At 54.8% G+C, this 57,671-nt stretch carries 49 protein-coding genes, 1 tRNA gene and 1 pseudogene (1 of these 51 only partly in view); 24 read left to right on the forward strand and 27 right to left on the reverse strand.

Features of this window, described 5'->3' with window-relative positions; genetic code table 11:
* Both speE and speD read left to right on the forward strand, forming a co-directional pair.
* Positions 1-196: the 3' end of a polyamine aminopropyltransferase gene (speE, locus tag OCH02_RS22660; protein ID WP_261433089.1), read on the forward strand. Its footprint begins 668 nt before the window's first position; 196 of the gene's 864 nt are visible here — the last part of the coding sequence; its start codon lies off the left edge, out of view; it ends in the stop codon at positions 194-196.
* 27 nt (positions 197-223) lie between these two features.
* Positions 224-1,018, forward strand: a complete 795-nt coding sequence (gene speD / locus OCH02_RS22665) for an adenosylmethionine decarboxylase (RefSeq protein WP_153859126.1) — start codon at positions 224-226, stop codon at positions 1,016-1,018.
* Between the two features lie 33 nt (positions 1,019-1,051).
* On the opposite strand, the gene yacL is transcribed toward speD, so the two are convergent.
* The 6 genes from yacL to pdhR all read right to left on the reverse strand — a co-directional run bounded on the left by yacL (position 1,052) and on the right by pdhR (position 12,324).
* Complete coding sequence (gene yacL / locus OCH02_RS22670) at positions 1,052-1,414, reverse strand: protein YacL (RefSeq protein WP_012146709.1); 363 nt, start codon at positions 1,412-1,414, stop codon at positions 1,052-1,054.
* A 264-nt stretch (positions 1,415-1,678) separates the two neighbouring features.
* Positions 1,679-4,276, reverse strand: coding sequence for a bifunctional aconitate hydratase 2/2-methylisocitrate dehydratase (gene acnB, locus OCH02_RS22675; protein WP_261433090.1), 2,598 nt, complete (start codon positions 4,274-4,276; stop codon positions 1,679-1,681).
* Between the two features lie 894 nt (positions 4,277-5,170).
* Entirely contained in the window at positions 5,171-6,595 is a 1,425-nt protein-coding gene (gene lpdA / locus OCH02_RS22680; protein ID WP_261433091.1) for a dihydrolipoyl dehydrogenase, read from the reverse strand.
* A gap of 233 nt (positions 6,596-6,828) precedes the next feature.
* Positions 6,829-8,712 carry a pyruvate dehydrogenase complex dihydrolipoyllysine-residue acetyltransferase gene (gene aceF, locus OCH02_RS22685; RefSeq protein WP_261433092.1) on the reverse strand — a complete coding sequence of 628 codons (1,884 nt, stop codon included), beginning with the start codon at positions 8,710-8,712 and terminating at the stop codon, positions 6,829-6,831.
* A 13-nt stretch (positions 8,713-8,725) separates the two neighbouring features.
* Positions 8,726-11,389, reverse strand: a complete 2,664-nt coding sequence (gene aceE, locus OCH02_RS22690) for a pyruvate dehydrogenase (acetyl-transferring), homodimeric type (protein WP_261433093.1) — start codon at positions 11,387-11,389, stop codon at positions 8,726-8,728.
* A gap of 170 nt (positions 11,390-11,559) precedes the next feature.
* The gene (gene pdhR / locus OCH02_RS22695) at positions 11,560-12,324 is read right to left on the reverse strand and encodes a pyruvate dehydrogenase complex transcriptional repressor PdhR (RefSeq protein WP_012146714.1); all 765 of its coding nucleotides are present in this window, start codon (positions 12,322-12,324) and stop codon (positions 11,560-11,562) included.
* Positions 12,325-12,957: 633 nt separating this feature from the next.
* On the opposite strand from pdhR, the gene OCH02_RS22700 reads away from it, so the two are divergent.
* From OCH02_RS22700 to OCH02_RS22715, 4 genes and pseudogenes are all read left to right on the forward strand, one after another.
* Positions 12,958-14,340 carry an amino acid permease gene (locus OCH02_RS22700; RefSeq protein WP_261433094.1) on the forward strand — a complete coding sequence of 461 codons (1,383 nt, stop codon included), beginning with the start codon at positions 12,958-12,960 and terminating at the stop codon, positions 14,338-14,340.
* Positions 14,341-14,873: 533 nt separating this feature from the next.
* Positions 14,874-15,176, forward strand: a complete 303-nt coding sequence (locus OCH02_RS22705; protein WP_261433095.1) for a polymorphic toxin type 44 domain-containing protein — start codon at positions 14,874-14,876, stop codon at positions 15,174-15,176.
* Positions 15,154-15,600, forward strand: a complete 447-nt coding sequence (locus tag OCH02_RS22710) for a hypothetical protein (protein ID WP_261433097.1) — start codon at positions 15,154-15,156, stop codon at positions 15,598-15,600. The genes OCH02_RS22705 and OCH02_RS22710 overlap by 23 nt, the downstream gene beginning before the upstream one ends.
* Positions 15,601-15,658: 58 nt before the next feature.
* Positions 15,659-15,859: pseudogene (locus OCH02_RS22715) on the forward strand (family 43 glycosylhydrolase); the annotation flags it as partial.
* A 42-nt stretch (positions 15,860-15,901) separates the two neighbouring features.
* On the opposite strand, the gene OCH02_RS22720 reads toward OCH02_RS22715, so the two are convergent.
* From OCH02_RS22720 to OCH02_RS22730, 3 genes are read right to left on the reverse strand one after another with little or no spacing between them, the layout of a single operon-like run.
* On the reverse strand, positions 15,902-17,137 hold the full coding sequence (locus tag OCH02_RS22720) for a cytochrome c (RefSeq protein WP_261433099.1): 1,236 nt from the start codon (positions 17,135-17,137) through the stop codon (positions 15,902-15,904).
* Positions 17,134-17,688, reverse strand: coding sequence for a (2Fe-2S)-binding protein (locus OCH02_RS22725; RefSeq protein WP_174354602.1), 555 nt, complete (start codon positions 17,686-17,688; stop codon positions 17,134-17,136). Before OCH02_RS22725 ends, OCH02_RS22720 begins: the two co-directional genes overlap by 4 nt.
* Positions 17,685-20,474 carry a xanthine dehydrogenase family protein molybdopterin-binding subunit gene (locus OCH02_RS22730; protein WP_261433100.1) on the reverse strand — a complete coding sequence of 930 codons (2,790 nt, stop codon included), beginning with the start codon at positions 20,472-20,474 and terminating at the stop codon, positions 17,685-17,687. The genes OCH02_RS22725 and OCH02_RS22730 overlap by 4 nt, the downstream gene beginning before the upstream one ends.
* Before the next feature lie 204 nt (positions 20,475-20,678).
* Here OCH02_RS22730 and OCH02_RS22735 point away from each other — a divergent pair, with 204 nt between their 5' ends.
* Positions 20,679-21,263 (forward strand): NTP transferase domain-containing protein, encoded by a 585-nt coding sequence (locus tag OCH02_RS22735; RefSeq protein WP_261433101.1) that lies wholly within the window; start codon positions 20,679-20,681, stop codon positions 21,261-21,263.
* A gap of 7 nt (positions 21,264-21,270) precedes the next feature.
* Complete coding sequence (locus OCH02_RS22740; protein WP_261433102.1) at positions 21,271-22,323, forward strand: XdhC family protein; 1,053 nt, start codon at positions 21,271-21,273, stop codon at positions 22,321-22,323.
* Here the strand turns inward: OCH02_RS22740 and OCH02_RS22745 are convergent.
* Entirely contained in the window at positions 22,247-23,113 is an 867-nt protein-coding gene (locus tag OCH02_RS22745; RefSeq protein WP_261433104.1) for a helix-turn-helix domain-containing protein, read from the reverse strand. The two genes, OCH02_RS22740 and OCH02_RS22745, sit on opposite strands and share 77 nt — an antisense overlap.
* Positions 23,114-23,281: 168 nt before the next feature.
* On the reverse strand, positions 23,282-24,928 hold the full coding sequence (gene fumA, locus OCH02_RS22750) for a class I fumarate hydratase FumA (RefSeq protein WP_261433105.1): 1,647 nt from the start codon (positions 24,926-24,928) through the stop codon (positions 23,282-23,284).
* A gap of 368 nt (positions 24,929-25,296) precedes the next feature.
* Between fumA and OCH02_RS22755 the strand changes: the two genes are divergently transcribed.
* The 6 genes from OCH02_RS22755 (at position 25,297) to ruvX (ending at position 29,717) form a co-directional block, all read left to right on the forward strand.
* Positions 25,297-25,809 (forward strand): SprT family zinc-dependent metalloprotease, encoded by a 513-nt coding sequence (locus OCH02_RS22755; RefSeq protein WP_261433106.1) that lies wholly within the window; start codon positions 25,297-25,299, stop codon positions 25,807-25,809.
* A gap of 101 nt (positions 25,810-25,910) precedes the next feature.
* A complete protein-coding gene (gene endA / locus OCH02_RS22760) occupies positions 25,911-26,606 on the forward strand; it encodes a deoxyribonuclease I (protein WP_261433107.1) in 696 nt (231 codons plus the stop codon).
* Between the two features lie 185 nt (positions 26,607-26,791).
* The gene (rsmE, locus tag OCH02_RS22765; protein WP_261433108.1) at positions 26,792-27,523 is read left to right on the forward strand and encodes a 16S rRNA (uracil(1498)-N(3))-methyltransferase; all 732 of its coding nucleotides are present in this window, start codon (positions 26,792-26,794) and stop codon (positions 27,521-27,523) included.
* A 10-nt stretch (positions 27,524-27,533) separates the two neighbouring features.
* Positions 27,534-28,484, forward strand: coding sequence for a glutathione synthase (gene gshB / locus OCH02_RS22770; RefSeq protein WP_261433110.1), 951 nt, complete (start codon positions 27,534-27,536; stop codon positions 28,482-28,484).
* A 247-nt stretch (positions 28,485-28,731) separates the two neighbouring features.
* The gene (locus OCH02_RS22775) at positions 28,732-29,295 is read left to right on the forward strand and encodes a YqgE/AlgH family protein (protein ID WP_261433112.1); all 564 of its coding nucleotides are present in this window, start codon (positions 28,732-28,734) and stop codon (positions 29,293-29,295) included.
* Positions 29,295-29,717: a Holliday junction resolvase RuvX gene (gene ruvX / locus OCH02_RS22780; protein ID WP_261433114.1), complete on the forward strand. Its 423-nt coding sequence runs from the start codon at positions 29,295-29,297 to the stop codon at positions 29,715-29,717. Before OCH02_RS22775 ends, ruvX begins: the two co-directional genes overlap by 1 nt.
* Here ruvX and OCH02_RS22785 read toward each other — a convergent pair.
* From OCH02_RS22785 to OCH02_RS22805, 5 genes are all read right to left on the reverse strand, one after another.
* On the reverse strand, positions 29,680-31,863 hold the full coding sequence (locus OCH02_RS22785) for a fimbria/pilus outer membrane usher protein (protein WP_261433115.1): 2,184 nt from the start codon (positions 31,861-31,863) through the stop codon (positions 29,680-29,682). The two genes, ruvX and OCH02_RS22785, sit on opposite strands and share 38 nt — an antisense overlap.
* Positions 31,864-32,084: 221 nt before the next feature.
* Entirely contained in the window at positions 32,085-32,528 is a 444-nt protein-coding gene (locus tag OCH02_RS22790) for a DUF1090 domain-containing protein (protein WP_261433116.1), read from the reverse strand.
* 123 nt (positions 32,529-32,651) lie between these two features.
* Entirely contained in the window at positions 32,652-36,068 is a 3,417-nt protein-coding gene (locus OCH02_RS22795) for an ATP-binding protein (protein ID WP_261433117.1), read from the reverse strand.
* A 151-nt stretch (positions 36,069-36,219) separates the two neighbouring features.
* Positions 36,220-36,852 (reverse strand): response regulator transcription factor, encoded by a 633-nt coding sequence (locus OCH02_RS22800; RefSeq protein WP_261433118.1) that lies wholly within the window; start codon positions 36,850-36,852, stop codon positions 36,220-36,222.
* A 153-nt stretch (positions 36,853-37,005) separates the two neighbouring features.
* A complete protein-coding gene (locus tag OCH02_RS22805) occupies positions 37,006-37,998 on the reverse strand; it encodes a type IV pilus twitching motility protein PilT (RefSeq protein WP_261433119.1) in 993 nt (330 codons plus the stop codon).
* A 20-nt stretch (positions 37,999-38,018) separates the two neighbouring features.
* Between OCH02_RS22805 and OCH02_RS22810 the strand changes: the two genes are divergently transcribed.
* From OCH02_RS22810 to hemW, 6 genes are all read left to right on the forward strand, one after another.
* A complete protein-coding gene (locus OCH02_RS22810) occupies positions 38,019-38,726 on the forward strand; it encodes a YggS family pyridoxal phosphate-dependent enzyme (RefSeq protein WP_261433120.1) in 708 nt (235 codons plus the stop codon).
* Between the two features lie 66 nt (positions 38,727-38,792).
* Entirely contained in the window at positions 38,793-39,614 is an 822-nt protein-coding gene (gene proC / locus OCH02_RS22815) for a pyrroline-5-carboxylate reductase (protein ID WP_261433122.1), read from the forward strand.
* Between the two features lie 31 nt (positions 39,615-39,645).
* Positions 39,646-40,200 carry a YggT family protein gene (locus tag OCH02_RS22820; protein ID WP_261433123.1) on the forward strand — a complete coding sequence of 185 codons (555 nt, stop codon included), beginning with the start codon at positions 39,646-39,648 and terminating at the stop codon, positions 40,198-40,200.
* Complete coding sequence (gene yggU / locus OCH02_RS22825; RefSeq protein ID WP_261433124.1) at positions 40,197-40,487, forward strand: DUF167 family protein YggU; 291 nt, start codon at positions 40,197-40,199, stop codon at positions 40,485-40,487. The genes OCH02_RS22820 and yggU overlap by 4 nt, the downstream gene beginning before the upstream one ends.
* 17 nt (positions 40,488-40,504) lie before the next feature.
* Complete coding sequence (locus OCH02_RS22830) at positions 40,505-41,098, forward strand: XTP/dITP diphosphatase (RefSeq protein WP_261433125.1); 594 nt, start codon at positions 40,505-40,507, stop codon at positions 41,096-41,098.
* Positions 41,091-42,227 carry a radical SAM family heme chaperone HemW gene (gene hemW / locus OCH02_RS22835; RefSeq protein ID WP_261433126.1) on the forward strand — a complete coding sequence of 379 codons (1,137 nt, stop codon included), beginning with the start codon at positions 41,091-41,093 and terminating at the stop codon, positions 42,225-42,227. Before OCH02_RS22830 ends, hemW begins: the two co-directional genes overlap by 8 nt.
* Positions 42,228-42,282: 55 nt before the next feature.
* Here hemW and OCH02_RS22840 read toward each other — a convergent pair whose 3' ends face one another.
* The 6 genes from OCH02_RS22840 to trmB all read right to left on the reverse strand — a co-directional run bounded on the left by OCH02_RS22840 (position 42,283) and on the right by trmB (position 45,876).
* Positions 42,283-42,531 (reverse strand): DUF2442 domain-containing protein, encoded by a 249-nt coding sequence (locus OCH02_RS22840; RefSeq protein ID WP_020439741.1) that lies wholly within the window; start codon positions 42,529-42,531, stop codon positions 42,283-42,285.
* A complete protein-coding gene (locus OCH02_RS22845) occupies positions 42,515-42,757 on the reverse strand; it encodes a DUF4160 domain-containing protein (protein WP_006327907.1) in 243 nt (80 codons plus the stop codon). Before OCH02_RS22845 ends, OCH02_RS22840 begins: the two co-directional genes overlap by 17 nt.
* A 97-nt stretch (positions 42,758-42,854) precedes the next feature.
* Positions 42,855-43,571, reverse strand: a complete 717-nt coding sequence (locus OCH02_RS22850; protein ID WP_261433127.1) for a DUF2884 domain-containing protein — start codon at positions 43,569-43,571, stop codon at positions 42,855-42,857.
* Positions 43,572-43,601: 30 nt separating this feature from the next.
* The gene (glsB, locus tag OCH02_RS22855; protein WP_218217893.1) at positions 43,602-44,525 is read right to left on the reverse strand and encodes a glutaminase B; all 924 of its coding nucleotides are present in this window, start codon (positions 44,523-44,525) and stop codon (positions 43,602-43,604) included.
* A 305-nt stretch (positions 44,526-44,830) separates the two neighbouring features.
* On the reverse strand, positions 44,831-45,157 hold the full coding sequence (locus OCH02_RS22860) for a YggL family protein (RefSeq protein WP_261433128.1): 327 nt from the start codon (positions 45,155-45,157) through the stop codon (positions 44,831-44,833).
* The gene (gene trmB, locus OCH02_RS22865) at positions 45,157-45,876 is read right to left on the reverse strand and encodes a tRNA (guanosine(46)-N7)-methyltransferase TrmB (protein ID WP_012146744.1); all 720 of its coding nucleotides are present in this window, start codon (positions 45,874-45,876) and stop codon (positions 45,157-45,159) included. Before trmB ends, OCH02_RS22860 begins: the two co-directional genes overlap by 1 nt.
* 177 nt (positions 45,877-46,053) lie before the next feature.
* Here trmB and mutY point away from each other — a divergent pair, with 177 nt between their 5' ends.
* The 3 genes from mutY to mltC are packed head-to-tail and all read left to right on the forward strand — an operon-like array spanning position 46,054 to position 48,555.
* Positions 46,054-47,154, forward strand: a complete 1,101-nt coding sequence (gene mutY / locus OCH02_RS22870) for an A/G-specific adenine glycosylase (protein ID WP_410001277.1) — start codon at positions 46,054-46,056, stop codon at positions 47,152-47,154.
* A complete protein-coding gene (locus tag OCH02_RS22875; protein WP_020828614.1) occupies positions 47,151-47,423 on the forward strand; it encodes an oxidative damage protection protein in 273 nt (90 codons plus the stop codon). The genes mutY and OCH02_RS22875 overlap by 4 nt, the downstream gene beginning before the upstream one ends.
* A 55-nt stretch (positions 47,424-47,478) precedes the next feature.
* Positions 47,479-48,555: a membrane-bound lytic murein transglycosylase MltC gene (mltC, locus tag OCH02_RS22880; protein ID WP_261433129.1), complete on the forward strand. Its 1,077-nt coding sequence runs from the start codon at positions 47,479-47,481 to the stop codon at positions 48,553-48,555.
* Between the two features lie 47 nt (positions 48,556-48,602).
* Here the strand turns inward: mltC and OCH02_RS22885 are convergent, their stop codons facing one another.
* Both OCH02_RS22885 and speF read right to left on the reverse strand, forming a co-directional pair.
* On the reverse strand, positions 48,603-49,715 hold the full coding sequence (locus OCH02_RS22885) for a diguanylate cyclase (protein WP_261433130.1): 1,113 nt from the start codon (positions 49,713-49,715) through the stop codon (positions 48,603-48,605).
* 104 nt (positions 49,716-49,819) lie between these two features.
* The gene (gene speF, locus OCH02_RS22890) at positions 49,820-51,982 is read right to left on the reverse strand and encodes an ornithine decarboxylase SpeF (protein WP_261433131.1); all 2,163 of its coding nucleotides are present in this window, start codon (positions 51,980-51,982) and stop codon (positions 49,820-49,822) included.
* Between the two features lie 795 nt (positions 51,983-52,777).
* Here speF and OCH02_RS22895 point away from each other — a divergent pair.
* Positions 52,778-52,853, forward strand: a tRNA-Phe gene (locus OCH02_RS22895).
* Positions 52,854-53,051: 198 nt separating this feature from the next.
* Here OCH02_RS22895 and OCH02_RS22900 read toward each other — a convergent pair.
* From OCH02_RS22900 to OCH02_RS22910, 3 genes are all read right to left on the reverse strand, one after another.
* Positions 53,052-54,065 carry a tyrosine-type recombinase/integrase gene (locus OCH02_RS22900; protein ID WP_060558378.1) on the reverse strand — a complete coding sequence of 338 codons (1,014 nt, stop codon included), beginning with the start codon at positions 54,063-54,065 and terminating at the stop codon, positions 53,052-53,054.
* A 67-nt stretch (positions 54,066-54,132) separates the two neighbouring features.
* Positions 54,133-55,827, reverse strand: coding sequence for a TraI domain-containing protein (locus OCH02_RS22905; protein ID WP_060558377.1), 1,695 nt, complete (start codon positions 55,825-55,827; stop codon positions 54,133-54,135).
* Positions 55,821-57,275 carry a UvrD-helicase domain-containing protein gene (locus OCH02_RS22910; protein WP_060558375.1) on the reverse strand — a complete coding sequence of 485 codons (1,455 nt, stop codon included), beginning with the start codon at positions 57,273-57,275 and terminating at the stop codon, positions 55,821-55,823. Before OCH02_RS22910 ends, OCH02_RS22905 begins: the two co-directional genes overlap by 7 nt.
* Positions 57,276-57,671: the final 396 nt, after the last annotated feature.

Consider the following 57,671-nt stretch of genomic DNA (forward strand, 5'->3'; position numbering starts at 1 on the left):
TCCGACCTATTACGGCGGCATCATGACATTCGCCTGGGCGAGCCAGGATCCGACGCTGCGCCAGCTTGATCTGACAACGCTGCAACATCGCTTTCATCAAAGCGGCTTAAACTGTCGTTATTACAACCCGGCAATTCACGCGGGCAGCTTTGCTCTGCCGCAGTATTTGCTCGACGCACTGAACGTTTCACGTTAAGCGAGAAGATAAAGGAGGTGAACCAAATTGCAAAAGCTAAAACTGCACGGCTTTAACAACCTGACCAAGAGCCTGAGTTTTTGTATTTACGATATTTGTTACGCCAAAACCGCGGATGACCGCGCTGGCTATATCGCCTACATTGACGAGCAATACAACGCCAATCGCCTGACCGAGATCCTGAGCGAGACCTGCTCGATCATTGGCGCCAATATTCTGAATATCGCCCGCCAGGACTATGAGCCTCAGGGGGCCAGCGTCACCATTCTGGTCAGTGAGGAACCGGTTGATCCGAACGATGTCGATACCTCGGAGCACCCAGGCCCGCTGTCAAAAACGGTGGTTGCGCACCTGGACAAGAGCCACATCTGCGTTCACACCTATCCGGAGAGCCATCCGGAAGGCGGTTTGTGCACTTTCCGCGCCGATATCGAAGTGTCGACCTGCGGCGTGATTTCACCGCTTAAAGCGCTGAATTACCTGATCCACCAGTTGGAATCCGACATCGTTACCATGGACTACCGCGTGCGCGGCTTTACCCGCGACGTGAACGGCGTGAAACATTACATCGATCATGAGATCAACTCGATCCAGAACTTTATGTCTGATGATATGAAGGCGCTGTACCACATGATGGACGTGAATGTTTATCAGGAGAACATCTTCCATACCAAGATGTTGCTGAAGGATTTCGATCTGAAGCACTACCTGTTTAATGCCAAACCGGATGCGCTGAGTGCTGCCGAACGTAAAGAGATTACCGATCTGCTGTGGAAAGAGATGCAGGAAATCTATTACGGCCGCAATATTCCGCATCTGTAATATGTAACGGGCGCGGCATGCCGCGCCCTACGCTTAGTATTTCAGCATAAAAGAACGGTAGGCCTTCAGCACCTGCAGGAAGTCTTCGACGCCGCAGAATGAGAGGCTTTCTTCGTCATAATAATTCATCCCCTCCTCCATCTCTTCGCCTTCAAACTCCAGCAGATTGGCACGGATCATCACTTCTTCGCCGTCCATCAGCAATGTGTATTCATGGCCTTCCAACTGCCATTGACGCTCGCTGCCTTTCACTTCCGCCGCACCGGCTTCAATGCGATCCAGCAGGTTAAAATCGCCTTTGAGTTCTTCGTTGATCCAGTGGCCAATCACCTCATGCCCCATCGAAAATCTGACGATCACCTGTCCGGTCACGTCACGCAGAAATTCGTAATCCATAGCACGCCCTCCTGAGCCCTTTCTCTTAGTGTAAACATTAATTCATGACTAACTCAGTGAGCGCTCGCAAAGTTGGCAACTGAGAAAAATAAAACGGGAGGCCAAGGCCTCCCGTTAAACAGTTGCGCAATATTACCCATCATTCTTCGAATTGCAACGGCGTTGGCCGCCTTTGTTCACCCCGGTCATTTGGTCGACCAAACTCCCGGAGATTCACTCAGTTGCCGCCTTGCCGCAGCCCCGAATGATTTTGGGTAACGCGACTTAAACAGCGGTTTGGAAGATCACGCCGTCGGCTTTTTCAGTGTATTGACCCAGTTGGTCAAAGTTCAGATAGCGGTAGGTATCCGCCGCAGACTTATCGACCTGTGCCATGTACGTCTGGTACTCGTCCGGCGTTGGCAGACGGCCCAACAATGAAGCCACCGCTGCCAGTTCTGCAGACGCCAGATAGACGTTAGCGCCAGTACCCAAGCGGTTCGGGAAGTTACGGGTAGAAGTGGAAACGACCGTCGCACCGTCGGCCACACGCGCCTGGTTACCCATGCACAGTGAACACCCCGGGATCTCGATGCGTGCCCCGCTCTTGCCGAATACGCTGTAATAGCCCTCTTCGGTCAACTGAGCTGCGTCCATCTTGGTTGGCGGAGCCACCCACAGACGAGTCGGCAACTGGCCCTTGTGCTGATCCAGCAGCTTGCCGGCAGCACGGAAGTGGCCGATGTTGGTCATGCAGGACCCGATGAACACTTCATCAATCTTGCTGTTGGCCACATCTGACAGCAGACGCGCGTCATCCGGATCGTTTGGCGCGCACAGGATTGGCTGAGTGATCTCTGCCAGATCGATCTCGATCACCGCAGCGTATTCTGCATCCGCATCGCCTTCCAGCAGTTGCGGATCCGCCAGCCATTTTTGCATGCCCTGGATACGACGCTCCAGGGTACGACGGTCGCCGTAGCCTTCGGAGATCATCCACTTCAGCAACACGATGTTGGAGTTCAGATATTCTTCAATCGGTGCCTTGTCCAGTTTGATGGTACAACCGGCAGCGGAACGCTCGGCGGAGGCGTCGGTCAGTTCGAATGCCTGCTCGACTTTCAGCTCCGGCAAGCCTTCGATTTCCAGGATACGGCCGGAGAAGATGTTCTTCTTGCCCTTCTTCTCAACCGTCAGCAGACCCTGCTGGATGGCGTAGTAAGGGATAGCATGCACCAGGTCGCGCAGCGTAATGCCAGGCTGCATCTTGCCTTTGAAGCGCACCAGCACAGACTCAGGCATATCCAGCGGCATCACGCCGGTAGCGGCGGCAAAGGCCACCAGGCCTGAACCCGCCGGGAAGGAAATGCCGATTGGGAAACGGGTGTGGGAATCACCGCCGGTGCCTACGGTATCCGGCAGCAGCATGCGGTTCAGCCAGGAGTGGATAACGCCATCGCCCGGACGCAGCGACACGCCGCCACGATTCATGATGAAGTCCGGCAGCGTGTGGTGAGTCGTCACGTCAACCGGTTTCGGATACGCGGCGGTGTGACAGAACGACTGCATCACCAGATCGGCGGAGAAGCCCAGGCAAGCCAGATCTTTCAGCTCGTCACGGGTCATCGGGCCGGTGGTGTCCTGAGAACCGACGGAGGTCATCTTCGGCTCGCAGTACTCTCCCGGGCGCACGCCAGCGACGCCACAGGCGCGGCCAACCATTTTCTGCGCCAGCGAGAAGCCTTTGCTGCTGACAGCCACTTCTTTGGCAATGCGGAATACGTCGCTGTGCGGCAGGCCCAGCGCTTCACGCGCTTTGGTGGTCAGGCCACGGCCGATGATCAGCGGAATACGGCCACCGGCGCGTACTTCGTCGAGCAGCACGTCGGTTTTCAGTTCGAAGTTGGCAATCAGTTCACCGGTTTCGTGGTTGCGCACTTCCCCCTTGTACGGGTAAATGTCGATCACGTCCCCCATGTTCAGGTCATTGACGTCCACTTCAATTGGCAACGCACCGGCATCTTCCATGGTGTTGAAGAAGATAGGCGCAATTTTGCCACCCAGCACCACACCACCACCGCGCTTGTTAGGCACGTGCGGGATGTCGTCGCCCATAAACCACAGCACCGAGTTGGTGGCGGACTTACGGGATGAACCGGTACCGACCACGTCACCGACGTAGGCCAGTGGGAAACCTTTTTTGTTCAGCAGTTCAATCTGCTTGATCGGGCCAACGCTGCCCGGCTGATCCGGCACTATGCCTTCACGTTCGTTTTTCAGCATCGCCAGGGCGTGCAACGGGATATCCGGGCGCGACCAGGCATCCGGAGCCGGTGACAGATCATCGGTATTGGTTTCGCCGGTGACTTTAAACACGGTAACGGTGATTTTTTCCGCCAACTGCGGACGCGACAGATACCACTCGGCATCGGCCCAGGACTGCATAATCTGTTTGGCGTGTGGGTTACCCGCCTTGGCTTTCTCTTCCACGTCGTAGAAGTTATCAAACATCAGCAGCGTATGAGACAACGCTTTGGCGGCGATTGCAGCCAATTTTTCGTTGTCCAGCGCGTCAATCAGCGGATGAATGTTATAGCCGCCCTGCATGGTGCCCAACAGTTCAACGGCTTTCTCAGGGGTAATCAGGGGGGAGGTTGCTTCGCCTTTGGCGATGGCCGCCAGGAAACCTGCTTTAACATAGGCGGCTTCGTCGACGCCTGGGGGTACACGGTTAATCAGCAGGTCTAACAGGAATTCTTCTTCGCCTTTTGGCGGATTCTTTAATGATTCAACCAGCGCTGCCATTTGGGTGGCGTCTAACGGCTTAGGGACGATGCCCTCTGCAGCACGCTCGGCTACGTGCTTACGGTATTCTTCTAGCACGACATTCTCCTCGCTCTCATTGTCATTTATTGTGCCTGGCGTTCTCTATTCAAACCGGGTTTAGCGCACGGTATTGATGCCATTGATCCTGACGGGGCACTGCTGTCGATGTCCTGGACTGTAAGTTACAGTGCCCGGTTCCGCTCAGCCAGCATATCAGGATTTGAATTGGTTGTTAATTCGTTCACATAAAAGCAACATTAAATCTTTGCTGAATCGTTGAGTACAGTGTAATCGGCTGCGGTACAGGCCAGCCGGGGCGTGGTAAGCAATGCGATTTAGCCTGACGAGCACAACACAATAGCCATGCACTTACAATGGCTATTGGTCGCGAATAGTAAAAATTGAGATCGGAAGGCACAAAAAAACCGCCGTAAAGGCGGTTCTTTTACTCCGTTCGGTGTTAGCAGGCACCTCACGGGTTTCTTACATCGTTAAAGAACGATACAAGCGCTACCGAGCCAAAGCATTGTGCGCAACATCGTTCAAAAAATCAACTAAACAATGTTATCGCTGCTATTTTTAGGTACTCTCGCGATGGGTCTGTTCTGCCGGTTTAGCAGCCGGTCATCGGGCTTGAGAACAGTGCTGCAACGACTGCGATACAGGCGCTTGTTCCGCCGGGATTTTTCCGGTGAGGTCACGGTGGTCGTGGTTCTACAGGGATCGCGCAATGAAAGGGAGTTCTATGTTTATCCTGCTCATTGTACTGGGATCGGCGTTTGGCGTGAGCAAAGGGGGTTGGTCGGTTAACGGCAACAACCTGACGCTGAATGTGATATTCCAGAACAAGTAAGCTACTGGCCGCTCACTGAGCGGCCTTTTACTGCATTCCGCCCATAAAAAAACGGCCCCTTTTCAGGAGCCGCTTATCAACCGTTCAAACCAGCAGAATTACTTCTTCTTGGCTTTCGGGTTAGGCAGATCGGTGATGCTGCCTTCGTAGATCTCAGCCGCCAAACCTACAGATTCGTGCAGGGTTGGGTGGGCATGGATAGTCAACGCGATGTCTTCTGCGTCGCAACCCATCTCGATAGCCAGACCGATCTCACCCAGCAGTTCGCCGCCGTTGGTGCCGACAATCGCGCCACCGATGATACGGTGAGTTTCTTTGTCGAAGATCAGTTTGGTCATGCCGTCCGCACAATCGGAAGCGATAGCACGGCCAGAAGCTGCCCACGGGAAGGTGGAAGTTTCGTAGCTGATGCCTTTCTCTTTCGCTTCTTTCTCGGTCAGACCCACCCACGCAACTTCCGGCTCGGTGTACGCGATCGATGGGATCACTTTCGGGTCGAAGTAGTGCTTCATGCCGGCGATAACTTCTGCGGCAACGTGGCCTTCATGCACGCCTTTGTGCGCCAGCATCGGTTGACCGACGATGTCGCCGATAGCGAAGATGTGCGGCACGTTGGTGCGCAGCTGTTTGTCGACGTTGATGAAGCCACGCTCGTCAACTTCAACACCGGCTTTACCCGCTTCCAGCAGTTTGCCGTTCGGCACACGGCCGATAGCTACCAGCACCGCGTCGTAACGCTGTGGTTCTGCAGGCGCTTTTTTACCTTCCATAGTGACATAGATGCCGTCTTCTTTGGCTTCTACCGCGGTCACTTTGGTTTCCAGCATCAGGTTGAACTGCTTGCTGATGCGTTTGGTGAAGACTTTCACCACGTCTTTGTCAGCAGCCGGGATCACCTGGTCAAACATTTCGACCACGTCAATCTGTGAACCCAACGCATGGTATACGGTGCCCATTTCCAGGCCGATGATGCCGCCGCCCATAACCAGCAGACGCTCTGGGACAGTTTTCAGTTCCAGTGCATCGGTAGAGTCCCACACGCGTGGATCTTCATGAGGAATGAATGGCAGTTGGATCGGACGGGAACCTGCGGCAATGATGGCATTGTCGAAGTTGATGGTGGTTGGGCCATTTTCGCCTTCAACAACCAGGGTGTTAGCGCCGGTGAACTTGCCCAGACCGTTAACCACTTTCACTTTACGGCCTTTAGCCATACCAGCCAGACCGCCGGTCAGCTGATTGATGACTTTTTCTTTCCAGACGCGCACTTTGTCGATGTCAGTTTTCGGCTCGCCGAAAACGATGCCGTGTTCGGCCAACGCTTTGGCTTCTTCGATCACTTTGGCAACGTGCAACAGGGCTTTGGAAGGGATACAGCCCACGTTCAGGCAAACACCGCCCAGAGTGGAGTAACGCTCAACCAGAATGGTTTCCAGACCTAAGTCAGCGCAACGAAAAGCAGCAGAGTAACCTGCAGGGCCCGCCCCAAGTACCACGACCTGAGTTTTAATTTCAGTACTCATCATGACCTCTTAATTGATTGTCCGGCGGGTCTGACGTCATTTTTATTACTAATCGATCTCATAACGCCCTTCATCCACCGGGACGCTTACACCGCCAGCAGTTTACAGAATTGTTAATAATCTGCAAAGCGTGTTCGAGTGACCCGTGTCTCAACAATTTTGTCGAGTCATGCAAAAACCGACAAAACTGCTACTGAAGTGATAAGGGCGCAGCATGCTGCGCCCTTTTTTCATTACATCACCATACGGCGGATGTCAGCCAGCATGTTGTTGATGATGGTAATAAAGCGCGCACCATCTGCACCGTCAATAACACGGTGGTCGAAGGAGAGCGACATTGGCATCATCAGGCGCGGCACGAACTCTTTACCGTTCCAGACCGGCTCCATAGCAGACTTGGAGACGCCCAGAATGGCCACTTCCGGTGCATTCACAATCGGTGCGAAGTGAGTCGTCCCGATACCGCCCAGGCTAGAGATGGTGAAACACCCGCCCTGCATTTCGCCTGCTGTCAGCTTACCGTCACGCGCTTTTTTGGAGATAGCCATCAGCTCGCGGGACAGTTCAGTGATGCTCTTCTTGTTCACATCCTTGAACACCGGAACCACCAGACCGTTTGGCGTATCAACCGCCACACCCACGTTGATGTATTTCTTCAACGTCAGCTTCTGGCCATCTTCGGACAGAGAGCTGTTGAAGCGCGGCATCTGTTCCAGAGCAGCAGCAACGGCTTTCATGATGAACACCACCGGGGTGAACTTCACGTCCAGCTTACGCTTGGCAGCTTCTTCGTTCTGTTGCTTGCGGAAAGCTTCCAGATCGGTGATATCGGTTTTGTCGAAGTGAGTCACGTGCGGGATCATCACCCAGTTACGGCTCAGGTTGGCACCAGAGATTTTCTGGATACGACCCAGTTCCACTTCTTCGATCTCACCGAACTTGCTGAAGTCCACTTTCGGCCAAGGCAGCATGCCTGGCAGACCGCCACCGGCAGCAGCAGCCGGAGCCGCTTCTGCACGTTTGACCGCGTCTTTCACGTAAGTCTGAACGTCTTCGCGCAGGATGCGGCCTTTACGACCGGTACCTTTCACTTTCGCCAGGTTTACGCCGAACTCACGCGCCAGACGGCGGATGACCGGGGTAGCGTGCACATAAGCGTCGTTCTCAGCGAACTCGCCTTTGGCAGCAGGTGCAGCCTGTTGGGCCGGTGCAGAACTTGCAGCCGGAGCCGGTGCAGCTTCTGCCTTCTGGGCTGGAGCGGCAGCAGGCGCAGCGCCTTCTACTTCGAACACCATGATCAGGGAACCGGTTTTCACTTTATCGCCGGCGCTGATTTTGATTTCTTTCACGGTACCTGCGAACGGTGCCGGCACTTCCATAGAAGCCTTGTCACCTTCAACGGTGATCAGTGACTGCTCAGCGGCAACTTTGTCGCCCACTTTAACCATCACTTCGGTGACTTCTACTTCGTCGCCGCCGATGTCCGGTACTGCAACGTCTTTGGCCGCAGAAGCCGCCGGTGCTGCAGGAGCAGCCGGAGCTTGTGCCGCAGCCGGAGCGGCAGCAGAAGCGGCGCCAGCCACTTCGAACACCATGATCAGAGAACCGGTGGTGACTTTGTCGCCGGTGGCGATTTTGATCTCTTTCACGGTACCTGCGAACGGTGCCGGGACTTCCATTGAAGCCTTGTCGCCTTCAACGGTGATCAGGGACTGCTCGGCTTCCACCTTGTCGCCCACTTTCACCAGGATCTCGGTCACTTCAACTTCGTCAGCACCGATGTCCGGTACCGCAACGTCTTTGGCAGCAGCGGCAGCTGGCGCAGCAGCAGGTGCTGCGGCAGGTTGCTCTTCAGCCTTGGCAGCTGGTGCGGCCTGAGCCGCCCCTTCCGCTTCAAAGATCATCAGCAGTTTGCCGGTTTCGGTTTTATCACCGACGGAAACCTTGATTTCTTTAACCACACCCGCCTGCGGGGATGGGACTTCCATGGAAGCTTTATCACCTTCAACGGTGATCAGCGATTGTTCCGCTTCAACTTTATCGCCCACTTTCACCAGAATCTCGGTGATTTCCACTTCGTCTGCACCGATGTCCGGTACTTTAATTTCGATAGACATTCTTCAGTACCTCTTATGCCAGACGCGGGTTAACTTTTTCTGGGTTGATGTCGAATTTCTTAATCGCATCAGCTACCACAGAAGCTTCAATTTCACCGCGTTTAGCCAGTTCACCCAGTGCAGCAACCACAACGTAAGAAGCATCAACTTCAAAGTGGTGGCGCAGGTTTTCGCGGCTGTCTGAACGACCGAAGCCGTCAGTACCCAGAACGCGATAGTCGCTGGCTGGAACGTAAGTACGAACCTGTTCTGCGAACAGCTTCATGTAGTCGGTAGACGCAACCGCCGGCGCTTCGTTCATCACCTGAGCGATGTAAGGCACGCGCGGAGTTTCGGTTGGGTGCAGCATGTTCCAACGCTCACAATCCTGGCCATCACGCGCCAGTTCAGTGAAGGAAGTCACGCTGTAGATGTCAGAACCCACGCCGTAATCGTCTGCCAGGATCTTCGCCGCATCACGAACGTGACGCAGGATAGAACCTGAACCCAGCAACTGAACCTTGCCTTTGCTGCCTGCCAGAGTGTCCAGCTTGTAGATACCTTTACGGATACCTTCTTCTGCACCCTGCGGCATAGCCGGCATGTGGTAGTTTTCGTTCAGCGTGGTGATGTAGTAATAGACGTTTTCTTGCGCGTCACCGTACATGCGAACCAGACCGTCGTGCATGATCACTGCCACTTCGTACGCGTAAGCTGGATCGTAAGAGATACAGTTAGGAATAGTCAGAGACTGGATGTGGCTGTGGCCGTCTTCGTGCTGCAGACCTTCACCGTTCAGGGTGGTACGGCCTGAAGTACCGCCTACCAGGAAGCCGCGCGCCTGTTGGTCGCCTGCTGCCCAGCACAGATCACCGATACGCTGGAAACCGAACATCGAATAGTAGATGTAGAACGGGATCATTGGCAGATCGTTGGTGCTGTAGGAAGTCGCTGCGGCCAACCATGAAGAGGCTGCGCCCAGTTCGTTGATGCCTTCCTGCAGGATCTGGCCTTTCTCGTCTTCTTTGTAGTAAGCAACCTGCTCACGGTCCTGCGGAGTGTACTGCTGGCCGTTCGGGCTGTAGATACCGATCTGACGGAACAGACCTTCCATCCCGAAGGTACGAGCTTCGTCGGCAATGATTGGAACCAGGCGATCTTTGATCGACTTGTTCTTCAGCATCACGTTCAGGGCACGCACAAAGGCGATGGTGGTAGAGATCTCTTTGTTCTGCTCTTCCAGCAAGGAGCTGAAGTCTGCCAGCGCTGGCATTTCCAGCTTCTCGGTGAACTTCGGCATGCGGGTAGGTACATAACCGTTCAGCGCCTGACGGCGTTCGTGCAGGTATTTGTACTCTTCAGAATCTTTCTCGAAGGTGACGTACGGCAGTTTTTCGATGTCAGCATCGGCAACCGGCACGTTGAAACGATCGCGGAAGTGGTGAACCCCTTCCATGTTCATTTTCTTCACCTGGTGAGCAATGTTTTTACCTTCCGCGGTTTCACCCATGCCGTAACCTTTGATGGTATGGGCCAGGATAACGGTTGGTTTGCCTTGGGTGTCCTGCGCTTTTTTCAGTGCAGCAAAGACTTTCTTCGGATCGTGACCACCACGGTTCAGCGCCCAGATCTCTTCGTCGGTCATATCTTTGACCAGCGCAGCAGTTTCCGGGAAGCGACCGAAGAAGTGCTCACGTACGTAAGCGCCGTCTTTGGATTTGAAGGTCTGGTAGTCACCGTCCAGGGTTTCGTTCATCAGTTGGATCAGTTTGCCGCTGGTATCTTTACGCAGCAGTTCATCCCAACGACCACCCCAGATCACTTTCAGTACCTGCCAGCCTGCGCCAGCGAAGATGCCTTCCAGCTCATTGATGATCTTGCCGTTACCGGTGACCGGGCCGTCCAGACGCTGCAGGTTGCAGTTGATGACGAAGACCAGGTTGTCCAGCTTCTCACGGGTAGCGATGGTGATCGCGCCCTTGGATTCCGGCTCATCCATCTCGCCGTCGCCCAGGAAGGCGTAAACGGTTTGAGCAGAGGTGTTCTTCAGGCCACGGTGTTCCAGATATTTCAGGAACTTCGCTTGATAGATGGCGCTGATTGGGCCCAGGCCCATGGAAACGGTCGGGAACTGCCAGAATTCCGGCATCAGTTTAGGATGCGGATAAGAGGACAGGCCTTTGCCGTGAACTTCCTGACGGAAGTTATTCATTTGGTCTTCGGTCAAGCGGCCTTCAAGGAAGGCACGTGCGTAAACGCCCGGAGAGATGTGGCCCTGGAAGTAAACCAGATCGCCGCCATCTTGTTCGGTGCGTGCACGGAAGAAGTGGTTGAAGCAGACTTCATAGAAGGTCGCAGAAGATTGGAAGGAAGCCATGTGGCCGCCCAGATCCAGATCTTTTTTGGAAGCACGAAGAACGGTCATTACCGCATTCCAGCGAATAGCGCTGCGGATACGACGCTCAAGATCCAGGTTACCAGGGTAAGCAGGTTCGTCTTCCACCGCGATGGTGTTGACGTAGTTGTGAGCCGCAGCACCGGCTGCAACGCTAACACCGCCTTTACGGGCTTCACCCAGAACCTGATCAATCAGAAACTGAGCTCGCTCAACACCCTCTTCACGGATGACCGATTCGATCGCCTGCAGCCAGTCGCGGGTTTCGATCGGATCCACGTCATTGTTTAAACGTTCTGACATGGTGGTATTCCTTATCTGTCTAATGGTTTGTTTTGGAGCCTGTCTTCCTGTGTTCTGAGGCAAAACACACGAAGACAGGCCCATCAGTTTAGTTGCCGCTTACTTAAATGCTTAATTAAGCACTTCGAACGCAAACCCCGCAGGCTGGTGTGCCCTGAAGAGAACCGCTCTTAATCCTTGCGTTGCTGGAGACGCCGCAGCGATCTCTCGCGTCGGGTATGCTCCCGACTGAGATCCAGCAAGATTTCCTCGATAAACGCCAAATGGCGGTGCGAGGCTTCACGAGCTTTTTCTGGCTCGCGTGCCACAATCGCCTCAAAAATTCCGGCGCGGTGGCTGCTCACTTTTGCCAACATCTCACGGCGCGAGTAGAGCAATTCAAAGTTCTGACGCACGTTCTGTTCCAGCATCGGCCCCATACAGCGCAGCAGGTGCAGTAACACAACGTTGTGGGCAGCTTCGGTCACGGCGATTTGGTATTGCATGACCGCGTCGGCTTCGGCGTCGAGATCGCCGCTGTCCTGGGCCTGCTGAATCAGCATATGGCAATCGCGGATGCGTGCCAGATCTTCGTCGGTACCGCGCAACGCCGCGTAATAGGCAGCAATGCCTTCGAGGGCATGACGGGTTTCCAACAGATCGAATTGTGATTCAGGATGGTCGGCCAGCAGTTCAGCCAGCGGATCGCTAAAGCTCTGCCACAGATTAGTTTGTACAAAGGTGCCACCGCCCTGACGGCGCAGGAGCAGCCCTTTGGCTTCCAGGCGCTGGATAGCCTCTCTCAGAGAAGGACGGGAAACATCAAATTGTTTCGCCAGTTCACGCTCCGGGGGCAGTTTTTCGCCTGGACGCAGTGTTCCCTCGAGGATCAGATGTTCGAGCTGCTGCTCGATGACGTCTGACAACTTGGGTTGGCGGATTTTGCTGTAGGCCATGGGTGATTTCTTCTCTGCGAATGGCGCGGAGTCAATTGGTAATACCAATTTCAAAAACGTGACGGTAAAGTAACAAAGTATTCACCTCCTGTCCATATGGGCCTTGATCGAAATCAGGTTACCCGCACATTTTAACACCTCAATACCAGACCTGCTGCAAACCGCTAACGCGCGCTTGGTAATACCATTTACGAGGTAGGTTTTTGATTTAACTTTTGCGAAACCTGCCGTCAGGCAGACTGACGTCTCTAAAGTAGAATTCTATTGCATGTTTATTAAGCTTTAACGAATACCTATTTGCATCGCAAAAGGTGCGTTCGACCGGTTAATATTTCGCCACCGACCAACCGCAAGCGCTAAATTATTTTTGCGCATTATGTGAGTTAATGCTTATTTCATGCATTGAATCCCCCCTGTCGTCACACAACCCGCATTTTGTTTCCTAAACTGCTGAAATCTTAATCACTCACCACATAAAGCAGGTGCAAACTGGCGCACATAACATTATTCTTTGCCAAACGGTAGCGGCTCCGTGGAATTAATAGATATAACGCCGTAAATAAAACAAAACACACATCGTAACCACTGCTTTACAGCATGTGAGTAATTCTGCAACGACAGAGGGTTTCATTGATGGATGGTCAACAGCATGATGGCGACCAGCTGAAACGCGGCCTTAAAAACCGCCATATTCAGCTTATTGCACTAGGGGGCGCTATTGGTACCGGGCTATTTCTCGGGATCGCGCAAACAATAAAGATGGCCGGCCCTTCGGTCATTCTCGGTTATGCCATTGGCGGCTTTATCGCATTTTTGATCATGCGCCAACTGGGTGAAATGGTGGTAGAAGAGCCGGTGGCCGGTTCCTTTAGCCACTTCGCCTATAAATACTGGGGCAACTTCGCCGGCTTCGCTTCCGGCTGGAACTACTGGGTGCTGTACGTCCTGGTTGCCATGGCGGAACTGACCGCGGTGGGGATCTATGTGCAGTACTGGTGGCCGGAGATCCCGACCTGGGTGTCGGCAGCCGTATTCTTCCTGGCGATTAATGCCATCAACCTGGCGAACGTGAAGGTGTATGGCGAGATGGAATTCTGGTTCGCCATCATCAAGGTGGTGGCGATTATCGGCATGATCGTGTTCGGTGCCTATCTGCTGTTCAGCGGCATGGGCGGCCCGGAAGCCACAGTGACCAATCTGTGGGCGCAGGGCGGGTTCTTCCCGAACGGCGTCATGGGGCTGGTGATGGCGATGGCGGTGATCATGTTCTCGTTCGGTGGGCTGGAGTTGGTGGGCATCACCGCGGCAGAAGCCGATAACCCGCAGAAAAGCATTCCCAAAGCGACCAATCAGGTAATCTACCGCATCCTGCTGTTCTATATCGGTTCACTGACCATTCTGTTGTCGCTGTACCCGTGGGGAAAAGTGGTTGAAGGCGGTAGCCCGTTCGTACTGATCTTCCACGCGCTGAACAGCAACCTGGTAGCAACGGTGCTGAACGTGGTGGTGTTGACCGCCGCGCTGTCGGTATACAACAGCTGCGTCTACTGCAACAGCCGCATGCTGTACGGCCTGGCAAAACAGGGCAACGGGCCGAAAAGCCTGCTGAAAGTCGACGGTCGCGGCGTCCCTGTCATTGCGATTGCCGTTTCCGCCACCGCCACGGCGTTCTGCGTACTGATTAACTACCTGATCCCCGGCCGTGCCTTCGAACTGCTGATGGCGTTGGTGGTGTCGGCACTGGTGATCAACTGGGCGATGATCAGCCTGGCGCATCTGAAGTTCCGCGCAGCCAAGAACCGCGAAGGTGTTGAACCGAAGTTCAAGGCCTTCTGGTATCCGTTCAGCAACTATCTGTGCCTGGTGTTTATGGCCGCTATCCTGGTGATTATGTACCTGACACCAGGGATCCAAATCTCGGTGTTACTGATCCCGGTTTGGGTCGCCATTTTAGGCATCGGCTATGCCATTAAACAGCGTAGCCAGCGTGCCGTCAGCGCATCCGGCCGCGGGTAACCAAGCCAAAAAACCGGATAATCTCTAATAGAGTAAAAGGGGCTCCGCACGCTGAGCCCCTTCTTGATCAAGGCTTATTTCGTGCTCAACGGTGATGTCCGCCGGCAAGCCGCTTTCCCTCCGGGCATAGACAGGAAAACAGCCTTAAGGCATGGCAGGGGACTTATGTAGCAAGCCATGACAGCATAACAAGCGGCAAGAGGGCGTAAAAGTTGAATACATATAATGCGGTATTGCGTTGCCATACGACCCTAACGTAGGGTCCGATAGTGGGAACGGGTCGTGTCCTGATTGGCATTGCCCGGTGGCCTACAGTACGCTTTTACGTTGGTGATAAACATATTTCATATGCCCTTATTCATGCGTGATAGGAATAATAAGGGCATAGTGAATTTCCACACTATATCCATGGATAAAACGCATTAGGTACTCAAGGAAGAGATTATGGCTGTTATTCCATTAGTGCCCTCGGTGGCTTTGATGTGCTTGCGAAAAACTTACGCGAAGCGCGTAAGCAGGGCCAACCACGAAGCATGGCGCTTCCCAGCACCTATTATTGGTTTTACCAACAGGTCAAAAATCGGGCCCCCTGGGACTATAAGCAACAGAATCGCGCATTGGCTAACTTTGATAACTTCAACTATGGCGCTACAGGTACGGCGGCCGGTATCCCCGCTGATATTCTGTTGATGGGGGCTGGATTCGCTCAATCCCTGGCAGGGACATCACGACCGGAATGGAGCCATTGGTACCAACGACCTCCTTACGGTGATGCCCCTCAAGATCAATACTGGATCAAGCAAGGAATTGATTATGCAAATCGGCATGGTTATTAGCTGGGCTCATCGGTTGTTGACAGCTGGTTTGTTGGTTATGGCTATCTCCATGGTGGGGTATTGGTATTTCACCAACGACTCTTATGACGATAGGCTCTACAGCAAAAAGCAGTTGACTGACGATATTTGGCTTTATGTCACCGAATATCAGAATGCGGGTGCCACCGATACGGATGTATATCGCTACTACTTGAATAAAAAGTTGGAGGGAGATCCTATTAAAGCGCTAGGTGAAAGCGCCCCTATTCTAACGGCTGATCGAGCCGACGCCACCATCCGTGGCGATGGTCATCGAATCATCATTAGTTTTTCCGGCAAAGTGTATTCCTTTACGAATTCAGCGTTTTTCTATGTCGAAAACAGCCAGACTCCCATTATACCTACCATTGACTTTTCTGCGCAGGGGGTCAATGCATGGCGATGAACTATGCAACAGGTTGAGCGGGTAACCAGAATCACATGATGGTTAACACGCTTTTTTTAATCGCCAGTTCGGCCCTGGGCACAACAGCTTTACCCTGGATGAACAGGGGAAAGATATCTTGGTTTACCATGCGCGTAATTACACGGAGATCAAGGGGGATCCGCTCTATGACCCAAATCGTCATACACGGATTAAACCGCTGGAATGGGATGAGGAAGGAATGCCGGTATTGGGTGAACCCCCGGCAGATAATCGTTAATAAAAAATGGCTCGATATGCCGAGCCATTTTTCCATTGAAGCTTATTTACGCAGCGCTTTCACCTGTTCGGCCGTCACATCCGCCGGCAACCCGCCCCAGGTCACACGCAGGTAGTTCACCAGTTCCGCCACCTGTGCATCATCGAGACGTTCGCCAAAGGCCGGCATACTCTGCATGCTTTCGCCGTTAGGGAACTGCTGTGCCGGTAAACCGTCCAGTACCGAGACAATCAGGTTTTTAGCATCCGGCTGGCGCAGCGTAGCGTTATCACGCATCGCTACCGCCACATGAGGCTTACCCTGGCCTTCCCGCGCATGGCAACCGGAGCACTGATCCTGATAGCTGATGCGCCCGGCATCGCTGCCCTGACCGATTTTAACCGGCACAGCCGCCGGCGGCTGCTCACCCATCAGATAGGTCGCCAGCGCCTGGTGGTCTTCCGGCGTCAGATGACGGGTACTGAGACTCACCACCATATGCATCTCACTGAAGGCAGAACCCTGCGGTGCCAGACCGGTGGAGAGGAAGCGGTTTAGATCGTCCGGCGTCCAGCCACGCTGCGCCAACCCGTGCGGAGTGATATTCGGTGCCATAAAGCGCCCAAGATCACCGCCCTGCATAGGTTTACTCAGATCCATTTGCCCCAGCATACCGCGTGACGTGTGGCATTCCCCACAGTGGCCCAGCGTATCCGCCAGATAACGGCCGCGTTGCCACTGCGCCGAAGCCCCCTGCGAACTGGCCGGCAGCGGATCCTGACTGCGGAACAGCAAATTCCAGCCAATCAGCGCCATGCGCTGGTTAAACGGGAACGGCATGGCGTTTTCCGGAATGGCGACATCCACCGCCGGACGGGTCATCAGATAGGCATAGATGTCATCGGCATCCTGACGCGACATCCCTTTATACGAGGTATAAGGCATCGCCGGATACAGATGACGACCGCCCGGTGCCACGCCTTGGGTCACTGCCAGGAAGAAGTCGTCCTTGGTCCAGCGGCCAATCCCCTGATCGGCCGAAGGCGTCAGGTTACTGCCATAGATAGTGCCAAACGGCGTATCCAGCGGATAACCACCGGCCATTGGCGCGCCACCACTGGCGGTGTGACAGGCAGCGCAGTCGGCGGCCTGCGCCAGATAGCGGCCCCGGGCAACCTGTTCGGTGCTGGCGGTTACCTGCTGTACCGGGCCGTCATAATGGCGATTTTCACGCCACCACAGCACCGCGATGACGATAATCACCACCAGCAGGATCAGCAGTGCGAGACGTTTTTTCATTGCGCCGTCTCCTTCACCAGGCCAGGGGTTTTCAGCACCACGTCGCGTACCGCTTCGTAGTAACGCACATAGCCGGTACAGCGGCAGATATGGCTGTCCAGCGCCTGTTCAATCGCGCTTTCCAGTTGATCGCGGGCAATCGGTTCCCGCTTGAGTTTCTCGACAAAAATAGTGGCGGCGTTAACAAAGCCCGGCGTGCAGTAGCCGCACTGGAAGCTGTAATGCTCCAGGAAAGCCTGCTGGATCGGGGAAAGCTCGACCACTTCACCCTGCTCATCCACCTTGGCGTGGCCTTCGACGGTACGCACCTTCTTGCCGCTGAAGAAATGCGCGCCGGTGATACAGGTACGCACTTCCTCACTGGTGCCACTCGGATGATCGACAATCGCCACGCAGGCGTGGCAGATCCCCTGCCCGCAACCAAGGCGTGAGCCGGTCAGGTCGAGGTACTCGTGCAGGAAGTCGATCATCATCAGCCCTTCCGGCACTTCGATCGGGCCGTACTGCTTTTCATTGATGGTCAGGGAAATCGGCTGGGTTTTAATGCTCATTGTAATACCTCACGAATATTTTCTGCACGAACGGGCAAATCACGGAAACGGTGGCCGGTAGCGTCGGCGATAGCGTTAACCAGGGCCGCAACTACCGGGATCATCACCACTTCGGCCATGCCTTTGGGTGGATCGGTTTCCGACAGCGCGGGCAGGATGTCATCGGTCTGTTTCCAGACCGCCACATCGCTGGCGCGCGGCAGATGGTAACGGTTAAAGTTCCAGGTACCGTTACCGGGCCCGTCCTCGTACAGCGGTAAATATTCGTGCAGCGCATGGCCAATCCCCATCGCCAGGCCGCCCTGCAATTGGCCGGAAACCAGTTCCGGCACAATCAGGTTGCCGCACTCCATGATTGAATGGTGGTTCAGCAGTTCCACCTGACCGGTAGCGATATCCACCGCCACTTCCGCCAGAGTACCGACGGCGCTGTAATAAGTGACCGCCGCGTTATTGCGTTGGGTTGGTGGATAGTAGGCCTGGCTGCGCGACAAGGTTTTAAACTCGCCATTGGCATTGCGCACCGCCAGCCCGTCAATCGGCAGACGCTCGCTTTTGCCACTCAGGCTGAAGTCCGCCTCGGCCCACTGCCAGCGGTTAAATACGTGTACCGCCGCACCGGTGATACCGCCCATCTGGTAGGCTTGTTTCGCCAGCCGCTCCAGGCTCAGCACTTCCATGCCGGCCGCGGTCAGCCCGCCTTCCACCCAGCGCGCATCTTCTCTGCGCACCACCAGAGGTGCCGCCTGGCCGCCACCGGGGCCGGATTGCCAAATGGCCATCGCCGCCGGCCACAGGCCGTGATCGAATATCAGCCGCGCCGCTTCGCGCGTGCTGTGGGAGAAGTAATATGCCGAGTTGCTGGCGCTGGACGGTGAGCAATAGCTTGGCGTCCAGGCCGGGTTGGCCTGCAACTTGTCCTGTTCGGCCTGCGACATGATGTAAGGATCGCCGCTGGTGACCATCGGCAGTACCGACCAGTCGGTCACCGAGAAGTGCGCCTCATCTGCCGGTTTGCCCAGCCACTGTGCACACAGCACCGATTGTGAGGTCGACATGCCGGTTCCCATCTCGGCCCCGCTGTGATGCAGCATGATGCGCCCGTCTTCCCCCAGCTCGACGCGAGCGAACGAGGTCTCAGCCCCGGTGCCGAAGTCTTTTTGCACGCAGCCAAAGCCGACGCCATAGCGTTTGCCCGGGTTCCGGCTCTCAAACTCCGCCTTACGCTGGGCACGTTGCAGCCACATCTCATGCTTGGCAGCCTTTTCCAACACTTCATCGGCACGAATGGCCCCGGCCGGGATAGCGCCCTGGGTATTTTTCATGCCGGATTTGAGCACGTTGCGCAAACGGAACTCGATCGGGTCGATCTTCAGCTCGGCGGCCAGTTCATCCACCATCATCTCGGTAGCGGCCATGCTTTGCAGCGTGCCGTAGCCACGTGCCGATCCGGCATCAATGGCGCGCGAAGCCAGCCCCACCGATGACAAATCGCTTTTCGGAAAGTAGTAAATCGACTGTGCCGCCGTCGCCGCCACCATCACCACCGACGGCGTAAAGTTGCTGCGGCCACCGCCGTCTGCCGTCATTTCGCCGTGGAATGATTGCAGTACGCCGGTTTGACGATTGACCGCAATGCGGTAATTCATGTCGAAAGCATGGCGTTTCAGCGCCGTCTGGAACTGTTCGAAACGGTCATTGGCCAGGCGTACCGGGTACCCGTCGCCGTACATCGCCGCCACCGCGCCGTAGTACGGGAAGTTATAGTGATCTTTCGAACCGTAACCCACGGTGTAGCACGGGTGCAGAATCAGCTGCTTCACCGGCGGATTGTGTTTGGCCAACATACGTGGCATTTCGTCGGCCACTTCCTGCGGTGACTGGGTCGGCACCACCAGATGCAAAGTCTGCGTCGTGGCGTCAAACCAGCCGTTGGCGTTATCCGGCTCCAGCGCTGAGGTATCGACGGACTGCGTGGTATAGCGACGCGACATCACCAGCCAGTCTTCCGGTGGCGTTTGCAGCTCATTGGCTATCATGCCGGCGTAATACATCCCTTCCTGATCCAGCTTGCCGCCCTCGCGACCTTCCGGCCAGACCGGCAGGTGTTTCTTCATCGATACTGGGAAAATCGGCGTGTCTTTCAGGCTGGAGAAGCGATCGTCGTCGAACGGCTTATCGCCGCCGACGCGCACATAGCGGAAAGTGCCCCAGGGATCCCGCTCCAGCGGGCCGGTTTCCGCCCCGTACTTAAGGGTTTCTTCGCGGAATTTCAGCTTGTCTTTGGCAAAGCGGAAACGGGCGAAATCGTGATAAATCAGAATTGCCACCGCCTGGCCAAGATAGGCCGGAGTTTTGCCGATCGGCAGTAACATATCGTCGCCGTAGAACGCCGGGAAGGCCAGGCCGTCACGCGCCAAATCCTCCGCCGTTACCAGTCGGTCGGGCTGCAGGTCATCCCCCAGCAACGAGAGATCGATACCCTCGAACAACCGGTCGGCCTTGGTGACACGTAAAATAAAAGCGTGCGCCTGCTGTTGCGGCCAGTGCGGCATATCAACCGCGCGAATGTCGCGGGCGAACACCTTCTGCCCCATCACCTTGGCACGGCCATCGATGCGAAAGCGAATACGCTTTTCATGGGCGTCCCAGTTCGGGGACTGAAGGATTTTTTGCTCAAACAGTGCGGCGTAGGCACGGCTGTACAGTGGCGCGAGGTATACAGATACCCCCGCAATCACGGCGCTTTTGATAAAGCGGCGCCGCGACGGGTTAAAATTGCTCATAAAAAGTCCTTTGTTTCTTTATTTTATTTTTGTGTTCAGCGGTGGTGTTGCGCAAACGCTGACGACCTTGCCGTAGACGTCATAAGCATATGCTTATAACTAAAATTATGTGATGATTAACATGCCGTTTTCAAGAAAAACACATCTCAAAAACACATATTTCTAGTAAGGTAATAATATGTTGCGCAAATTCGGACGAGCCAAATGACAGCAGGCATAGTGATCGCCGCTGCTGGACGTGGGGAGCGTTTCTCTCTGGCCGGGGGCGAAGGCAATAAATTGAATGCCGAGTTTGCAGACGACTCCGGCCAGCAGCGTTCCGTATTTGAACAAACGCTACGTCAGGCGCTGGCCTCTGGTCTGCCGGTATGGGTAGTCACCCGGCCGGATAATCACCAGGTGCAGCAGGTGTGCGCCGCCTATCAGGTGGCTGTCACACTACTGGCAAGCTCTGGCCTCGGGGAGTCCATCGCCGCCGGCGTTAACGCCACCCCGCATTGGCAAGGCTGGCTGATCCACTTAGCGGATATGCCTTTGGTTACGCCGACGGTTTTCCGGCAGGTGGCGGTCGCCCTACAGCAACACGCCATCGTCCGCCCCATTTTCCAGCAGCAGCCGGGCCATCCGGTCGGGTTTTCCGCCATTTTTCGCAAACAACTGGGCCAATTGCGCGGTGATAATGGCGCCCGTGAACTGCTTAAAGGGCAGCCAGTGTTCCTGCTTTCTCTTGAAACGTCCGAGGTGGTGCAGGATATTGATCTTCCGTCACAGCTACCGGCCAGCGAGTAAATCATCTATGCAACATCTCGATATCAGCGTGGTCAACCAGGCGATAAGCTGGCTGAAGCAACAACCGGTGTGGCTGTGCACCGTACTGAGCACCTACGGCTCCTCACCGCGATCGCCGGGGGCCATGTTGGTGGCCTCCCAGGGCGGGCATTATTGCGGGTCGCTGTCGGGGGGCTGCGTGGAAGAAGATTTTCTGCGACGCGTGGCGGCCGGAGAATATCAGGCGGCCAGCCAGGTGATCCGTTATGGTGAAGGGGGTCTGGAGCCTAACGTGGCCCTGCCGTGCGGCGGCGTACTGGAAGTGCTGATCGAATTCCTGCCTGCCGGCGACGACAGTATTGCCTATCTGACAAAAATTGCCGGTGCACTAAATGGACACCACGCGCTGGTCAAACGCCTGACCTTGCCCGATGCCTGTACCAGCCTGACATTGACCGACTTTGCCAGCGCCACCCAGGTAGAACGTCGTGGCCCGCTGGTCACTTTGCATATCGCCGCGGCCCCGCGTTTGCTGATCGCCGGATTATCCAGCGTAGCGCTGTACTGCGCCGACTTCGCCAGCTCACTGGGGTTTGAAGTGTTGGTCTGTGAGAATCGGCCGGAGGCGCTGGATAATTTCGCCCCACAGCTCAGAGCCAACGTCACACTGTTGCGCCAGTTCCCGGCCAAGTTTATTGAAGACGGCGGCTGCCACGCCAATACGGCGATTGTGGCGTTGACCCACGATCCGCGCATGGATGATTTGACGCTGATGGAAGCGATTCACACCCCGGCATTTTACATCGGGGCCATGGGGTCATTGCGCAACAGCGCACGTCGACGCCAGCGTCTGCAGCAAATTGCCGAATTCAGCCCACAGGAACTGGCACGTATTCATGCCCCGATCGGGTTGCCACTCGGCAGTAAAACCCCGGCGGAAATCGCCTTGGCGGTGATGGCGGATATCGTGCAGCAGAAAAACCGCACTACCGCAGCCCTATCTGTCAACCAAGCGGTGTCACTGGCACCAGATGCTGGAGCTCAAGCTGCAGCTCCTCCCGCTCGTTCAGCGAATAGTTGAACATGGTCAGGTCAGGCCCCTCTCTGCGGGCCAGGCCCAGTTCCGGTAATGCCTGGGTGTAAATCTGCACCACATGCTCGTGCAAGGTCACCGGCTTGCCGGAATAACAAAAACGGCAAAAATCACCGTGGATTTCCGACCATGGCTCAAGCCCGGCCTCATCACTGACCGGACAATCCGCCGCAACACCGAGCGCATATTCCACCCTGACCTGCTCTCCATCGGGTATAAACTGAGTAAGCGAATAGGTTAACGCCGGTCGGCTGGCCACCGAGTGATAGAATCGCTCTCTGATTTTGCTGCGGATATGCAGATGCGACTTATCCAAATCGGCAATGTCGAGGTGATAAGCGTAGCTTTTCCCTTTGATCGCATACTGCCCTTTGGCCACCTTAATGCGGTCAACCTGAATGTCGCCGGGATAGTTGGCTGACAGCGAACGAACCAGATGACTGAAGTCCTGCTTGCGGGCATGGCGATAGACGCTGGGAGATTCGGCAAAGTGCTTTTTGAAGCAGCGGGAAAAGGTTTGTTGATTATCAAATTGATATTCAATGGAAATATCGAGAATGGTTTTTTGCGTGAAGCGCAAGGCAAAAGCGGCGAGATACAGGCGACGGGCGCGAATATAGGAGGCCAACGACAAACCGGTCTGCGTCTTGAACATTCGCTGCAGATACCATTTCGAGTAGCCTGATTTGGCAGAAACGATATCCAATGATAGCGGGTTGGTCAGATTGTCTTCAATCCAGACCAGCAATTCCCTGATATGATTTTCTTGCGTTTCCATGTAGTTGCCGAGCCTTCTGTGCCAAATATGCCTTTATGCGTGTATTACTGCTGCGCACGTAGGGTATACAGGTTAAAACGCGGCGTCCAGCGGGCTACAGGACTTTACACAGGCCTGAGCAAGCCTGAAACTTGCCGCCCGACCGCGGACGGCAAGTATTGACGAAAGTTATTTCACACAGCGCGAACACTGACCGGCCTGGATCTTCTGGAAGAAGTCATTGCCTTTATCATCCACCAGAATGAACGCCGGGAAATCTTCCACTTCGATTTTCCAGATGGCTTCCATCCCCAGCTCAGGGTATTCGACACAGGTCAGGCTCTTGATGCTTTGTTGCGCCAGCACCGCCGCCGGGCCACCAATACTGCCGAGGTAAAAACCGCCGTGTTTGTGACAGGCGTCGGTCACTTGCTGGCTGCGATTGCCTTTGGCCAGCATGATCATGCTGCCGCCGTGGGACTGCAACAGGTCAACGTAAGAGTCCATACGTCCGGCGGTGGTTGGCCCCAGAGAACCGGAAGCGTAACCGTCCGGCGTTTTGGCCGGGCCGGCGTAGTAAATCGGGTGATCCTTAACGTACTGCGGCAGACCTTCGCCGTTATCCAGGCGCTCTTTCAGCTTGGCGTGGGCAATATCGCGGCCCACGATAATGGTGCCGCTCAGCGACAGGCGAGTAGACACCGGGAATTGCGACAGCTGCTTGAGGATATCGGCCATTGGGCGGTTGAGGTCTATCTTGACGGCTTCGCCTTCCCCGGCCTGACGCAGTTCTTGCGGAATAAACTTGCCCGGATTGTGCTCCAGCTTCTCCAGCCAGATGCCGTCACGGTTAATCTTGCCCTTGATGTTACGGTCAGCGGAGCAGGAAACCCCCATACCCACCGGACATGAAGCGCCGTGGCGCGGCAGACGCACCACGCGGATATCGTGCGCAAAGTATTTGCCACCAAACTGCGCGCCCAACCCCAGATTCTGCGCTTCTTTCAGTAACTCTTCTTCCAGCGCTACGTCGCGGAATGCCTGGCCGTGCTCGTTGCCCTCGGTCGGCAGGCCGTCATAGTACTTGGTCGAGGCCAGCTTGACGGTTTTCAACGTCGCTTCGGCCGAGGTTCCACCGATAACGAACGCCACGTGGTAAGGCGGGCAGGCTGCGGTGCCCAGCGTGCGCATTTTCTCGACCAGATAATCCTTCAGCTTGCCCGGGGACAGGAGTGCCTTGGTTTCCTGGTAAAGATAGGTTTTATTGGCTGAACCGCCGCCCTTGGCGATACACAGGAATTTGTATTCTTCACCGTCAACGCTGTAGAGATCGATCTGCGCCGGCAGATTGCTGCCGGTGTTGACCTCGTTGTACATATCCAGCGCGGCGTTTTGCGAGTAGCGCAGGTTGTCTTCGATAAAGGTGTTGTACACCCCACGTGACAATGCCTCTTCGTCACCGCCGCCGGTCCAGACGCGCTGGCCTTTTTTGCCGACGATGATGGCGGTACCGGTATCCTGACAGGTCGGTAAAATACCCTTGGCGGCGATTTCTGAGTTACGTAAAAATTGCAGCGCAACGTACTTGTCGTTTTCGCTGGCGTCCGGATCCTTAAGGATATCGGCCACCTGCTGCTGGTGCGCCGGGCGCAGCATGAATGAGGCGTCATGGAACGCATGTTGAGCAAGGAGGGTTAACGCTTCGGGAGCTACTTTCAGCACTTCCTGGCCTTCAAACTCACTCACGGAAACGTGGTCACGGCTCAACAGATAGTATTCGGTATCGTCTTTTTTCAGCGGGAACGGATCTTGATAATGGAACGGTTTATTCGACATTAATCTCTCACTTGCAACATCAGCTGCGTTAAATTCACACTTACTCAGCCAGCTCGGGGCAGGCCGCGTCAAAAAACTCCCCACACCTTACGTATTTTTAATCAGTCGGTTATTGCGCTAAATCGCATAATTCCCTCTGATTTGTAGGGGCGCTGTATACTGCGCCCGTGTTAATCGGGACGAATATATTCGCACCTACAGGCAGGGACTCGACATGTACGGTTTATTATCCCGCAGTTAACACAATGATTACAATCCATCAGCGTCGATCGGGTTATCAAAGCGGTGAAAAACCTGCCTGGCAGGCCGTTGGCGAATTAGTTTTACCTCTATTGCCAGCCGGCGCGCCATTGCTTAAGCTAGCCGCAATGAACAAAGTAAGAATCCCCATTGCGCTGCAACAGGCGGTGATGCGCTGTCTGCGAGAAAAACTGCAGCTGGCCCGTCAGCACTTTTCCGTCGAGTTCCCCGAGCCCAAAGTCGTTTACCAGCAACGCGGAACCAGCGCGGGCACCGCCTGGCTGCAAACCTGGGAAATCCGACTGAATCCGGTGCTGCTGATGGAAAACCAACAGCCGTTTATCGATGAAGTAGTGCCGCATGAACTGGCGCACCTGCTGGTATTCCGCCAGTTTGGCCGCGTGCCACCCCACGGCAACGAATGGCGCTGGATGATGGAAAGCGTGTTGCAGGTACCGGCCAGCCGTACCCATCAGTTTGAGATTGCCTCGGTGCAAAGCAAAACCTACCCCTACCGCTGCGGTTGCCAGCTACACCAGCTGACCGTGCGCCGCCACAATCGGGTGATGCGCGGAGAAAGTGAATATCGCTGCCGTCAGTGTGGCGACAAACTGAAATTTTTCGCCGGCGAGCCCATTTAGCGAAACGATTTATACGTTAAAACAAGCAAATATCGTCGTTTGCTACGGCTGCGAACTTCCGCTACCCTGCCTGCTTTTCCAATTTTGAGCTGTTTTGGAATATGCTTCGCAAAATTTTATTTATGGTGGTTCTCACTGCCGGGGCCGCACAGGCGCACGGCATCAATAACTTTTCTCAGGCCAAGGCGGCCGCAGCTAAAATCAATCAGGACGCCCCCGGCTCTTTCTACTGCGGCTGCAGCATCGACTGGCAGGGTAAAAAAGGCATTCCCGACCTGAACAGTTGTGGCTACCAGGCGCGTAAAAACGCCCAACGTGCGCAACGTATCGAATGGGAACACGTGGTACCGGCCTGGCAGTTCGGTCACCAATTGCAGTGCTGGCAACAGGGTGGGCGCAAAAACTGCAATAAAGACGCCGATTACCGCCAAATCGAAACCGATTTGCACAACCTGCAGCCGGCAATAGGTGAAGTGAACGGCGATCGTAATAACTTTATGTACAGTCAATGGAAAGGCGGCGAGGGTCAGTACGGCCAGTGCCCGATGAAAGTGGACTTCAAAAATAAGCAGGCCGAACCGCCTGCCCGCGCCCGCGGTACGATCGCTCGTACCTATTTCTATATGCGCGACCGTTACCAACTGCGGCTTTCACGCCAGCAGACCCAGCTTTTTGAGGTATGGGATCGCCAATACCCAGTCAACCAATGGGAATGCCTGCGCGAAGCACGCATCGCTAAGGTACAGGGCAACCATAATCCCTATGTTCAGCAGGCTTGCCAGCAACGAAAGGGCTAACCTACTATATACCCGTCGCCTTTCAAGCCGCAGCGTTGTTACCTGCACTCGCCCACCCCAGTGACTTACTAAAGTAAGCGCCTGGGGATGAACGAGCTAGGCGCCTAGCTGCAACTCGAAATTCATAGGGTATAGCCTCTGTTCTATCAGGCAAACTACACCCTTAAGTCAGGATCGAATATTCAATGCGTATACCCCGTATTTATCATCCGCAGCCATTGATCGACAACGCGGAAATCGTCTTAAGCGAAGACGCCGCCAACCATATCGGGCGTGTACTGCGCATGAACGCCGGCCAGGCGCTGCAGTTATTCGACGGCAGCAATCAGGTGTTTGACGCCGAGATCACCCGGGTCGACAAGAAAAGCGTGCAGGTGCAGCTCAGCGCCGGCCAGTTGGAAGACCGTGAATCACCGCTTAATCTGCATCTGGGCCAGGTGATTTCTCGCGGTGAGAAGATGGAGTTCACCATTCAGAAATCCATTGAGCTGGGGGTTAACGTCATTACCCCGCTGTTTTCCGAACGCTGTGGCGTTGCGCTTTCCGGCGAACGCCTGGCGAAAAAAATTCAGCAGTGGCAGAAGATTGCCATCGCCGCCTGCGAACAGTGCGGCCGCAACCGCATCCCGGAAATCCGCGAAGCCATGCAGCTGGAAGCCTGGTGTGCCGAGCAGGATGACAGCCTCAAGCTTAACCTGCACCCGCGCGCCAGCCACAGCATCAACACCCTGCCGCTACCGGTGGAGCATGTCCGGTTGCTGATTGGGCCGGAAGGCGGTTTATCTACAGGCGAAATTACGATGACCACAGGCCACGGATTTACTGATATCCTGCTGGGGCCACGCGTTCTGCGTACAGAAACCACAGCGCTCACCGCAATTACCGCTTTGCAGGTACGTTTCGGCGATCTGGGTTAAAGGAGAAAAGATGATTAAGCTCGGCATCGTGATGGATCCTATCGCCTCCATCAATATCAAGAAAGACACCAGCTTCGCCATGCTGCTCGAAGCGCAGCGCCGTGGCTGGGAACTGCACTATATGGAGATGGACGATCTCTACCTGCACGCCGGTGACGGCCGCGCCCGCACTCGCCTGCTGAGCGTGAAGGAAGATAAAGAGAGCTGGTTCAGCTTTGGCAGCGAGCAGGATCTGGCGCTGCAGGATCTGGACGTGATCCTGATGCGTAAAGATCCACCGTTCGATACCGAATACATCTACGCGACCTATATTCTCGAGCGCGCAGAGGTCAAGGGCACGCTGGTAGTCAACAAACCGCAGAGCCTGCGTGACTGCAACGAAAAGCTGTTCACCGCCTGGTTCCCGGAACTGACGCCGGACACTCTGGTCAGCCGCAGTGCGGCGCACATCCGTAAATTCCACCAGCAGCATGGCGACATCATCCTCAAGCCGCTGGACGGCATGGGTGGCACGTCGATTTTCCGTGTGAAGCAGGATGACCCTAACCTGTCGGTGATTATCGAAACCCTGACCGAACACGGCAGCCGTTTCTGCATGGCGCAGAACTTCATTCCGGCGATCAAGGAAGGCGATAAACGCATTCTGGTGGTGGACGGTGAACCGGTGCCTTACTGCCTGGCGCGCATTCCGGCGCAGGGCGAAACCCGTGGTAACCTGGCCGCCGGTGGCCGGGGTGAAGCGCGTCCGCTGAGCGAAAGCGACTGGAAAATTGCGCGTGCGGTAGCGCCGACGCTGAAAGAAAAAGGGCTGATTTTCGTTGGCCTGGACGTGATTGGCGATCGACTGACCGAAATCAACGTCACCAGCCCGACCTGTGCACGCGAAATCGAAGCGGCCTTCCCGGTGTCTATCACCGGTATGCTGATGGACGCGATCGAAAAGCGTCTGGCAGCGAAGTAATCTGCAGTGCGGGCGGCGTTGTCGCCCGCTATCCTGACGTCCCGGCTTGAAAGGCGTCGGGGTCTACCCCTATGAATTTCAAGTTTGCAGCTAGGCGGCCAGTTCGCTCATCCCCAGGCGCTTACTTAAGTAAGTCACTGTGGGTGAGCGGGCGCAGCTAACAACGCTGCAACTTGAAAGGCGACGGGGATGGCCGCATACTGGCGGCTGTTTAACTTACCACCACTTGATTATTTTAAATAACACCATGAATTTACAGCACCATTTTCTTATCGCTATGCCATCACTTCAGGATCCTCGCTTCAAACGCTCGGTGATTTACGTCTGCGAGCACAATGAAGAGGGCGCCATGGGCCTGGTGATCAATAAACCGGTGGAGCAGTTCACGGTGGAAACGGTGCTGAGCAAACTGAAGATCATGCCACAGGCGCGTGATCCGGCGATCAGCCTGGATAAGCCGGTGTTTGCCGGCGGCCCGTTAGCGGACGATCGCGGCTTTATCCTGCATACGCCGCGCAAGGGTTTCGGCTCCAGCATTCAGATCTCGCCGGATACCATGATAACCACCTCGAAAGACGTGCTGGAAACGCTGGGCACCCCGGAGCAGCCGGATGACGTGCTGGTCGCGCTCGGTTATGCCGGCTGGGAAAAGGGCCAGTTGGAGCAGGAAGTGCTGGAAAATGCCTGGCTGACCATTGAAGCCGACACCGACATTCTGTTCCATACGCCAATCGCCAGCCGCTGGCGCGAGGCCGCCAACCGCCTGGGCATCGACATCTGCAGCATTGCCAATCACGCAGGACACGCCTGATGATCAACCGTACCATTATCGCCTTCGACTTCGGCACCAAGAGCATTGGTGCCGCCATTGGGCAGGAACTGACTGGCAGCGCCCGTGCGCTGGCCGCCTTCAAAGCACAAGACGGCTCGCCGGACTGGCAAAAGATCGAAAAGTTGCTCAAAGAGTGGCAGCCGGATCTGGTGGTGGTCGGTCTGCCGCTGAATATGGACGGCACCGAGCAACTGGTGACCGAACAGGCTCGCAAATTTGCCAACCGCCTGCACGGCCGTTTTGGCGTGCAGATCGCGCTGCATGATGAACGCCTGAGTACCGTCGAAGCCCGCGCTAATTTGTTCGACCGTGGCGGGTTCCGCGCGCTGGACAAGGGCAGCGTGGACTCCGCCTCGGCGGTGGTTATTTTGGAAAGCTGGTTTGAGCGGCAGCTGAGCTAACTTTTTCAGCCGGTGCAAACCGGCTGAACATAATGGCGCCCGCCGTCGGTACCACTTCAATCTCGTCCTCCGGTAACGTCCACCCCTCCCGCAACCTATAAGTATCGAGCGACAGCCGATTGACCCGGTACGAGGTCAATGAACCGACAATCGCATAGCCGCGCCAGTCGGTGGTCACGCCGTATTGGTTATCCACCCCAATACCCGGTGAACCCGGCACACTGACCAGCGCTATGGTTTCACCCAACGATTGCCCCAGCGTCACGCCCTGGTCGGATACAATCATGCTGCCGGAAAGTTCGGCATTCTGCTGCCGATAATCAAGCCCGCTCGAATATCCCACCCGCAGTTGACCGGCGTTGTATTGGTAACCGGCACTGAGATCCTGACTATTGCCTTTTTGCTGCGTCTGGGTGGTACTGGCGGCGTAGTTGAGGCTGTAATCCTGCAATGCCGTCCCGCTGATACCCAGACGGCGGCTATCTTCGCCATTCTTCACCAGGGTATGATCGTAGTTAAGCCTCACCCGCGGCAGCATTATCGCGCTCATCGGGATAGAGAACGACAGGGCGAGCAGGGCCTGATCTTTACCGTAAGAGCGTTGGTTATATTCGGCACGCAGGTTCACGTCCAACTCCCCCCAACTGCTGCTCACGCCGAACTCAAGACTGGTCTCGCCTTTCTCCTGCCCGCGCAGGGTCTCTTGCACCAGCGTTAAATAGGCGCTGTCAGAATCCGTAATAAACTGGTTGTAGCTTGCCTCGAGGCGATATTTTTTTTCAGCGTCAAAATCACCGGTAAAAATGCCGTCCTCCCAATCCCACCAGTAGGTTTTCTGCTGATCTATTGCCTGATTGAAAGTGCGGTAACTTTGCTTAGGCGGATAATACTGCGCCAACAGGCTGAAGGAGGACTCCCATTGAGGCACCGCCTTGGTATAACGCAGCCGGGCCATACCCCCTCGGTCTGGTTTTTGCCGCCGCGGCTCCACCGCAGATGAATAACTGTAGTCGATTGACAAGGCTCCCCACTCATCCAGACTTTTGCCCACGCCGGCGGCGGCACTACGATAGAGATCTGAGGTGAGAAAACCGCCGTACAGCGTCAACTTATAGGCCAGGCCGCTGCTGAGCGACATTTCACCGAATACCGGCTGCGCCTGTTCAGTGCCGTGGTAGGGCTGATATTTGCCGACGGTGGCGTCGTACTTCCAATGGTAACGGTGCACCAGATTAGGCATCGATGAATAGGGGATCCGCCGTTCGGTTTCGGTACCGTCACTTTCCTTGATGATCACTTCAATATCACCGTCAGGGGCCGGAGGATAAACGTCCTTCAGAATAAAGGTGCCGGGCGAAACAAAGGTCTGATAAATCACCACGCCGTTCTGGCGGATCTTCACCTGCGCGTTACTCCGCGCGTAGCCACGTACCCAGGGTGAAAAAGCACGCAGGCCATCCGGTAACATCCTGTCGTCCGACACCAGGCTGATACCGCGATACTTCACACTGTTGAACAGCGTGGAAGGGGTGTTGTTATCGCCCAGGGTCAACTGAGAGCGCCAGGCTTTGATATCACGAAAGGCAAACGCCCGGTCGGTATACCATGCGGGTTTGCCCCAGGTTTCTTCCTGATAAACCGGCTCATAGCGCAAACGCCAGGCACCAAGATTCACTCCGCTGTTAATATCCACGTTCATCCGGCGACGGCGATCGGTATTGCGGTATTTTTCCCCCTGATAGTGGCTGTAATTGAGCCGATAATCGACGAACGCGGCATTTATGCCGTCATCCCAACGGCTGGTGACCACGCCATTTTCCGTATTGGTGACCAGAGCTGCGGGGATCACCAGCGTCAGTAGCTGCGCATCCGGGTCAAAAAACTGTTTTATATTTCGTTGCAGCAATGCTGGCGGCATCACGCAGCCCTCGGCAGAGAAATACATGGCGGCGACATCGGCATAACGCATCCCCCATTCCCTGAGCAGGGGAGCGGTAATGCAAACATCCCCACTCGGGGTCTGATCAAACCCGATACGCCCATGGTAGGCATTATTGACAATAACGTAGATTTTATTGGATTCGGCCAGGCAGGCAGGTGCCACTAACGCCGTCAGCAGCAAGGATGTGCGTAAATAGAAAAGCATGGATGGTTAACACCGGCTTTTTAACCCAATAAAAAAGGCGCTTTACGCGCCTTCAGACTACTGACAAAGCCCGTTATTAGGGAGAGCGTGCCGAAGGGGTCGTAGCGGCTTGCCCGCCGGAGCGCCCCTCGGTGCGCTAGGCCCGGGTATCTCGGATTCAAAGACAACTTTGTCATCAAACTCAAGGCGCTTTACGCGCCTTTAGCCTTGAGCCAAAAAGCTTAGCCTTGCAGGGCGGCCAGTTCGGCACGAGCCTGACGCAGGTCGGCGGTGATTTCGTTGACGTCAGACTGTTTTTCCTGCAGTTTTTTCTCATACTTGGCAACTTTCTTCGCGTCGCCACGCGCCTGCGCTTCGCCTAAATCAGCCTGCACCTTGCTGACATCATTTTGTTTCTGAGTCAGCTTGCGCTCCAGCTTGTCGATTTTTTGCTGGCCCTTGGCTGCCAGGCCACTGTCGGTGCAATGGGCTTGCAGTTCATTCAACGCTTTTTGCAGGCCGGCCACTTTGTTGCTGTTGCCGTATTTCTGCGCTTCTCTGATCTGGTTTTCAATCGCCCCACGTTTGGCATTACAGTCGTTACCTGCTGCAGAAGCCACGGAAGCAAAACCTGCACCCAACGCCAGAATCAGTGGCAGTGCGATTAATTTAGTCATTTTTTTCATTATCATGTCCCTTTTCAACGGTAATAAGTGGGGAGCTCTCCCCTCCTTCTTGTCGGACAGATAATAGATTTCTGCGGGTGACCTAAATAGCGTAAAACGGCTTCATTCCGCTGTAGGAAAGGACTATTCGTTTGTAGTCCGCACAGCGGTCAACGACAGGCATTGCTGCAGCGCCGCGACCAATTCGTCTGCCGCTTGCAACACAGCCGCCATATTCTCGTCAGTCGTACTCGTCATCAGCCACCGGCAAGCCTCAGCCAGCCGATCGGCATTCACTAAACGAGCAGCCCCCAATAACTTATGCGCCACCTCAGCTATCTGGCCGTTCTCTGCCGACAGGTTATCCCGCTGTGCATTGAGCAACTCGCCGTCTTCTTTCAGGCTTTCAATTAGCGTTTCGGCAAACTCGGCAAATACCCCTGCCGCACGCAGCTCTGCGGGTAAGGTTGCAGGGTCAAAAATCCAGGCTTCTTTGCCCGTTTGGCTGGGTATTGCTGACAGAGGGCGAAGTTTTTCGGTGAGGATCTGCAGGTTCACCGGTTTGAACAGACAGTCATCCATTCCGGCTTGCAGGCAGGCTTCCCGGGCGCTGCCCTGCGCATCCGCCGTCAACCCCCAGATGCTCACTGCCGATAGCCCTCTCTCACGCTCATTCAACCGCAGTCGGCGGGTGAAGTCATAACCGTCCATATTCGGCATATGGCAATCGGTGATCACTAAATCGACCGGTTGCCCCTCCAGCGCCTTCAGGGCCTGCACGCCGTCCTCAACCGGGATCGGATGATGCCCCAGGAAGCGCAATTGCTGCGTCAGTAACAATCGCCCCGCACGGTGATCTTCCACCACCAGTATCCGTAAGCCAGGCCGCTCAACGGCGGGGACCGATGCCACCATTGGCTGTGGTACTACCGCCATCAGCCGCGGAATAGACAGAGAAACGGTCACCTCAGTGCCAATTTCCGGCTCGCTGACCAGCGTAATGGTGCCTCTCATCATGGTGACCAGTGTGCGGCAAATATAAAGCCCCAGCCCGGCGCCATGGCTGCCGGCCATATTCTGTTCTTGAGAAAACGGCTGGAACAGCAGCGATTGGGTGGTTTCCTCAATGCCCTTACCGGTGTCAATTACTCTAATACGCATTTCCAGACGCTCATCACTGATGGCATCCACCAGCGCACTGAGGGTGACCGTCCCCCGTTCGGTGAATTTAATCGCATTGCTGACCAGATTTGAGATCACCTGTTTAAACCGAACCGGGTCGATCAAGATATCCCCGGCTATCTCGGCATCAATGTCCAGTTTAAAGCCCAGACCTTTTTGGCGGGCGACACCGTCAAACAAAATGGCAACTGACTCAATCAACTGCCTTAAATCGGCCCGCTCCGGGTGCAGCACCAAACGTTCAGACTCAATGCGTGAGATATCCAGAATGTCGCCAATCAGTGCCAACAGTGAATGTGCCGAACTATGGGCAATGTTCAGTAACTCGATGTTCGTTTCCCCCCCGCGCTGTTGCTGGCGTAACACCAGTTCCAGCATGCCAATAATGGCATTGAGCGGGGTGCGGATCTCATGGCTCATGGTAGCAAGAAAGGTGGTTTTCGCCCGGTTGGCGCGGTCTGCCAATTCCTTGGCCTGCTGCAATTGCACAATCAGTTGCTCGCGCTCGGTCACGTCAAACCAGCCGCCCACTTTACTGACACAGTGCCCCTCTTCCGCCATCAGCAGCGTGCTCCATTGCTGCAAAATATGGGGCTGTTCACCAAAGGCCAGCTGCCGGGTGATCAGCAACGCATGGGGATCCTGCTCATTCAGGTTCAGCGCAATATCTTCAGCACCGGAGAGGCTGAGTTGAAAACTTTCCAGGCTATGACCTACTGCCGCCGGCGGAACCAGCCCCAGCGCCTGATAAAAACGGGCATTGGCCGAAGTGATTTTTTCTTTTAAATCGGTGAGATAAATCGGTAGCGGCACGGCATCCAGTAACTTTTGCTGATGCAAAGCCATCTCATTGCGCAGTGCCACCAAACGCTGTCGATGTCGCCGGTGATAAAAAACCCATATCACCAGCACAAACAGCAATAGGATGACCAACGCCAACAGCAACGGACGGTAATACTGGGGCAGTAAAGCCCCTTCAATACTCTCGCCGCTCATCAGATAAGCATTGTTGTACCAGTTGCGGGTCATGGCATGAATATCCTCCGGCGGAATATTCAGTAATGCCTTGTCGAGAATGGTTGCCAGCGGGTATTCACTGCCGGAAACACCCATAACAAAACGTGCAGGTTCTGAATCCAACCCGCGAAGGATCTGCAACCCGGGTTGAGAACCATGGGAAAGCAGGAAATCTGCGCTGATCATCGGCAGCACCAAGACGTCGGCACGGTCGTTGGTCAACGCTTTGATCCCGTCGTAGGGCGTCGCTACCGGAACAATGCGGCTCTGCGGGAAATGCTGGCGCAAGAAAGCATCGAGTGGGTGACCCCGCACCAACGCTATACGCTGCGGCTGTAAATCGGCTTTTTGTGCCTCATGGCCCACCAATACCCAGGAATTAAACAGATATGAACGGGTGGTCAACAGCCCGTTGGGCCACACCGCATCCAGGGTTACGCCGGCGACCACATCGGCTTTGCCGCTCTTAACTTCCTCCAGCGACTGTTGCAGTGAGCTGGCTCTAATAACATCGAACCTCAATCCCGTGCGGGCAGCGATCGCCTCAAGCACATCCGCCGTCAGCCCATGAAAATACCCTTGCTCGTCAAAGAAATTCAGTGGTGCAAAATCATCGTTAACCACCACCCGCACCCGAGGATTATCCTCAATCCACTTGCGTTCCAGTGAGGTAAACAACAGGTGTTTTCTGGCGGAGGCCATCGGCGCCCCACCGCTCCAGCGGCTTTGAATTGCCACCACCGCGCTGTCAGGCAGGGCTTCCAGCACCCGGTTCAAGATCCTTTGCAGGCGGGCATTACTTTTATCAACGCCAAAAGAGAAGCCGCTGGCCTCTTCCTGTGGCAACAGTTGTAAACGCAGATTATTCAGGTTCGCCTGGTTGATCAGATAGCGGGCGGAAATGGCATCCCCGATAAATGCATCGAGATTATTAAAAGAAAGAGCCTCCAGTGCACGTCGTGATGAGTCATAGACTTGTGTGCTAGCGTCAGGAAAGCGCCCGAATAACGCTTTGCGGTTAAGGTACAAACTTTCAATGCCCACCCGCCGGATCGGCGTACCATGTAACAGGCTGTCCGTTCGCTCTACCAGAGCCGGGCTGGCATTGATGTAAGGATGGGTGAGCAACAGACCATATTTCTGCCTGTCTTCGTCGCTGGCATTGGCGATAAGGTCCACTTCCCCTTTGGCCAGTGCTGCCATCAGTAACTGATAGCTTTCATAGTAGTGGACGCGTACCTGAATATTGAGGTTATAGCCGATAATGCCCAGATAGTCGGCATTGATACCGCCATAGTCATGCAGCCCGGTGGTGATGTCATAAGGTGGATAATTGGGAGCTGCAGTGCCATAGATAAGCATGCGTTTCTGACGCAACCATTGCCAGTCGCTGCCCTTTAATCCCGGTTCGGGTAATTGAACCTGGCTACGGCTATCCAGGTTTATTTCCCGAAAGCTTTGGTTTACCTCCGCTGATGCGCCGCAGCAAAACAACAGCAATATTAAAAATAACCTATTCATCATTGCGGCGACTTTTTTTATTGTGAAGGAAGTTCGCCAGCCCATCGGCACCTTGCACCTTTAGCTTATCCATCAGACGCGTCTTATAGGTACTGATGGTTTTATTACTTAATAGCAAGCGGTCGGCAATCTCTTTATTGCTCAAGCCATCACTTAAATAACGCAGCACGGTCAGTTCGCGATCGGAAAGTCGGTCCATGAGGTCTTCATTCTGCGCTGGTGCATTTAACAACGACGAAAATGTCCCCTGCGGAAAACAATGATAGCCCTGCAGCACTAGCAGGCACAGCGGTACCAGTTGGCTGACATCCTGCTCTTTGCTGAAAAAACCGCAGGCACCGGCACGCCAGACGCGCTCGGCATAGATCTCCGCAGGTAAGCTGCTGTAGACGATAACCTTAATCGAACCATTCATTTGGCGAATGTGTTGCAGTATTTGCAAGCCATCCATCTTGTTCAGCATAATATCGAGGATCACTAGCTGGGGCTGCAGCTCTTTTATTTTTGCCAATGCCGCCATTCCATTGGTAGCAGTTATAATTGAGTTATTTCCTAATGGGGCGAGAATGGCCTTCACGGCAAAGCAAATTGCCGGGTGATCGTCAATAATCAGCCAGGTATGCATAAGGATATCCTTATCCAATAGACAGCGTTAAAAACACGCAAAAACACTTCATCAAAGATTTAATGAAGTGCATAAATTAATATTTTTAATGGGTTATTACAGAATAGCCAATGGGCATTGCCATCAGACACGGTTATTTTAGCGATTGTGGCATTATAATATTCCCTGCGCAACCCGCTGCTGCAGGCCCTGTTCAAAGGTCTGCATTCCCGACTGACCGCCGGTTTGCAGCACGTTGGCCAATTGATGGGTTTTGCCTTCACGGATCATGCTGCTGACCGCCGCCGTTGCCGTCAGCACCTCAAAAATTGCCACCCTGCCGCCTCCGGGCCGGCTTAACAGCTTTTGTGCAATCACCGCCTGCAGACTCCCGGCCAGTTGGGCGCGTACATAGGGCTTTTCTTCCGCCGAAAAAACATCCACCAGCCGATCCACCGCCTGTGGCGCACTGCGGGTATGCAGCGTAGCCAACACCAGATGGCCGGTTTCCGCAGCGGTCAGTGCCAGGCGGATGGTGGTGGCGTCGCGCAGCTCTCCCAGCAGGATCACATCCGGATCCTCACGCAGTGCAGCCCGCAGCGCATCGTCAAAACTATGGCTGTCGCGCCCCAACTCCCGCTGCTGAATCAAACACTGCCTGCTGCGGTGGATAAACTCAATCGGATCTTCCAGCGTGAGAATATGCCGCCGCTGGTGCTGATTGATGTCGTCAATCATCGCCGCCAGCGTGGTGGATTTACCGCTGCCGGTCGCCCCGGTCACCAGGATTAGGCCGTCTTCACGTCGCACCAACGCGGGGATAATGTCAGGTGCTGCCAATGCTGCCAGGCTCGGGCACTGGCCCGCTATCAGCCGCAAGGCAACGGAGACGCCCAGATTTTGCAGAAAAAAATTGGCGCGCAGCCGGATATCGCCCGGCAGCGAAAGCGCCAGATCCAACTGCCCCTGTTGTTGTAACTGCTGTCGCTGTAACGGCTGCAGCACGCCGTTGCACAGCAGTTGCATTCTGGCTTCGCTCAGTATTTCCGCCCCTTCCAGCGGCTGCAGTTCACCATCAATGCGCAACATCGGCCGATGGCCGGTACAAAGGTGCAGATCGGAAGCATTATGCTTTACACTAAGGGCCACGAATTCATCGATATCCATATCAATCTCCTGGGTCAATAATGAGCACTATCCAACAGAATCTGCAGGATGTCAGAAACCGCATTACCGCGGCCGCTCAAGGCTGTGCACGCGCTCCAGAAGAAGTTACGCTGCTTGCCGTAAGCAAAACCAAACCTGTGGCGGCGATCGCAGCAGCCATCGCGGCGGGTCAGCGCGCCTTCGGCGAGAACTATGTTCAGGAAGGGGTGGATAAGGTTCAGCATTTCGCCGCACAGCCGGAAGGCGCAACGCTGGATTGGCACTTTATCGGCCCGTTGCAATCCAACAAGAGTCGACTGGTGGCGGAGAACTTCGCCTGGTGTCATACCATCGATCGGCTGCGTATCGCCTCGCGCCTGAATGAACAGCGCCCGGCGGACATGCCGCCGCTTAACGTTCTGATCCAAATAAATATCAGCGATGAGCAGAGTAAGTCTGGCATTGTACTGGCTGAATTGCCGGCGCTGGCAGAGGCGGTTGCCGCCCTGCCCAACCTCAGACTGCGCGGGCTGATGGCTATTCCAGCCCCGCAGGCGGATTATCAGAGCCAGTTGGCGGTATTCGGCCAAATGCGCGACGCCTTTCTGGCCCTGCAGCAGCAATATCCGCAGGTAGATACGCTGTCGATGGGCATGACCGATGACATGACGGCGGCGATTGCCGCAGGCAGCACCCTGGTGCGTATTGGCACCGCCATTTTTGGCGCCCGTGATTATTCACCAGTTTAATATGCCCTATGGCTTTCGAGCTGCAGCTTGAAAGACGACGGATATACAAATTAACGAGGGATTCTAATGCAGCATCGTAAGATCACCTTTATTGGCGCCGGCAACATGGCGCGCGCTATCATCGCCGGCCTGGTGGCGGGCGGTTATCCGGCCAAATCCATCAGCGTCTGCGCGCCTTCGGCAAAAAACCGTGATGCGCTGGCGGCAGACTACGGCATCATCAGCAGTAGCGATAACCTTGCCTGTACACGCGATGCGGATGTCGTGGTACTGGCGGTAAAACCGCAGATGATGGCCGACGTGTGCCAGCCTCTGCGCGATCAGGTCGATTTCAGCGGTAAGCTGGTCTTGTCGATCGCCGCCGGTATCCAGGTCAGCCGTTTTTATCAACTGCTGGGTGACAAGCTGAACATCGTGCGCATCATGCCCAATACTCCATCATTGGTGGGCAAAGGCATGAGCGGCCTGTATGCGCCGCAACAGGTCAGCCAACAGGACCGCGACTACACCAGCGATTTGATGGCGTCAGTCGGCAAGGTGTGCTGGGTGGAGGACGAAAACGGCATTAATAGCGTGATCGCCGCAGCAGGCAGCGCACCGGCTTATTTCTTCCTGTTTATGGAAGCCATGCAGCAGGAAGCCGAACGTATGGGCTTCGACAGCCAGACTGCCCGTAATCTGGTGCAGCAGGCGGCCTCCGGCGCGGCCGCGCTGGTGGAAGCCAACCCGGATACGCCATTGTCGACCTTGCGTGAACAGGTTACCTCCAAAGGCGGCACCACCGCCGAAGCACTGCGCGTCTTCAACGAGCAACAGCTGCCGGCAACCGTGGCCAAAGCCATGCAGGCGGCAGTTTCCCGCGCGCAGGAAATGGAAAAATCATTTTAAATAATCGAGAGTTAAGGAGAAGGGCTACTACATGCTAACGCTGACTTTTTTGGTCAAAACCGTTATTGATCTGTACGTCATGGTACTGTTGCTGCGTATCTGGATGCAGTGGACGCGCGCTGACTTTTACAACCCATTCGCCCAGTTTGTCGTGAAGATCACCCAACCGGTGATCGGCCCACTGCGCCGTATCATTCCATCCCTGGGGCCGATCGACAGCGCATCGCTGCTGCTGGCGTTCCTGCTGATGACCATCAAGTACCCGCTGCTGTTGCTGATCCAGGGCGGCGCAATGTCGCTCAGCCCGTATAACCTGCTGTTTGGCCTGATCTCGCTGGTGAAGTCTGCCGGTTACCTGATCTTCTGGGTCATGATTATCCGCGCGCTGATGAGTTGGATAAGCCAGGGCCGCAGCCCAATCGACCAGTTGATGTACCAACTGACCGAACCCTTGATGTCCCCCATCCGCCGTATTCTGCCGGCCATGGGCGGCATTGATTTTTCGGCGATGGTGGTGATCCTGATCCTGTATCTGATCAACTACCTGGGCATGGATCTGTTCGGTGAGATCTGGTTCCTGCTGTGAGTGCAGTAACCTCGGTGCTGGACGGGCTGGCGATCAGGCTATATATTCAGCCGAAAGCCAGCCGCGACCAGATTGTCGGTTTGCATGGCGACGAACTTAAAGTCGCCATTACCGCCCCGCCGGTAGACGGCCAGGCCAACGCGCATCTGATCAAGTTTCTCGCCAAACAGTTCAAAGTGGCGAAAGGCAACGTCATCATCGAGAAAGGCGAACTGGGGCGGCATAAACAGTTACGCATCGTTAATCCGCAACAGATCCCCGACGTGGTCGCGGCGCTAATCGAATAAATTTCAAGGTAGTCATCATGCAAAAAGTCGTTCTTGCCACCGGTAACCCGGGCAAAGTGCGCGAACTCGCCGACCTGCTGGCCGATTTCGGGCTGAATGTGGTCGCACAAACCGAACTGGGCGTAGAATCCGCCGAGGAAACCGGCCTGACGTTTATCGAAAATGCCATTCTGAAAGCCCGTCACGCGGCGCAAATCACCGGCCTGCCGGCGATCGCCGACGACTCGGGCCTGGCGGTGGACGCACTGGGCGGTGCGCCGGGAATCTATTCTGCGCGTTATGCGGGCGTTGACGCCTCTGACCGGCAAAACCTCGACAAACTGCTGGTGGCACTGAAAGACGTACCGCAAGGCAACCGTGGCGCTCAATTCCACTGCGTGCTGGTGTATCTGCGCCACGCCGAAGACCCAACGCCGCTGGTGTTCCACGGCAGCTGGGCCGGTGAGATCACCGACACCGCGGCAGGTGAAGGCGGTTTCGGCTACGATCCTATCTTCTACGTCCCGGAACTGGGCCGTACCGCCGCCGAACTGAGCCGCGACGAGAAGCGCGCGATATCGCACCGTGGCAAGGCGCTGAAACTGATGCTGGAAGCCATGCGTAATGCTTAAGTTGCCTCCGCTGAGTTTGTACATTCATATCCCGTGGTGCGTGCAGAAATGCCCCTACTGCGACTTCAACTCGCACGCGTTAAAGGGCGAAGTCCCGCATCAGGAATATGTCGATCACCTGCTGGCGGATCTGGATGCCGATCTGCCGCTGGTCGCCGGACGTGAAATCAGTACCATTTTTATCGGCGGCGGCACCCCCAGCCTGCTGAGTGCCGAAGCAATGCAATCGCTGTTGGACGGCGTGCGGGCACGTATCCATGTCGTTGAAGGCGCTGAAATCACCATGGAGGCCAACCCCGGTACCGTGGAAGCCGACCGCTTCAGCGGCTATCAGCGCGCCGGTGTGAACCGCATTTCTATCGGGGTCCAAAGCTTCAGCGCCGAGAAGCTAACTCGTCTGGGGCGCATACACGGCCCGGAAGAGGCCAAACGCGCAGCGCACCTGGCCACCGGTCTCGGCCTGCGCAGTTTTAACCTTGATCTGATGCACGGCCTGCCGGACCAGTCGCTGGAAGAGGCGCTGGACGATTTACGCCAGGCGATTGCCCTTAATCCGCCGCACCTGTCGTGGTATCAGCTGACCATCGAACCCAATACCCTGTTCAGCTCGCGTCCGCCGGTCCTGCCGGACGACGACGCGTTATGGGATATTTTCGAACGCGGTCACGAGCTGCTGAGCGCCGCCGGTTATCAGCAGTATGAAACCTCGGCCTATGCCAAGCCGGGCTATCAGTGCCAGCACAACCTCAACTACTGGCGCTTTGGCGACTATCTGGGAATTGGCTGTGGCGCACACGGCAAACTGACCTTCAGCGATGGCCGCATTCTGCGCACCGCGAAAACCAAACATCCGCGCGGTTTTATGCAGGGCAAGTATATGGACAAGCAGCATGAGGTGACGGCGGCAGATCGCCCGTTCGAGTTCTTTATGAACCGTTTCCGCCTGCTGGAGGCCGCGCCGCGTGCCGAGTTCGTCAACTACACCGGGCTGGATGAAAGCACTATCCGCGCCCCGCTGGACCAGGCACTGGCGAAAGGCTATCTGGAAGAAACGCCGGAATATTGGCAAATAACCGAGAAGGGCAAGCTGTTCCTTAACTCGCTGCTGGAGCTGTTCCTGGCGGATTAATAGCAAAAAGCGCTGAATTATCAGCGCTTTTTTATTAATTCAACGGACCTGTGTCTCAGGCCGCCTGATGGGGGCGATGTGTCACATCGCCACGCCCCTTTAGCAAACCCTCAACGGAAATATCTTCATCCAACGCATCCCAATGGATCCCACAAGCACTCAGCTCATAGCAAACGCGTTGTTCATCCGTTGCATTCAGCAACCGGGGGAACCATGTTAGCGGAACACCAATAATTCTGGCATCGCTCAGTTCCACCCACATTGTCACCTCATCAAAGCGGACAGCTTTAGCTGAAATACTCATTCCAGGCCTCCAAAAACAGCGACTGGTGATCTTCAATAATTCCAGTTAACTCTTTTAATACTCTGGAATTAAACCCATCATTGCGTGCCAGTTGCACAACCGGCGTCAACCAGAACTTGGCTTCCGTCCCCGCGTCTCTGACATGAATATGAGCTGGCTCTAACGGATCGCCTTCATTTGAGTAAAAGAAAAACTTATACCCTTTAAAACGAAATATCACTGGCATCAATGCAAAATCCTTTTGGCAATTGATTATAGTTTAGCCAGTTTGTCAGATAGTCGTCAGCAGGTCAAAAAACGCTCCGATAGTGATAAAGCTAATGTTACTTCAACGCGTTAAGCAGGTCTTTACGCTGGTTTTCCAGACCGGTAACGCGGTTACACACGTCGTGGCCGAAGTTCTGGAAGTCCTGCTCCTGGTTGTTCCATTCGTTCTGAATCGCTTTTTGCAAGCCACCCAAATTGCCCATGATCGCCTGCAACGGATTTCCGCCGCTGTTGGCCGCCTGCTTGACGCCCATCTCGTTCAGGCTGTCCTGCAACACGCCGCCCATGCTCTGCTGCACCAGATTACGGCCATCCTGCTCAACCTGGTCAATCGCCTTGTGGTGGAAGGTCAGGCCGTCGCTGCGGTGTTCGATGATGCGGTTCATCTGCTGCTTAAGCTGGTCATTGAGCGTTGTCAGGCGGTTACGCACGTTGCTGTCGCTGCCCAGCTCCTTGACGATCACCTTGTCCAGCGCCACACGCGCTTTTTCCAGATGCTGCTGTGCACCCTTGTCGATCCACGGCAGCTCCTTACGCAATGCACTCTGGTAGCTGAAGGCTTTCTGTCGCTGGCTGTCATTCAGGCCCAGGGCCTGACCGTTGCGGGTCACATCGCCATCCGCTGAAATTTGCAGGTTGCCGCTGGCGCCTGTCACCTGCACGTTCTGCGGGCTGATAATCACGTCGTCCTGGGGTTTAACGCTGCACTGATATTCGGCATGTGCCTGTGAAGCAGTCAACAGCAGTAAGGCTAACCCGGTTTTCTTTAACATATTTTCTCCTGACTCCCTTCCGTGGTGGGATTAAAAAATCGAACGGCTAATCCGTTGAGACAACAGTTCCAGCGCCGCAGTTCCCGCCAGTGAGTTACCGGAGGCATCCAGCTCCGGCGACCAGACGGCGATCGACAGTTCATCGGGAACGATAGCGACAATACCGCCACCGACACCGGACTTGCCCGGCATGCCCACGCGATAGGCAAACTCCCCCGCGCCATCGTACATGCCGCTGGTCATCATCAGCGCATTAATCTGGCGCGCCTGCAGTGGGCTGATCACTTCACGCCCGCTCAGGTCACGACCGTGATTGGCCAGGTAAACAAAGCTGCGCGCCAGCTCCAGGCAGCTCATCCGCAACGCACAGTAATGGAAATAGGTTTGCAGTACGGTGAGCACGTCGTTTTCAAAGTTACCGAACGACTTCATCAGATAGGCGATTGCCGCATTGCGATCGGAGTGTTCAAACTCGGAACGGGCGACTCGCGAATCATAGGCCAGGTCTTCTTCACCCGCCAGTTGGCGCACCACTTCCAGCATCCGCTGTTTGGGAGCGCTGAGCCGGGTTTGCAGCATGTCGCACACCACCAGCGCACCGGGGTTGATAAACGGATTGCGCGGTTTGCCCTGCTCCATCTCCAACTGCAGCAGCGAGTTGAACGGCAGACCGGAAGGCTCTTTGCCGACCCGCTGCCAGATCTCGTGTTCCTGATAACGCGTCAGCGCCAGCGTCAGGCTCAGCACCTTGGAGATTGACTGAATAGAGAAGCGCTCGGTGGCGTTACCGGCCTGAAACATTTCGCCGTCGACGGTACAAACGGCGATCGCCAGACGATCGGACGCCACTTCCGCCAGCGCCGGAATATAGTCCGCGACCTTGCCCTGGCCAATCAGCGGGCGCACCTGTTGCAGGATATCTTCCAGCAACGCGTTATCCAATGTCGTTACCACCTAGGTCACACTCCGGACAAAATAAAGGTGCCGTTAAGGCACCTGAGTTTGATGACAAAGTTGTCTTTGAATCCGAGATACTCGGGCCTAGCGCACCGAGGGGCCATTATGGGACACGTCCATGTGTCCCACCCTTCGGGCCGACTGAAAGTCGTTCCAATTTGCTCCCGGCAAATTGGTCGGCAGCTAAAGCCGCTACGACCCCTTCGGCACGCTCTCCCTAATAACGGGCTTTGTCAGTAGTCTGAGGTACCGTTAAAACCCCTTACAATCAATGAATACAGCGCAAAATCAGGCCGAGAAAATCAATCCCACCAGATATCGAACAGATCGCTAACCTTAACGTCGGTCAGCTTGCGCGCTTCCAGCCATTTCTTGACCAGCTCGCGCTGTTCGTCGGTACAGTGGCCGATAGTCTGCAGGCAGATCAAACCTTCCCACTGCAGATAGCCACTGCCGTCAAACGCCATGCCGTTCGGCTCGATCACTTCGTCGATGAAAGCGTCCAGCGTGCCGTCGATATCTTCAACCGAGGTACCTTCGGCAAAACGCCATGCTACGGAGAAACCCAGCTCCTGAAACTCTTCAATGTGTAACTTTTTACGTAAACGACGACTGCGGTTCTTAGCCATTATTCTTTCCTCTCAAACATCAAATCCCAAACGCCATGTCCCAGACGCTGGCCGCGTAATTCAAATTTTGTCAGTGGGCGTGAATCCGGGCGCGGCACGTAATCATTATCGCTGGAAAGATTACGATAGCCTGAGATCCCGTTCATAACCTCTAACATATGTTCTGCGTATGGCTGCCAGTCAGTGGCCATATGGAATACGCCGCCGACTTTCAATTTGCGCCGCACCAGTTCAACAAACGGCGTCTGTACGATGCGACGTTTGTTGTGGCGCGCTTTATGCCACGGATCGGGGAAGAACAGCTGCACCATGTCCAGCGAACCATCCGGGATCATATTCTCCAGCACCTCAACCGCGTCGTGACACATCACGCGCAGGTTGCTCAGTTCCGCTTCGGTAGCGTCGGCCAGGCAGGCGCCCACGCCCGGCGAGTGTACTTCAATCCCCAAGAAATTCTGCTGCGGGTTATGGCCCGCCATGGTCACCAGCGAGGCGCCCATGCCAAAACCGATCTCCAGCACGGTCGGCGCATCGCGCCCAAACAGTGCGGTGATATCGACAGGTTCAGCCTGATACTCCACGCCCATCACCGGCCAATAGTTGTCCAGCGCGTGCTGCTGGCCTTTGGTCAACCGCCCCTGGCGGCGGACAAAACTGCGGATACGGCGCATCGCACGGCCGTTCTCATCAAATTCTGGGGAGATGACGTCATTAATCATAGTGCTTTCTGTCTGTTTGGCTGCCAATTAGGGAAACGCGCATTATGCAAAGATACATTGGTTTAGCAAGTGTTCATCTTGTGTCCCTGCCGTGCGACGTCGGAAAGTTCCGGTTTACAGCATCATGACTCTATGCTGCAATCGCGCTTCATTTTCTGCCGGATATCGAATCTGCTTATGATGCAAGCACAACAGTTCGCACAGGTGGTGCTTGACTGGTACCAGCGTTACGGCCGTAAAACCCTGCCGTGGCAGCTTGATAAAACCGCCTATAAAGTATGGCTCTCTGAGGTCATGTTGCAACAAACTCAGGTTGCCACCGTGATCCCTTACTTTGAACGCTTTATGGCACGTTTTCCCAACGTGCGTGCGCTGGCAGAAGCGCCGCTGGACGAAGTGCTGCACCTGTGGACCGGCCTGGGTTACTACGCCCGTGCTCGCAACCTTCACAAGGCCGCGCAGACTATTGTCGCACAGCACGGCGGCGAGTTCCCGACAACCTTTGAAGAAATCCACGCCCTGCCCGGTATTGGCCGCTCAACTGCCGGTGCGGTACTGTCATTGGCACTCGGCCAGCATTACCCGATCCTCGACGGCAACGTGAAGCGCGTGTTGGCTCGCTGCTATGCCGTCGAAGGCTGGCCGGGCAAAAAAGATGTCGAAAACCGGCTGTGGCAGATCAGTGAAGACGTCACCCCGGCGCAGGGCGTCGGTCAATTCAATCAGGCGATGATGGACCTGGGGGCGATGGTCTGCACCCGTTCCAAACCCAAGTGCGAGTTGTGCCCTCTCAACCTCGGTTGCATCGCCTATGCCCATCACAGTTGGGCGAAATACCCCGGTAAAAAGCCCAAGCAGACTCTGCCGGAGAAAACCGCCTACTTTTTATTGCTGCAACACGGCGAACGAGCCTGGCTGGAACAGCGCCCGGCCGTCGGCTTATGGGGCGGCCTGTTTTGTTTCCCGCAGTTCGGCGAACGCGAAGAGATGGAACTCTGGCTGCAACAACGCGGTCTGAAAAACAATCGCCAACAGCAGTTGACTGCATTTCGTCATACTTTCAGTCATTTCCATCTCGATATCGTGCCGATATGGTTGGAAATGAACGACGCGGCGGCCAGCATGGATGAGGGCGCCGGTCTCTGGTATAACTTGGCGCAGCCGCCATCGGTCGGGCTGGCAGCGCCGGTTGACCGCCTGTTACAACAGTTGGCGAAACAGTCACCACGCCAGCAGGGTTTATTTGGCGATAGCGCCATTGATGAGGAATTAGCATGAGCAGAACCATTTTTTGTACCTTCCTGCAGCGCGACGCCGAAGGGCAGGATTTTCAGCTTTATCCAGGGGAAGTCGGCAAACGCATCTATAACGAGATCTCGAAGGAAGCCTGGGCAGAATGGATGAAAAAACAAACCATGCTGATCAACGAGAAAAAACTGAACATGATGAACGTGGATGACCGCAAGCTGCTGGAAGCGGAAATGATCAAGTTCCTGTTCGAAGGGCACGACGTGCACATCGAAGGCTATACGCCACCGAGCGAATAACGCTGTTGGGGCCAGGCGCTGGCCCTCTTCAATACTTCCCGTATACGGCTTTAAGATGAAGAAAATTTTAGCTCTGCTAGTGATAGCGCCTTTGCTGATTTCCTGTTCCGGCAAAAAAAGTGAAGAAGTTAACGAAGCCCTGGTCAAAGACACCAACGGCTTTGAGATCCTGATGGGCCAATTCGCCCACAACATCGAGAATATCTGGGGTCTGAACGAAGTTCTGATCGCCGGGCCAAAAGATTACGTTAAATACACCGACCAGTATCAAACCCGTAGCCACATCAACTTTGATTCTGGTGCCATCACCATTGAAACCATCGCCACCACCGATCCTGCCGCCCACCTGCGCCAGGCGATTATCAGCACCTTGCTGATGGGGGACGATCCGGGTTCCATCGATCTGTATTCCGACGTCAACGATATCCAGATCAGTAAAGAGCCGTTCCTGTACGGCCAGGTACTGGATAACAAAGGCGCGCCGATCCGTTGGGAATGGCGTGCGGCGCACTTCGCCGACTATCTGGTACAAACCAAGCTGCAAAAACGCACCTCCGGCCTGCACGTGATTTACTCGGTCACCATTCAACTGGTACCGAACCACCTGGACAAGCGTGCGCATAAATATCTGCCGATGGTCCGCAAGGCATCGGAGAAGTACGGAGTGGAAGAATCGCTGATCCTGGCGATTATGCAGACCGAATCGAGCTTTAACCCGTATGCGGTGAGCGGTTCAGATGCGTTGGGTCTGATGCAGGTGGTACAGCACACCGCCGGTAAGGACGTATTCCAGATGCGTGGGAAATGGGGCAAACCAAGCCGCAGTTACCTGTTCGATCCGGAGAATAACATCGACACCGGCACCGCCTATCTGGCCATTTTGCAGAACAACTATTTGGGCGGCATCCAGAACCCAACCTCGCGTCGCTACGCGGTGATCACCGCCTATAACGGCGGGGCGGGCAGTGTGCTGAGAGTGTTCTCCAGTGACAGAACCCGCGCGGTGGGTATTATCAACGGCATGCAACCGGGCGACGTCTACCAGACGCTGACCACCAAACATCCGGCCAGTGAATCACGCCGCTATCTGGTGAAGGTGAACAACGCGCAGAAGAGCTATCGACGCCGTTAATCCCCCCGGTCAGGGCGGTCTTTCCCGTCGCCCTGGCCACCAGCCCCCTAAGCGATACTGTAGCCATTACGGCCAAGCGCCTTGGCGCGATACAGAGCCTGATCGGCTGCTGCCAGCAGTTGTTCACGGGTCTGTCCCGGCTGCCATTGCGCCACCCCCTGGCTGACCGTCACCCACTGCGCCACCTCAGAAGCCGCATGCGGCATCGCCAGACCGGCAAGCAACCCTTCTATCCTCTTCGCCACCTGGACCGCTTCACGGGCGTCAGATTTTGGCAGCAGGACAATAAACTCCTCACCGCCGTAGCGGGCTACCAGATCCTGCGAACGCCGGGTGGCACTTTCCAGACAGGCCGCTAAGCGGATCAGGCACTCGTCCCCCTGCTGATGACCATAGTGGTCGTTGTATTTTTTGAAAAAATCGACGTCCAGCAGGATCAGGGAAAACGGTGCCTGCAGGGTTGATTCCCGCAGCAGAACTGCATCAAAGTAGTTGTCGAAATAGCGTCGGTTGGCGATGCCGGTCAGCGGATCGCGGTTCGCCAGCTTGCTCAGGCGCTCAATCAGCCGTTTGTTTTCCTGCTCACGCTCGATCGCCAGTTGGAACCATTGCTCCAGCCGGCTCTGTGCCGAATAAATCAAAAACAGCATCAGCGCATAGGAGATCAGGTTCACCAGCGAAAATGCACTGTTGATAAAGATGTTTTCGGCAATCGCCACCAGCAGCACCGGAATGCTGAACAGGAAAAACAACCGCGGGGACAGATAAAAAGCGATCAGAGAAGAAAACAGCAGGCCGAGTGTTAACGGGTAAAGCAGATTAATACTGTCGGTGACGATCAGATGGTGAAAAACACCGCACCAACACAGGGCCAACAACAGAATACAAACCACCCCGCCACGCCAGACGGCCTGTTCACCTCGGCAGGCCAACTGACGCAACGCAACAGAGGACAGAGCAGACACCAATACCACACCGCAGATAGCCGGTGCGCCACGCAACAAAGCAATCAGAGAGTGCTCGCCAAATGCTTGGGCACGCTGAAACAGTAGATAGAGCGCCAGTAGCACGTTGACCAATAAGAACCAGTTAAAATTGCGTAGCGTCGAACGTCTTTTCTCTCTGCCGACCCAATCGAGATAACCCTCTTCTTTCATCATCTTATTCCGCTACTGAACACTTTTACCTAAAGGTAGCGCCAGCACTCGGCTTTGTCATCCCGAGCCAGGATGATTTAAAAGCGGCCCCTGCGGGCCGCCCAAGACTATTGCTTGATCATATAACCGAAGATACGTTTCCAGCCGTGATCCTTTTTCTCGATATACACGCCCTGCAGCTCCGGTGAGAAGCCGGGCAGCCGGTTGATGCCGTCTTCCAGCGCCAGGAAGTAACGTTGCACCGCCCCGCCCCACACTTCCCCCGGCACCACGCACAGCACGCCAGGTGGGTATGGCAGCGCGCCTTCCGCCGCAATGCGGCCTTCCGCCTGGCCAATCGGCACCAGTTCGACGTTGTCGCGGATAAACTCCACGTTGGCATCCTGTGGGTTCATCATCACCTGCGGAAAATGACGCTGGCGGAACATTTCTTTCTGCAACTGTTTGACGTCAAAGCTGACATACAGGTCATGCATTTCCTGGCACAGCTGGCGAAGGGTATAGCCGCGATAGCGCTGTTCATTCTTGCGATACACCGTTGGCAGCACCACGCTCAGCGGCGCGTCTTCTTCCACATAGCGTTCGAACTGCACCAGCATCTCCACCAGTTGTTCCATCTTGGCCGGGCTTTCCGCCGGGGTCAGCAGGAACAGGATCGAGTTAAGATCGCATTTCTCCGGCACTATGCCGTTCTCACGCAGGAAGTTGGCCAGAATAGTCGCCGGTACGCCAAACTCGGTGTACTGACCGGTTGCCGCGTCAATGCCCGGGGTAGTCAGCAGCAGTTTGCACGGATCGACCAGATACTGATCCTGCGCGTACCCTTCAAAACCGTGCCATTTTTCATCCGGCACAAAGTTGAAGAAACGCGCATCGTTGGCGATCAGATCGGTGTCGTAATCCTGCCAATTTTTACCCGCCACCTGCGGCGGAATAAACGGCCTGAGCTGCGAGCAACGTTCCAGCAGTTGCTTGCGCGTCTCGATACCCAGCTTCACGCAGTCCAGCCACATACGGCGACCAGCGGCCCCGGCATGCATCTTGGCGTTAACGTCCAGCGCGGCGAACAGTGGGTAGAACGGGCTGGTAGAGGCATGCAGCATGAAAGCATTATTGAGATGCTTGTGGTTGCAGTGGCGCTTTTGGCCCTTGATGTGATCGTCTTTCTTGTGAATTTGCGAGGTCTGCGAGAAACCGGCCTGCTGCTTGTGTACCGACTGGGTGACAAAGATGCCCGGATCCAGTTCATCGAGCTCCAGCAACAGCGGCGAGCACTCTTTCAGCATCGGAATAAAGCCTTCGTACCCCACCCAGGCAGAGTCAAACAGAATGTAGTCACACAGGTGGCCGATGGTATCGATCACCTGACGGGCGTTATAAATGGTGCCGTCGTAAGTACCGAGCTGAATAATCGCCAGGCGGAACGGGCGTGCTGCGTCAGCTTTCTCTGGCGCCACTTCGCGGATTTGCTCGCGCAGGTAACGCTCATCAAAGCAGCGCGAATCTATGCCGCCAATAAAACCAAACGGGTTACGCGCGGTTTCCAGATAGACCGGCGTTGCCCCGGCCTGGATCAGTGCACCGTGGTGGTTGGACTTGTGGTTGTTGCGATCGAACAACACCAAATCACCACGGGTCAGCAAAGCATTGGTCACGACCTTATTGGCGGCAGAGGTACCATTGAGCACGAAATAGGTTTTATCGGCGTTGAATACCCGTGCCGCATGCTTTTGTGCATCCTTGGCCGAACCTTCGTGGATCAACAAGTCGCCGAGCTTAACGTCGGCGTTGCACATGTCGGAACGAAAAAGCGTTTCACCGTAGAACTCAAAAAACTTCCGGCCGGCCGGATGCTTACGGAAAAACTCGCCGCCCTGATGGCCCGGGCAGGCAAAGGTTGAGTTTTCCATTTCCACATAGGTTTTCAGCGTCTTGAAAAACGGCGGCAGCAGCGCCTGCTCGTAGGCATCGGCGGCAGCTTCGAGCTGTGCCATGTAGAACGCCTTGCTGGCGCCTTCCAGCGCAAAAACACCGCTGATCAACGGCAGGTAGTCCGGAGAGAGATGCTCGTCCCCTGCTACCGCCACAAAGGTCGGGATCTCGAACCCGGTCGCTTTGAGCTGCGCCAGATGACCTGCGTTGACGTCATCAACCGACACCACTAACGCGGCCACGTCGGTGTAGTCCGTTTGCTCGATGCGGACGACCTGACGCAGTGTTTCAATGGTGGCAACCAAACTGGCGCTGGTGGCTATTTTCAATTCTTTCATTGTGCTAAGTCTCAAACGGTTAAGGATGAGGTGGTGCCACGGGGCACGGTGATGGGATAACAAAGATTATCCCGGCAAATTGATGTCCGGCGTTGCAGCATGGAGCGTAAACGCAACTATCCAAAATAATTGGAGTTTCATCAAGGCGGCAAGTGAACACGTCCCGATGAGCTGACATCAGTCAGTGATTCGGGCGTGTGAATGTAGCCAACACAGATGCAACTTCAAGTATGAAGGATATATCGGGGACTGGTATCGGCAGCGTCCAATAGACATCAGTAAAATCAGAACCGCAGCTCTATTTTTAATAATGCCTAACAGCGAGCATCAGATAGCCTTACCGCATGGCAGGCTGGGCGTTTTTGACGGATTGCGTTCGGGAAGGGTAACGGTTGAGTAACGGCATCATTTGATGTCTGGTGCGCAGTGGCGCTTGAGTAACAAAACCAGTCATGCCAGTAACCCTCTGACTTAAATGAGCGCAAACACCGTTAAGAGACGAAGAGTGCTAAAATTTGCGCAATGATTGCATGTTTTTTTATGAGGTTCAAGTGACAATTATGCTGATTTAATTACGGAAAAATAACGATTAACATGTTGTAAATTAAAGAATAAAAAAAATACAGAAAAATCAAAATGGTATAAATAGACGTTTTTTTTGCATATCTATCACCAAACAACACCACTGACTCTCACCTTCCCCACCTACCATTGCATGAAAATAGAGCAACCGATCGGCTTTGTGACAGAAAGCGATTGACGATTTCCGGCCAATAGGGTTAAATGCGCCCCGTTGCCCGGATAGCTCAGTCGGTAGAGCAGGGGATTGAAAATCCCCGTGTCCTTGGTTCGATTCCGAGTCCGGGCACCACTAATTCTGCATGAAAGCACGCTGGTTAGAGGTAACCTCTTTAACGGGCGGAACAAAGGAACTAGCAAGTTGATATCGCAGTGTTTTTCGAATTTGCACACTCGATGTTAATAACTAGGCTCCTCTTAAAAAGGATGCCTGTGTGCTAGCACAGGCGTCCTTTTCTCGATCGCTGTTGATTTTTACAGCTTGTTAAAGTTATGTCAAGGCTAGCCTGATCTCTTCCTCACGCATTGGTATTACGTCCATATACAGTGATAATTCATCTTCTAACGCTTGACCGGTGATCTTCAAATCTAGTTCGACATATTCCATAGTTGTACTGACACTTCGATGCCCCAGCAAACCTTTAACCATGGCCAAATTTCGGTCCGGTGACTTCATCATCTCGGTCGCCAGAGTGTGTCTGAATCGATGTGGACTCACCTTAAAACCGCATTCTTTCGTTAGCCTGGTGAAGAATGAGCGAACAGGTTGGATTGCCGGCTCTGAGTCAACTTCACCTAATGGATTCAAGAATCGCTCTACATCAAATAGATAATCAGCTGGTTCGGCCCCTTGCGCTATAGCGCGGTCAACAAGTATTCGCATCCTTTCCCGGACAAAGCTCACAATAGGAACTAACCACTCGCGATGTGTTTTACTGCCTTCTTTACACAGCAACATCGAGTTAGTCTCCAGGTCTACATCCATGAGCCGTATATGTAATAACTGATTTTGCCGCATCCCAGTCGAACGCAACACATCAATGACGGTCCGCCAATACCACACAGGAAACAGCGCGCAGGGACGGCATTTACCTACCCGCAATTTTTCTCGCTCTTCAAATTGTTCTAACACCAGATTCACTTTTACCAGTTGGTCACGGTTCAGTATTTTTTTTCGCTTGCTTCCCGGTGGCACTTGCGTTTCATTCAGCGGATTTTCCTCTAAATTGAGCCATTTTTTCTTTATTCCCTGATTGTAAATAGCACGTAAGTGCCGAGCTTTATTATTCCATGTACTGGTTGTTAACCCCCTACCCAGCATATCTCTACGCCATAAAATCAGTTCTCGGTTTGTGACTTCTTCCGGTAACGTGTCATACCCAATAAATTTCCTGAAAACAGCAACTACTCTACGATAGCTCTTTTCAGTTTCAGGCCGTAACGCCTTCGAGAAAAAATACTCTTCGAGCAAAGTATCCCAATCCATAACACGCGATTTATGCATGATATCCCCCCTGTTTAAATAGAAGCCTTGCGAACATTCGGTGATCACAAGACATGATTAATCCCTATCAAGGGATCACCAATACCGGACTATCGTCAGGCAGCTTTTTCCCCCGATAGAGCAAACTTGCTTTAACGAGGTAACCTTTGGTTCGTTTAAAAGCACCTGTGCGTTCTGATGTTTCATACAGGTGTGCAAAATAAAATCGTTTACCCTTAACCCGGCGATGTTTCTCCAGGCGTTCAAAGTCTTCCTGCAGGGCTTCTCGTTGAGAACCTTCCAGGCCAGCCTGTTTCAGGTACAAATAAAAAACTCCAGGTACGGTGATAAAAACAAAACCGGAAACAAGATGAACCCTTGCGCCGACGGAATTGGTGGGGATCTCATTAGAGTTGAGTCCATCAGCTAACCACCCCCAAAAAGCCTCTCCGGGAGTTGTAGCCCCATCGCCTTCAATACCCACTTTTTGTGATTGCGAGGGAACAGGGTCAATAGTTTGAGGGGAGCAAACTTCGGTTGTTGAAAATACCTCTTCGGGAGCGATATTATCGATATCGTCTGACTCCTGGTTTATTTCGGCAGCCTCAACTACCTGAGTCACCTCAGCAGTACATACAGGACTATCGGCAGGCATAAGGCCTTCATCTTCGTGAGGGGCGTCCCCGAACTCCTGTTCTGTCTGGTTCACCGGAGCAGACACCTCAACCGCCATTAATGACAACAGAGCCTGCATATCCTCCTCAACGCCGACCACCGCTTCAGACGCCAGGACCATCTCAGCCAAAGGCTTATCGTTGACCGGTGCATCCAGAGCAGAGCTCAGTAATTCCGTCGTCGCTGTCTCTTCGGGCTGATTTAATGTCTCCGCCTGCAACGGCTCCTCAACGAGCGGTGTATTGGTGCTGCTGACTGCACTTTGCAAATCAACTGCGGGTACTGAAGAGGTGATATTTTCAGTAGGCGGCGCCACCGACGGTAAGGCTACGGTCAATGTGTCGGAGATAGATACCGGCGAAGACGATACGAACAAACCATCGCCCCGCGCCAGCTTGGCCGCGTCCAGGATAATGTCGTCTATCGCAGATAATGCGCTGGGTTGTCGGGAAGCGATCGCCATCAACGAATGTGTAGCCGCCGGCAATGTTGATAGCCAATCGATGACCTCTGCAGGCAACAGCCGTGCCGCAATCATTGCACTTTGACTTGATGCCAATGCAGGGGCTGACGGAGTCACCCTGAGGCGAAAACGGTAGGGTTCGCTCGGCACCGTCAGACCAGGTAACCAGGCACGGCCACTTTGGAACTCACCCTGCAGCTGGCTTAACAATGGCAGGTAATGCCAAAGCGCAGCGTAAAACACCACGACATTCCACTGCACATTCTGGGCTGATTGCTCTTCTGGCGGCGCGCCTGGTGGCAGCATGTGCCCTTTGGCCAGACGCACCGCATAGGTCGTCGTCTGCAGGGTAACATCAACTAACCCCCCTTCCCTGGCATACTCACCCTGCGGCGCTGCCGGCAACACCTGCATCAGCGTGACCAGCTTGTGAAGTGGTTGCAGGTAAAACTGCTCGTACAAATCCTTTGGCAGTGCACTGTTCTCCCACAGCTGCTGCAGGCACTGTTTACGGGCTGGTATGTCCAGCAGCTGCGTGGCGGACTGCGGCATAAAATACCCCGCCGGCCCCGCAGGTGATGAGGCTTTGCTCCTGGTCGGCATTTCTGGAGTGCCGACCAGCAGCGCCTTGATGGCCTTCAGCATGCTGCCGTGCCCCCTTCTCTGTCATCCACGACTTCATCGTCGAGAAGCGTCTGCAGCAACGCGTTCGTGACCAGGGTTTTCCGCGCGCGGGTGACAGCCACGTACAGCAAATTGGTCTCATCGGTGCGTTCATCCTCGGGTAACAGCGGATCGGTGATATCGATAAAGTCTTCATTCAGGACAACCACCGGCCACTCCAGACCTTTACTGCGGTGTGCTGTAGAGACAGTAACCTGAGCCTTGGCCTCGTCAGTGACCGCATGCTCACGCATCACCTGCAGCTTCTGCGGCAACGGGAAATACTGCTCAAGAAGCCGTAGTCCCTGGTTCATCTCCGGGTCTTTGCTGGCTTTGGCTACCGACTCGTATTCCTCAAAATCACGGTAGGCTCGCGACAAAGTCGGCGAACGCATACGTTCAGGCATATCTGCAGAAAACCAGTACAGGTCCTCCAGTTCCTCGGTCTTGTAGCCGGTAATGTCACCGATCCAGAACACCTTTTTGCCGGCCAGGCTGGCGTCAAGTGCTGTGCCAATCACCCCGGCAACGGTACGGCTTAACACCGTCACATGCTGGTCCTGCGCTTCCGCCGTGAGAGAGGTCAACACTCTGTCCTCTCCACCATCACCAATAACAGGCAGGGTTTCGCCCTGGCGGGCCAGCAGCATGTTGGCCACTCTGGCCACCGCAGGTCCAAACCGGAAGCTGTGGGTCAGGTTCAACCGTTCCGCATCAACCAGGGCCGGTGCATCAAGTGCATTCTCGGCGCCACGGAACCGATAAATTTGCTGATGACGGTCACCGACCAACACCACGCTACAGCGCTGCGACAGCACCAGGCTCTGTGTGACCGGATTTGCATCCTGAGCCTCATCAAACAGCAGCGTCTGCCAGCGCTTCGAGAGGTCTGGTTGAGAGATTTGGTACAGCTTGAGATAGACATCGTGCGTGACAGGAAACGTGCCGTCCTGGCGCACAGATTCGCGCCAGAGCTGTTTCGCTGCGGTCAGGATTTTCTCTGCAGAGAGTCCGCTGCGAGCCTCTTCATCAGGCAGATGTTGCCCCCCAAATTCGTTGTCGGCACTGCACAGAAAGGCACTGAAGGTGGTGATCGCCGTTCTGGCCAGAGGCCAGTGACGGGTATTGAGTTGACGTGCGACGTCAGTGATCCGCAGATTCCCCGTTAACCGCTTCTCGTAATGCCGGCCGAAATTTGGCCAGGCCAACTGATGTGAGGTCATGCACACAACATTAAACGGGAATTTCTGAACCGCTTCATCCCTGACGGCACGGCTATAGGCGAGATAAAGCATCTTGATGTCAGGATTGGCCAGAGCAAAGCGCACCAGGGTTGATGTTTTGCCCGTACCGGAAAAAGCCCTGACCACCAGTTTGGTTCCAGACCAACCGATGATGGCGGCCTGTTCAGGTGTATCACAATAAGACATCAGCAGAACTCCGTAAATCTTGACCGACGCTTATGCTGCGCAGGTCAATACGGCAATCACCACAGAAAAACCTTTTCCGAGTTGAAAAGGTTTCCTGTGATTAGCCGCTTTTAGGTTGATCGTAAGTCATCAACCCCGCATTGCTGGAGTCTGTCAAAGAAATATAATAGGCAATATCAATATGTTCAGAGTTGATGCCAAAGCTAAATATTTTAATTTTTATCAGGTTTCCCTGGTGCCAAATACTACAAAGTTCAGGTGATTTTATTACGGGGTGTTTTGGCAATTCACAAAATTCGTTCACGTGTGAAAACCCACCCTCACTGTTATTGCGCATCCATCTTCAATATACGGAGTCACCTCCAACGTTGAGTTAGCGCTTTCTCTAGTGTTGTG

The organism is Serratia quinivorans (assembly GCF_946227985.1).
In the GTDB taxonomy this organism is placed as follows: domain Bacteria; phylum Pseudomonadota; class Gammaproteobacteria; order Enterobacterales; family Enterobacteriaceae; genus Serratia; species Serratia quinivorans_A.

Bases quoted from the DNA above. Each gene is read 5' to 3' on its own strand.
- yacL (WP_012146709.1), bottom strand. From the start codon at position 1,414: ATGGATTACGAATTTCTGCGTGACGTGACCGGACAGGTGATCGTCAGA.
- lpdA (WP_261433091.1), bottom strand. From the start codon at position 6,595: ATGAGTACTGAAATTAAAACTCAGGTCGTGGTACTTGGGGCGGGCCCT.
- aceF (WP_261433092.1), bottom strand. From the start codon at position 8,712: ATGTCTATCGAAATTAAAGTACCGGACATCGGTGCAGACGAAGTGGAA.
- aceE (WP_261433093.1), bottom strand. From the start codon at position 11,389: ATGTCAGAACGTTTAAACAATGACGTGGATCCGATCGAAACCCGCGAC.
- pdhR (WP_012146714.1), bottom strand. From the start codon at position 12,324: ATGGCCTACAGCAAAATCCGCCAACCCAAGTTGTCAGACGTCATCGAG.
- OCH02_RS22700 (WP_261433094.1), top strand. From the start codon at position 12,958: ATGGATGGTCAACAGCATGATGGCGACCAGCTGAAACGCGGCCTTAAA.
- OCH02_RS22705 (WP_261433095.1), top strand. From the start codon at position 14,874: ATGGCGCTTCCCAGCACCTATTATTGGTTTTACCAACAGGTCAAAAAT.
- OCH02_RS22710 (WP_261433097.1), top strand. From the start codon at position 15,154: ATGCAAATCGGCATGGTTATTAGCTGGGCTCATCGGTTGTTGACAGCT.
- OCH02_RS22720 (WP_261433099.1), bottom strand. From the start codon at position 17,137: ATGAAAAAACGTCTCGCACTGCTGATCCTGCTGGTGGTGATTATCGTC.
- OCH02_RS22725 (WP_174354602.1), bottom strand. From the start codon at position 17,688: ATGAGCATTAAAACCCAGCCGATTTCCCTGACCATCAATGAAAAGCAG.
- OCH02_RS22730 (WP_261433100.1), bottom strand. From the start codon at position 20,474: ATGAGCAATTTTAACCCGTCGCGGCGCCGCTTTATCAAAAGCGCCGTG.
- OCH02_RS22735 (WP_261433101.1), top strand. From the start codon at position 20,679: ATGACAGCAGGCATAGTGATCGCCGCTGCTGGACGTGGGGAGCGTTTC.
- OCH02_RS22740 (WP_261433102.1), top strand. From the start codon at position 21,271: ATGCAACATCTCGATATCAGCGTGGTCAACCAGGCGATAAGCTGGCTG.
- OCH02_RS22745 (WP_261433104.1), bottom strand. From the start codon at position 23,113: ATGGAAACGCAAGAAAATCATATCAGGGAATTGCTGGTCTGGATTGAA.
- fumA (WP_261433105.1), bottom strand. From the start codon at position 24,928: ATGTCGAATAAACCGTTCCATTATCAAGATCCGTTCCCGCTGAAAAAA.
- OCH02_RS22755 (WP_261433106.1), top strand. From the start codon at position 25,297: ATGAACAAAGTAAGAATCCCCATTGCGCTGCAACAGGCGGTGATGCGC.
- endA (WP_261433107.1), top strand. From the start codon at position 25,911: ATGCTTCGCAAAATTTTATTTATGGTGGTTCTCACTGCCGGGGCCGCA.
- rsmE (WP_261433108.1), top strand. From the start codon at position 26,792: ATGCGTATACCCCGTATTTATCATCCGCAGCCATTGATCGACAACGCG.
- gshB (WP_261433110.1), top strand. From the start codon at position 27,534: ATGATTAAGCTCGGCATCGTGATGGATCCTATCGCCTCCATCAATATC.
- OCH02_RS22775 (WP_261433112.1), top strand. From the start codon at position 28,732: ATGAATTTACAGCACCATTTTCTTATCGCTATGCCATCACTTCAGGAT.
- ruvX (WP_261433114.1), top strand. From the start codon at position 29,295: ATGATCAACCGTACCATTATCGCCTTCGACTTCGGCACCAAGAGCATT.
- OCH02_RS22785 (WP_261433115.1), bottom strand. From the start codon at position 31,863: ATGCTTTTCTATTTACGCACATCCTTGCTGCTGACGGCGTTAGTGGCA.
- OCH02_RS22790 (WP_261433116.1), bottom strand. From the start codon at position 32,528: ATGAAAAAAATGACTAAATTAATCGCACTGCCACTGATTCTGGCGTTG.
- OCH02_RS22795 (WP_261433117.1), bottom strand. From the start codon at position 36,068: ATGCTTATCTATGGCACTGCAGCTCCCAATTATCCACCTTATGACATC.
- OCH02_RS22800 (WP_261433118.1), bottom strand. From the start codon at position 36,852: ATGCATACCTGGCTGATTATTGACGATCACCCGGCAATTTGCTTTGCC.
- OCH02_RS22805 (WP_261433119.1), bottom strand. From the start codon at position 37,998: ATGGATATCGATGAATTCGTGGCCCTTAGTGTAAAGCATAATGCTTCC.
- OCH02_RS22810 (WP_261433120.1), top strand. From the start codon at position 38,019: ATGAGCACTATCCAACAGAATCTGCAGGATGTCAGAAACCGCATTACC.
- proC (WP_261433122.1), top strand. From the start codon at position 38,793: ATGCAGCATCGTAAGATCACCTTTATTGGCGCCGGCAACATGGCGCGC.
- OCH02_RS22820 (WP_261433123.1), top strand. From the start codon at position 39,646: ATGCTAACGCTGACTTTTTTGGTCAAAACCGTTATTGATCTGTACGTC.
- OCH02_RS22830 (WP_261433125.1), top strand. From the start codon at position 40,505: ATGCAAAAAGTCGTTCTTGCCACCGGTAACCCGGGCAAAGTGCGCGAA.
- hemW (WP_261433126.1), top strand. From the start codon at position 41,091: ATGCTTAAGTTGCCTCCGCTGAGTTTGTACATTCATATCCCGTGGTGC.
- OCH02_RS22840 (WP_020439741.1), bottom strand. From the start codon at position 42,531: ATGAGTATTTCAGCTAAAGCTGTCCGCTTTGATGAGGTGACAATGTGG.
- OCH02_RS22845 (WP_006327907.1), bottom strand. From the start codon at position 42,757: ATGCCAGTGATATTTCGTTTTAAAGGGTATAAGTTTTTCTTTTACTCA.
- OCH02_RS22850 (WP_261433127.1), bottom strand. From the start codon at position 43,571: ATGTTAAAGAAAACCGGGTTAGCCTTACTGCTGTTGACTGCTTCACAG.
- OCH02_RS22860 (WP_261433128.1), bottom strand. From the start codon at position 45,157: ATGGCTAAGAACCGCAGTCGTCGTTTACGTAAAAAGTTACACATTGAA.
- trmB (WP_012146744.1), bottom strand. From the start codon at position 45,876: ATGATTAATGACGTCATCTCCCCAGAATTTGATGAGAACGGCCGTGCG.
- mutY (WP_410001277.1), top strand. From the start codon at position 46,054: ATGATGCAAGCACAACAGTTCGCACAGGTGGTGCTTGACTGGTACCAG.
- OCH02_RS22875 (WP_020828614.1), top strand. From the start codon at position 47,151: ATGAGCAGAACCATTTTTTGTACCTTCCTGCAGCGCGACGCCGAAGGG.
- mltC (WP_261433129.1), top strand. From the start codon at position 47,479: ATGAAGAAAATTTTAGCTCTGCTAGTGATAGCGCCTTTGCTGATTTCC.
- OCH02_RS22885 (WP_261433130.1), bottom strand. From the start codon at position 49,715: ATGATGAAAGAAGAGGGTTATCTCGATTGGGTCGGCAGAGAGAAAAGA.
- speF (WP_261433131.1), bottom strand. From the start codon at position 51,982: ATGAAAGAATTGAAAATAGCCACCAGCGCCAGTTTGGTTGCCACCATT.
- OCH02_RS22900 (WP_060558378.1), bottom strand. From the start codon at position 54,065: ATGCATAAATCGCGTGTTATGGATTGGGATACTTTGCTCGAAGAGTAT.
- OCH02_RS22905 (WP_060558377.1), bottom strand. From the start codon at position 55,827: ATGCTGAAGGCCATCAAGGCGCTGCTGGTCGGCACTCCAGAAATGCCG.
- OCH02_RS22910 (WP_060558375.1), bottom strand. From the start codon at position 57,275: ATGTCTTATTGTGATACACCTGAACAGGCCGCCATCATCGGTTGGTCT.